Origin of the sequence: Acetobacteroides hydrogenigenes (assembly GCF_004340205.1) — a bacterium.
GTDB classification, from domain to species: domain Bacteria; phylum Bacteroidota; class Bacteroidia; order Bacteroidales; family ZOR0009; genus Acetobacteroides; species Acetobacteroides hydrogenigenes.
In genome coordinates, this window is sequence record NZ_SLWB01000006.1 from 115343 (window position 1) to 173013 (window position 57671).

Below are 57671 nucleotides of genomic sequence, written 5' to 3' on the forward strand. Positions count from 1 at the left end.
CGACGGAAAGAATCTTCCGGTAACCTATTCCGACCAAATAATCGGTGGCGTATCGTGGGAGAACAACACCTACCTTATTGATGTAGAAGGGTACTATAAGCGAATAACCAACTTAACGGAATACTCCCTGCGCTTCTCTAAGTCTTTAGCAAACGGCAGCTTTAATCCCGGTCACGGAGGCGATCAGGGAACCGTAACCTACGAAGATCAGTTCCTTACAGGATGGGGGCGTGTTCACGGTATCGATGTTCTTGTGCAAAAGAAACAGGGCGATTTAACCGGATGGATTGGCTATACCCTAGGGCGTGTGGTAAATCACATCGATGGCTACGGCAATTACGACTACTACGCATCTAACGATGTTACCCACGAGTTTAAGGCTGTAGCAACCTACCACTGGCGCAACTGGGACTTCTCGGGAACATGGATATACGCAACGGGAAAACCCTACACGGCACCCCAAGGCGGCTACACCGTTACCCTACTCGACGGTACCAAGAAGTCGTTTGTAACGGTATCAACAAAAAACGGGCAGCGCCTTCCCGACTACCATCGCTTAGACCTTTCGGCAACGCTAAACATGAAGCTCGGGGGACGAATCCCTGCAACACTTGGTTTCTCCGTTTTCAACGCGTACAACCGCAGCAATGTATGGTATAAACAGTTCGAAATTGTTGATAATACCATTGTAGAAACCAACGTCAACTACCTCGGCATTACGCCTAACATCAACTTTACCATTAAATTCTAAAACGATGAAGATATCTATAAGCAATACAAAGTTGTTCTCGGGCATCCTTTACACCTTACTAGTAGGCGCCCTTGCCATAGCTGCGCTTTCGATGGCATCGTGCCAAAAGATGGACGTGCAGCTATCGGATCCCAACAAGGCAGTTGTTAAAGGTTACCTATTTGCCGGTAAGCCCGTTTCGATAAGCATCACCAAACAGCTGCTGTATGGTGCTACCGATACCATCACCCATCCTATCGAGAACCTCGATGTGGTTATATACGACTCAAAGAACAACGCCTACCCATTGCTTTACACCAGCAATGGCATATACCAATCGGATAAGCTGCTACCACAGGTTGGCGAAACCTACACCTTAAAGTTTACCTACAACGGCAAGGAACTATCGGGAACTACAACAGTACCTGCTAAGCCTTCCGGTTTTCAAGGAACATCTTCAATTTCGGTTCAACCTTTCGGCTCCACAACATCTGGCCCCCCATCTATGTCGCGTGCCGAATACTCTTGGACTAATACCAACAGTAGCTATTTCCTAATTGTAGTAGAGTCAATAACGCCAAATGCAACGCCAATAAACGATACAACAGAATATGAGGCGCTACCTGTATTCCGAATCTCGCCAACACAAGGAAGCTCGCATAGCTTTATGGGGCAATCGTTCTACTACTACGGGATGCACAACGTAATTCTTTTTGCAATAAACCAAGAGTATGTCGATCTGTATCAGGATACCGGAAACAGCTCGCAAAACATTACAACCCCTCCGGGAAACATCACAAATGGCTTTGGAATTTTCACCGCCATTAATGCAGATACGCTAAAGCTGAACGTAACACCTTAACATCCATTTAATCCCAAATTCTTTCTCAGTTACGCAAATACGGATGTTTACTTTAAGGCAATGAGGCGCAGCGATGCACCTCATTGCTTTTTTAATGCTGCACTTACGCCTAATACCCATAATATTTACATCTACATTTAAAACCTTTTAGCTGAAAAAGTTGTTACTATCTACAAAAGTCCCCATCAATGAGGCTTCGAAAAACTATCATCATCGCGCTCATTATAACAGCAACAATTGCTGCTATATGGTTTGGCGTAGGCCTAATAGTAATGAAAAATGCCATTATAAGCTACCAACCCCCAAAGTCGGGTAGCAGCTACGAGGATTTGGCTAGCACCAAATGCTTTAATGTGGCTCGATTCAGCAAACTCAAAAGGATTGAACTAACAATTCCATCAAAGGAAGATGGCTGCCTGCTATCCGGAACCCTAATATACAACCCAACCCCATCAGCAAAAACCATCATCTATAGCCATATGATTACAGGCTCGCGTTGGGATGTTCTAAAAGGGGGTAAAATTGACTCGCTGCTCGCGCGTGGCTTTAACGTGCTCACCTTCGACCAACGCGCACACGGCAAAAGCGAAGGTACGGTTCCCTCCTACGGTTTTCTAGAAAAGCACGATCTTGATCAATGGATCGATACCGTTGCCACCATATTCCCTAACGGTATCATTGGCGTTGAAGGCGTATCAACAGGGGCTGCAACGGCCATTCTTCATGCAGGAGAGATTAATCCCGAGAAGGAGACCTATAGAAAGGTGGCCTTCTACGTATTCGAATGCTCCTACTCCGATTTGGCAAAGCAGCTTGCCTACAAAATAAACCAGCACTACTACCTCCCCAACGTTGCACTAAGCACGTCGCTAAAAATACTGGATCATCCTTTCAACGGCTTCAACATCTACAATGTATCACCAGTAAAGGCTGCTCGTTACATTAGCGTTCCCGTTCTCTTTGTGCATAGCAAAGCCGACAGCTACGTTCCTACCCAAATGAGCGAGGAATTATACAAGGCTGTTCACGCTCCCAAGATGCTGCTACTCGTTCCAAAAGTAAACCATGCCGAAGCAGTAGATTCCCCAACACTCTACTGGAATACCTACGATTCATTCCTAAAAACCATCGTTAAGATTAAGCGGTAAAACGGCAAACCATCAAGGCTCACAAGGGTTGTAGCATCAAAAAAGAAGGTATATATTGTGACCTTCTTTATAGTTTCAAACCACAAACCACAACATTCTCATATGGAAGAAAAGAACATCGAAACCATGGAGCTTAGCGGAAGAACGCTAAGGGAGCTCTGGCTGGCCGCCAAGTGGGCAAAGCTGCTATCGATCATCACCGTTTGCATGTACTTTATTGTAATACTCCTTGTGATCTTCAGCGGCATCATAACCTCCCTATTTGCCGCAATGGTTCCGTTTGGGGGCTTCTTTATCGCTTTAATATACATTGTTGTGTACACCCTTACGGTACTCATTCCAGGAATTCTGCTCTACAACTTTGCCACCAACACCCAGAAGGCAATACTAAAAAACGATGACGACTTGGCAACCACAGGGGTCAAAAGGCTACGCCAGCTATTCCAGTACACCGGAATCCTAGCTTTAGCATCCATCCTCTTCATCGGTCTGGTAATCGCAATAAACGTACTATACGCTATTTTCTAGAAATACGGCGATTAAAAAGGAATAGCTACCTTTGCGCGCGTTTAGCATACATTGATGAGTAAAGGAAAAGTTGTAGTTGGACTATCGGGCGGTGTCGATTCGAGCGTTGCCGCCTACCTGCTTAAGGAGCAGGGGTACGAGGTTATCGGCATGTACATGCAAAACTGGCACGACACCACGGGTACGCTCGAAGGCGATTGCCCTTGGAACGACGACCTGATGATTGCCGAGATGGTAGCCAAGAAGCTCGATATCCCATTTATCTTTATCGACCTTAGCGACACCTACACCGATAGGGTGGTTAGCTACATGTTCTCGGAGTACGAGCGCGGGCGAACACCCAACCCCGATGTACTCTGCAACAGCGAGATTAAGTTTGAAGCATTCCTAAAGGCAGCACTCGATCAAGGGGCTGACTACCTAGCAACTGGGCACTACTGCCGTAAGGATACCATTGACGTTGATGGAAAACCAACCTATCGGCTGCTTGCCGGATCGGACCCTAACAAGGACCAGAGCTACTTCCTTTGCCAGCTCTCGCAGGAGCAGCTCTCCAAGGCGCTCTTTCCAATCGGGCACCTGCTAAAGCCAGAAGTCCGCAGAATTGCAGCGGAGCAGGATCTTCCTACCGCCGAAAAGAAGGACTCACAAGGGCTGTGCTTTGTGGGGAAAATCGATCTTCCCGTATTCCTTCAGCAAAAGCTAGCCGCAAAGCCCGGTATCACCGTCGAAATCGATCCTGCATTTTACGACAAGCTCCCCCAACGAACAACGCTTCAGGAGATGGCTCGCCCCTACTTCTACCATCCAAACAATGGGAAAAAGGTAGGAACGCACAACGGCGCCCACTTCTTTACCATTGGTCAGCGAAAGGGGATAAACGTAGGCGGCAAGGCGCTACCGCTGTTCGTTATTGCCATCGACGTTGAGAACAACACGCTCTACGTTGGACAGGGGCACGAACATCCAGGGCTTAACCGTAAGGGACTTTTCATAAAAGAAGCCGAAATTCACGCCATTCGTCCCGACTTGGCCATGAGCGTTGGCGAAGAGCGCCGCTACAAGGTGCGCATCCGCTACCGCCAGCCGCTGCAGGACGCAACGCTATACCGTACACAAGAGGGCCTATACATCATCTTCGACACCCCGCAACGCGGCATCACCGCCGGACAATTTGCGGCATGGTACGACAACGAGGAGCTCGTAGGTTCGGGGGTGATCTTCGAATAGAGCAGGCGCTTACCCATACAAAACGCCGATATCGGGAGAACTGATATCGGCGTTGCTATTTCTTACAGGGGCATCGGCTGAAATTGTATCGGCATCGATCAAAATTACATTGCCATCGATGCAATTTGAAGGGTTGCCGATACTTTTTGTACCGGCATCGGCTGAATTTACATCGACACCGATACAGTTTCAATGGGCATCGACCAAAACTACATCGGCGTCGGTACAATTTCAGTGGTCATTGGTGCAATTTGCTCACCTGCACGAGCAAATTGCTCAACCATCTGATGAAATTGCTCAGCTTCAGGAGCAATTTGCACAGATAAAGGAGGGAATTGCACAGCTAAGTGAGGAATTTGCTCATTTGATGGTGGAATTTGCTCAGCTACCGATGCAAATTGCAGGGTCATCGACTAAATTTCAATGGTTATCGGCTGAAAATCATCCGCCCGCCGCCCCGTTACCCTAAAAGGTTCGCTACCCGATAAGCTTCTCGGCATCGAGGAGCGCCGCGGGCTTACCAACGTCGATAATGCGGTTTTTGGAGACGTCGATGCCCTCTATAAAGTGGCTCTTGGCCAGATGGAGGTACAGGTCGACAATGGAGAACTTACCCTCGAAGCCATCCATCAGGTCGAAAATTGCGGGATTCACCACATGGATGCCGTTAAAGGCAAATGGCAGGTAGGTATCGCCAACGCGGGCAATCTTTTGCTCGTTGGTCTTTAGGTTCTTCCAGCCAACCAGCTGCATCGTATTGTCGAATAGAAAGTATCGGGACGATAGCCGATTGCTCACCGCCAACGAGGCCAACGCGCCGCTTTCCGCGTTTCTTCGATACAGGTCGGCAAGGTTGATATCGCTGATGATGTCGACGTTGTGGATTAGAAAAGGCTTCCCATCGCCAAAGAAATGGGCGGCCTTTTTTAGCCCGCCACCCGTATCGAGCAGCAGGTTTCGCTCGTCCGATACGGTGATGTTTACCCCGAAATAGTCCTTCTTGACAATGAACTCCTCCACCTTGTCGGCAAAGTGGTGTACGTTAATGATGATATCGGTAAAGCCGTACGATTTTAGGCGCTCCACCACATGCTCTATGAGCGGTTTACCGGCAAGAGGGACCAACGCTTTTGGCTTATCGTCGGTCAACGGTTTGAGGCGAGTTCCCAAACCGGCACAGAATATCATTGCTTTCATCAGCGGTTACACGTTTAAAAGTTGCTAGTCTAGAAATCGGCGAATGTTCTGCTCGCGATGGGTAAGCACCACCCGCACACTGGGGAACTTCTCCTTGATGTAGCGGGCACAGCGCTCGGCCGAATACACCGATCGGTGCTGCCCACCCGTGCAGCCAAAGCTTACCAGCAGGTGGTTAAAGCTCCGGCTGATGTACTTTGCCACAGCCTTGTCAACCAGGTTTAACGAATCGCCTAGAAACTCCTGCATCTCATCGTTTGCATCCAAATGCTCGATAACAAGCGCGTCCATTCCTGTCAGCTGGCGGAGCGCCTCTTCCCTTCCCGGATTATAAATGGCACGGCAGTCGAATACGAAACCGCCACCGTTGCCCGAGAAGTCATCGGGGATACCCTTCCTATAGGAGAAGCTGGTAACCGAAATGGTTAGCCTATCGGCAGGAAGCTCCACCTCGTACTTGCATGCCTGATCGGCAAGCCTTTTACACACCTCCATAAGGTAGCCACCCTCAAACGGATACTCCTTGCTGATTACCGCACGAAGATTTCGAAGCGCAGGGGCAATGCTCTGCAGAAAGTGAACCTTCTTCTCGAAGAATCCCCTAAAGCCATACGTTCCGAGCACCTGAAGCGTTCGGAATAGAATAAAGGTATTAATGCTCGCCTCTACCTGAGCGGTATCTACACCATAGCTGCGAAGCGTTTCGTAGTAGTGGTTTAGGTACTTCTTCCGCACATCATCGCTAAAGTTGGCCTTGGCCTGGTAAAGAAACGAAACGATATCGTAGCCTAGCGGACCAAGACGGGCTCCCTGAAAATCGATATAGTAGGGATTGTCGTTATTTACCATCATGTTGCGCGATTGGAAATCGCGATACAGCAAAAAGTTGCTATCCAGCGAGCATAGGTAGTTGGCCATATTCTCGAACGAATCCTCGAGCAGTAGCTCATCGAACTGAACGCTAGTGCACTTCAGAAAGCTATACTTAAAGTAGTTCAAATCCCAAAGTATAGAGCGCTTATCCATTTGCTGAATAGAGTAAAATCGGCTTGGATCAATACCCTTAACGCCTTCAATCTCTATTTTCACAAGATCTTCTACGACCTTTGTCATTAGCTCGTCGGTCGAAGAACTTCCGTCCATCAGCAAATCGTAAAGAGAGATATCCCCCAAATCAGTCTGAATGTAGGCCAACCTATCATCCGATACGGCAAGGACCTTGGGGACGCGCTTCCCCTTTCCCAAAAGATGCTCGGCAAGGTAAATAAACGCCTCGTTCTCGGCTATGCTTTCTCCAACGACTCCAATATAGGTGCTATTATCATGAAATATTCGGTAATACTTCCGGTTGGACCCAGCCCCAACCAGTGGCTTAATTTCGGGTTTAGCCCCTAAAAACTTTTCTGCTACGCGCAATAAGCTATCCATTATAATTAACCTTGAAGGTTAGACCTTTTAGACGAGCAGCCACCTGCTCGTCGTTAACATTACTAATTTCGTAGTAAGACAACTCCCTGCGAACCCTATAATTTCCTCTCAAATGTTCAAAAAGATCAGGGCTTTTACGAAGGGCTGCATCATCTGTAACTATATTGTAGGAGCTAAGAATACAATCTTTAATTCCCTGCTCTATCCCATTTTCGCCGTTAAACACAATCCTATTTTCAAGCATAGGCAGCTGCTGTGGCAACCATTTCGTATCTGTTTCAAATCCAAAAAAGCGAAGGATCTCATTAACAGCCATAGCCGTTCCATTAGACTTTCCTTCAAGAGAGTAACCTGCTATATGCGGTGTAGCAACGCTCACCATTCGAAGCAGATCAGCATCAATACAAGGCTCATTCTCCCAAACATCAAGCACCGAGTAGGATACCCGTTGGTTGGCAATAGCCAATTTTAAAGCACCACCATCCACAACCTCACCCCTTGATGCATTGATGAACACCATTGGCTTGCCGAACTTAGCAAAAAAATGCTTATCGGCCAGATGGAATGTTCTATCAACACCTTCACGAATAAGGGGAACGTGCAGAGTAACTATATCTGATTGCTGCAAAAGAGTGCCCAAATCTACAAAATCGGTCGAATTTTCAGCTCTGGCACGAGGAGGATCGTTTAAAAGAACCTTTAGCCCCAAATGGGAGGCAACAGCAGCTATTCTCCGTCCAACTTCACCAACGCCTACAATTCCCAACGTTTTACCCTCTAAACTTCCGTTCCCTACATTAGAAATATGAGCAAGCGCACTTAAAACATACTGCACCACACCATAAGCGTTACACCCTGGCGCATTTACCCAGCTAATACCATTTTTTTTGCAGTATCCCTTATCTATATGATCGTGCCCTATTGTTGCGGTAGCAATCATTCTTACATTGCTGCCGTCTAAAAGTTTCGCATCACATTTTGTACGTGTCCGTACCAGCAAAGCATCAGCATCCTTTACCAGTTCACGGGTAAAATGGCTACCTGTAGAATAAACAACCTCATCAAAGTATTGCTCTAGAACACCTTCTAGATAAGGGATTTTATCGTCTACAACAATTTTCATAACCCCATTAGTTTATACAAAGATGAAATAAAAAGGCCAATTTGCAGCATAGAAAAAAATATGAAAACTAAAACAAGAACACATACTTCTTTTGTCTTTAACACTTTCTCTTTTAACACTTTGCATTAACCATCTTTTTCTTAATTGCTATTTTTTTAAGATTTTACCTGCTTTCATACTCATACTTTTGTCCCGTTCATAATCGCATTCAATTGTTACATTAGTCAAAAAACCTTGCCATTTGAACTAATACAGGGGTTCATTTGGTAAGGTTTTTAGTTTAGAAACTTCCGAAAAACAAAAAAGGCCACCTTTTAATTGGCAGCCCCTTATCTCTTTCTAAAAATTCTACGATTTCTTTTTCTTAAAACTTATCCTATTCTCCTCCCCTTTAAACAAGCGTTTGATATTCTTACGGTGAGTAAAGATGAGCAATACAGCCACAACGTTACCAAAAATAACCAGTGGCATTGGTGCATTGGGCTGTAATAGGCTAATAAAAGCAGGGTAACAAACGCCTGCTATCATAGAGCCTACCGAGACGTACCGTGTAGCAACAAAAACTACAGCAAACACTAAAATGCAGAGCAATGCGCTAACTGGGCTTAAAGCAACCCCAATCCCCGCTAAAGTCGCCACACCTTTCCCTCCTCGAAATCCTGCAAAAATTGGAGCTATATGCCCAATCACAGCAAGAGCACCCAGCAGCAGCTGAAAATTTACGAACTGGCTCGTTCCTGGAGTATAATCAGAGAAATGAACTAGCATAACAGCAACAAATCCCTTCACAAAGTCTAAAGTAAAAACGGGTAGCGCAGCTTTTGGACCTAAAACCCTAAGCGTATTAGTTGCACCTGCATTTTTACTGCCATGCTCCCTTACATCTACCCCATAAAATCTCCTACCAATCCAAACAGCGCTAGGAATCGAACCAATGATGTAAGCAATGAAAAGCTGAATTCCATTCAAAGCTAATTCCATAATCTCTAAAAATTTGTCCCTGCAAAGAAGTGTAATTTATTTCTTTTGAACAAGTCGCTTACAACCTATTTTACAATAAAGAAATAAACCTCAATAACTTACAGGATGTTTTTTAACAAAATCTACCTTTTACTACCACTTTGTAATCTGTAAAACACCATAAGTTAGAGATTTAATCACGCTCCAACTATTGGTTCATCCAAAATGCAGTTAGCAATAAAAATCAACACATTAACAATCTCACAAATTTAAAGCCAACCTGTTAATCAAAAATGCGTATTTTTGACAAATTAAGCCTAGATTATGACTAAAAAGCAAAAATACGAGTTCATTGTTAAGTATTTCAGCGAGAAGATGCCAGACCCAAAAACAGAGCTGAAATACACAACCCCTTATGAGCTACTAGTTGCCGTAGTTCTATCGGCACAATGTACTGACAAGCGGGTAAACATGGTTACACCCAACTTTTTTAAAAGATTTCCAACGGTTGACACCCTTGCAGAGGGCAGCATTGAAGAAATATTTGACCTTATTCGATCAATATCATATCCAAACAACAAGTCAAAGCATCTACATGGTATGGCTCAAATGTTGCTAAAGAGTTTCAACGGAGAAATTCCCTCGGATGTTGACGAGCTGCAAATGCTTCCTGGAGTTGGACGAAAAACTGCAAATGTCATAGCATCAGTAATATTCAACAAACCTGCAATGGCTGTAGATACGCATGTATTCAGGGTTAGTAAACGATTAGGGCTAACCCCAAATGCAAAGAATCCTCTTGATACAGAAAGAGAACTTGTAAAACATTTTAAGGAAGAGCAGATCCCTAACGCGCATCATTGGCTAATACTCCATGGCAGGTACACCTGCTTTGCTCGCAAGCCAAACTGCAAAGAGTGTGGATTAACCCCAGTATGCAGCTACTATCTTGACTCTAGTTCAATGTAATATCTTTTTAGCAGCTTCCATAGATGCATCTATCCTCCTTGTTCCAAAACAATCGAATATGAAAAAGCTACCACTTATAATAGCATTCTTTCTAGCACTTACTTCTGTATTCGGGCAAAAAACAACCCTTACCATTAGGCTAAAAGAAAAGGCACCCATATCCGCCTACCTATACCTTAATCAAGGATCTACACTAGTTCCTGTCGATTCAATATTACTCGGCAAAGGTGTTTTTAGCTTTAACACCACAAAGTTCGTTCCTGGTGTATACTCTTTCGTACTAAGCGAAGACATGTTTGCACGATTCATCATCAACCACGAGAATGTTGAAATATCAACAACCTTGGAAGGGCTGGCCGACAGCGTGAGGATTATACAGTCGGAAGAAAATAAGGTTTACTATAAATTTTTGCACGAAAGAAGCAACTACAACAAGAAGAGCAATGCAATTAACGAACTTCTTAGCAGCTATCCTGTCAAGAATAAGTTTACCAGACTTCTTGCAAAAGAAAAAAAGGCGCTCGAAAGCAACTACAATAAAGTTATTCAATACCTTATCAACGCCCAAGGCAACCTTTTGGCCTCGCAAATAATACTTTCGGAAATACCAACCAAAGCCCCCGAGAACCTTTCTCCCGAACAAAAACAACAGTACCTGATAGCCAACTGGTGGAATACCTTTCCTTTCGAAAACCCCAACATTACCAACACGCCAGGTATTGCCGAAAAACTCTGGGATTACTTCGACCTGTTTTACGTTGATGGAGTATCGCGCCAAGAGCAGGATAGCTACTTTAAACGAGCCATTGACGAGGTGATGAACCAGCCAAGCATATCTAAAGAGGTACAGACCTTTTTTGTAAGCGAAATGGTAAAAACATTTTCGCAATCGTCGCACGATGCCCTCATCGACTATATCAAGAAAAGCTACTCCCAAAATGCGCCTCCAAATCTAGATGCCGAGTTCGACAGAATTACCAACACTGCAATTGGACGTATTGCCCCAAACTTCACGGTTCAAACCGACTCTACAAAAACAGAACTCCTGAAGATGAAAAGCCAAGGAGTTGTACTGATTTTCTGGTCCATGCAATGTTCGCACTGCCAAAAGCTTCTTCCAGAGATTAAAAAGAATTATGCCAAACTCAGGGCGTCCGGTTTTGAAGTAATTGCGGTAAACCTCGATGCTTACCGCCCCGCATGGAAGCTTGACGTTGCAAAAAATGGCTACCCATGGATTAATATGAACGTGCAAAATCCGTATAACGACCCCATCACAGCTAGCTACAACGTCACAGGAACTCCTACCATATTCATCCTCGATTCCGAAAAACGTATTGTCGAAAAACCAAACGACATAAAGGAGATCATGAAAGCAGTAGAATCCATCAACCATAAAACAAAAGAGGAAGGCAATTAGCCTTCCTCTTTTGTTTTATGCTGCTAACGTTAGATGAGGACTTATTCTCCTCCTGTCATATTCTTTACGTTCGAAATCTCCATAAAAGAAGCCCCACTATTTTTTCCGAAGCTTCCGCCTACAACAATAATCAAATCTTCTGGATTAAACTTTCCCTTATCGCTAACGATCTTTACTGCATCTCGAATAAACTCGTCTCGACTTTCGCGAGGAGAGAAATACTCTGAGTAAACACCATAAGAAAGGGCAAGCTCGCGCACAACGCGTTTTTTATAGCATTTTGCAAATACGGGCAACTTCCCCCTAAATGCGGCCATATATCTACCTGTACGACCTGTATTTGTATCTATAATCACTGCTTTAATAGGCAAACTCAATGAGGCCTTAACCGCCGAACGTGCAAGTTGCGCAGTTATCTCATTATTTACTCGAATGTAGCTAATCTCTTCTTCTGGGTTAAGGTGCTTTTCAATCTCAACAGCAACACGACTCATTGTTTTTACTGCATCAATCGGATATTTTCCATATGCAGTTTCACCGCTAAGCATGATAGCATCTGTACGCTGATATATTGCATTGGCAATATCGCTCACCTCTGCACGCGTTGGACGTGGATTATCAATCATAGTGTGGAGCATCTGCGTTGCAATGATAACCGGCTTGCGCATCTGCATTGCTGCACGAATCAGCTTACGCTGAACCACCGGAATCTGCTCAGCAGGAAGTTCTACCCCTAAATCGCCACGAGCAACCATAATCCCATAAGAATAGTTAAGAATCTCTTCAATATTCTCAACCCCTTCCTGATTCTCGATCTTTGATATGATCTTAACGTTGCTATTCTTCTCGTCAAGAATTCTTTGAATAGCCATCAGATCGTGCTTGTTACGAACAAAAGAGTGAGCAATAAAATCGATGTCGTTATCGATAGCCCAATGTATAAAATCAATATCTTTATCGCTAAGAGCTGGCAATTTTACCTGTACTCCTGGCACATTAACGCTCTTCTTTCCCTTTAAAGTTCCATTATCCTGCGATTCGCAGAAAAGGTATTCATCGTTTTTATCGATTACCAAGAAGGCCAGTTCTCCATCATCAACAAGGATGGATGAGCCAACAGGAATGTCCTTCACAAAATCGTTATACGAAACGTATACGGTATCCCCAAATGATAATCCGTTACTATCCCCCTTAAACTTAAGCTTATCTCCATGCTTTACAACGATATTCTCCTCATCCTTCATCTTGCATGTGCGCACCTCAGGCCCTTTGGTGTCAACAAGGATGGCGATTTTTTCGGATACAGCCCTAACATTTTCAATTACTCGTGTAGAATCTTCCGGAGTTTGATGAGCAGTATTTAAACGAACAACATCCATTCCAGCTTCGTAGAGTTGACGAATAAATTCAATATCACACCGTCTGTCTGAAATGGTTGCTACAATTTTCGTTTTCTTTAGCATCATAATGCAGTTTTACTGAGTTCGCTTGTATTACTATTTAGCACAAAGGTAGTCTTTTAAAAGTATCCCTAAAGCGTTGTACGCCAGCCTTCACTCATTTTAACAGAACGATTTTCACCCTAGTTGCACACCCTGTTTTTGCATTAACCAAAAAAACACCTTAAGCAAGTCAAGTACTATAAAAAACCGATCAAGATCGCTATATTCGCAACTTTGAATAATATGGTGTGGAGATGGAATGGATCAATTACAAAACCGACTATTTGAATTTCCTACGGTTGGAAAAGTCGCTCTCTGAAAATTCTTTAATGGCCTACGAAAGAGACTTCAACAAGCTGAGTTCTTTCGTGGAAAAGAACTATCCAAAACTACCTCCAACGGCAGTCAGCCAACAGCACCTCGAAGAATTTTTAGCGTCGCTATACGACGATGGTCTAAACGCTCGCTCTCAGGCAAGAGTTTTGAGCAGCATTAAAGGCTTCTACAAGTTTCTTATGCTAGAAGATGAAATTGAAGAAGATCCAACCGAGCTTATTCAAGGTCCAAAATTAGACAGAAAACTCCCCCATGTTCTTTCAGTCGAAGAAATAGATCTCCTTATTAACGCCATAGACCTTAGCAAGCTTGAAGGATCACGAAATAGGGCGATACTCGAAACGCTATACAGCTGTGGCCTACGCGTATCGGAAGCCATCAACCTTCGCCTTAGCGACTTATTCTTTAAGGAAGAGTACATCAGAATAATAGGAAAAGGAGACAAAGAACGCCTTGTCCCCATCAACCAAAAAGCAATAGGATACATAGAAAAGTACCTTGTAGACCGAAGTAGGCTAAACATAAACCCAAAATCGGAGAATATACTCTTCCTAAACCGGCGGGGAAATCAGCTTACCAGAGTTATGGTGTTTACCATTATTAAGGATCTAAGCCGAAAAGTTGGGTTAAACAAAAAGATAAGCCCTCACACCTTTCGTCATTCATTCGCATCCCACCTTTTTGAAAGAGGGGCCGATTTAAAAGTAATCCAAGAACTTCTTGGTCACGAAACCATTATTACAACCGAAATTTACACACATCTCGAAAAAGAGCATTTACGCGAAGTACTGCTAATGCATCACCCTCGAGCAGTTGCGCCATAAACCTTTAGCCGAAATCCAAACAAACTCCAAACCGCTACTATTCAATCAATTAGTACTGATTCGCACTGTTGCTTAAGCTATAACACAGTTTAAGAAAAGCAATTTTGTAAAATTTCATACCTTTGAAGCCCTTATTGAGTTGTATCACAAAGCGAAATAACAACCTAAAAACAATTTCGATAAAATGTCACAAGTAAAACGCGTGTATACCTTCGGAAACAAGCAAGCCGAAGGTAATGGTAAGATGCGTGAGCTTCTTGGCGGTAAAGGTGCTAACCTTGCCGAAATGAACCTCATCGGCATGCCAGTTCCTCCCGGATTCACCATCACTACTGAAGTATGTACAGAGTACTACAAGCTAGGTAAGGACCAAGTTGTAGAACTTCTTAAGCCAGAAGTAGAGAAAGCAGTTAAGTACGTTGAAGAAATTATGGGCGTTAAGTTTGGTAATAACGAAGACCCTCTTCTTCTTTCAGTACGCTCTGGTTCTCGCGCTTCTATGCCAGGTATGATGGATACCATTCTGAACCTAGGCTTGAACGACGAGGCGGTTGCTGGTATTGCTAAGAAGAGCGGCAACGAAAGATTTGCTTGGGACTCATACCGTCGTTTCGTACAAATGTACGGTGACGTAGTACTTGGTATGAAGCCAGCTTCTAAGGAAGAAGAAGATCCATTCGAAGTTATCATCCACACCCTTAAAGAAGAAAAGGGCGTTCATAACGATACAGACCTTACTACCGAAGACCTCAAGGACCTTGTAAAGCGCTTTAAGGCAGCCGTTAAGGAAGTTACTGGACACGATTTCCCAACATCTCCATGGGAGCAGCTTTGGGGTGCCGTTTGCTCGGTATTCGACAGCTGGATGAACGAGCGTGCTATCCTTTACCGTCAGCTTAACAAGATCCCAGAAGAATGGGGTACTGCAGTTAACGTTCAAGCGATGGTATTCGGTAACATGGGCGAAACCTCTGCTACTGGTGTATGTTTCTCTCGCGACTCAAGCACTGGCGAAAACCTATTTAACGGTGAGTACCTAGTTAACGCACAAGGCGAAGACGTAGTTGCAGGTATCCGTACCCCACAAGAAATCACCATCATCGGTTCACAACGTTGGGCTGAGCGTAAGGGCATGTCTGAAGCAGAAAGAAAGGCAACTTTCCCTTCTCTTGAAGAGGTTATGCCAGCTGCTTACAAGGAACTATTCGATATCCAGAAGAAGATGGACACCTACTTCAAGGATATGCAAGATATGGAGTTCACCATCCAAGATGGTAAACTTTGGATGCTTCAAACCCGTGCTGGAAAGCGTACTGGTGCTGCTATGGTTAAGATCGCCATGGACATGCTTCGCGAAGGTCTTATCACCGAAGAAGAAGCCATTCTACGCGTTGAGCCAAACAAGCTAGACGAGCTACTCCACCCAGTATTCGATAAGGCTGCTATCAAGAGCGCAAAGACGATTTCTCGTGGTCTTCCAGCTTCTCCAGGTGCAGCTACCGGCCAAATCGTTTTCTTTGCTGATGACGCTGAGGCTTGGGCTAACCAAGGAAAGGAAACCATCCTTGTTCGTATCGAAACCTCTCCAGAAGACCTTAAGGGTATGAACGTTGCTAACGGTATCCTTACCGCTCGTGGTGGTATGACCTCTCACGCTGCCGTTGTGGCTCGTGGTATGGGTAAGTGCTGCGTATCGGGTGCTAGCAACCTTAAGATCGACTACAAGGCTCGCACTCTAGAAATCGACGGAAAGGTTTACAACGAAGGAGACTTTATCTCGCTAAACGGTACCACCGGTGAAGTTTACGAAGGTAAGGTTGCTACCCAAAAGCCAGAGCTTAGCGGTGACTTCGGCGAAATTATGAAGCTTGCCGACAAGTACGCTAAGATGCTTGTTAGAACCAACGCTGATACCCCACACGATGCTAAGGTGGCACGCGAGTTCGGCGCTCAAGGTATTGGCCTTTGCCGTACCGAGCACATGTTCTTCGAAGGCGACCGCATCAAGAGCGTTCGCGAGATGATTCTTGCTAACGATGAGGCTGGCCGTCGTAAGGCGCTTGCTAAGCTTCTTCCTATCCAACGCGAAGACTTCGAAGGCCTATTCGAAGTTATGGCTGGTCTTGCCGTAACCGTACGTCTACTTGACCCACCATTGCACGAGTTCGTTCCTCACGAAGAAAAGCAACAGCGCGAAATGGCTGCTGAGCTTGGCATCACCTTCGAGGAAGTACGCGAAAAAGTACACAGCCTTGCTGAGGTTAACCCAATGCTTGGACACCGTGGCTGCCGCCTAGGTAACACCTACCCAGAAATCACCGAGATGCAAGCTCGCGCTATCATCGAGGCTGCTCTTAACCTTAAGAAGAAGGGCGTTGATGCTGCTAAGGTAGAAATCATGGTTCCTCTTGTTGGTAACGTTAAGGAGCTTGAGTACCAAAAGGACATCATCGAAACCACCATCGCTAAGGTATTCGAAGAGTACGGTGATACAGTTGAGTACACCATTGGTACCATGATCGAGGTTCCTCGTGCTGCTGTAACCGCTGACGAGATTGCTAAGGTTGCTCAGTTCTTCTCATTCGGAACCAACGACCTTACCCAGATGACCCTTGGTTTCTCTCGCGACGATATCGGTAAGTTCCTTCCTGAATATCTTAAGAGAGGTATCCTTAAGGTTGATCCATTCGAAGTACTCGACCAAGACGGCGTAGGCCAACTTGTTAAGGGTGCTGTTGCTAAGGGTCGTAGCACTCGCGAAAACCTTAAGTGCGGTATCTGCGGTGAGCACGGTGGAGAGCCATCATCAGTTGAATTCTGCCACTTCGCAGGACTTAACTACGTTTCTTGCTCGCCATACCGTGTGCCAATCGCTCGCCTAGCTGCTGCTCAAGCTGCTATCAAGGAAAGCAAAATGAAGTAGTTGACACTTCCTTAAATATAAAGAGCCGCCTTTGTGCGGCTCTTTTTTTTGTTCTACACCACCTGTCACTCTGACATAAAGAGAATGAGACCACATCGGAAGATCTACGTAGGAGTCCGTAGGATGTACGTAGGATCTCTGCATGACAAATTGTCGCATTTTCCTCAAAGCTCATAGTACATTCTTCTGCCCCCCCATAAAGCGCCTCTTGCAACCAAAAGGTGATAAATATCATATCAGCCCCAACTTTTGCCCCAATCATCCTATTTTTGTAGAAAACCATTGCTATGCTACAAGCATCAATCAACATAGGAACTAGCATCAGCCTCATTGCTGCCGATTCGCTAGATGAGCAGTTTGCCGCTGCGGGGCTAACCGAGATCAACATAAATGCGGCAAGCGGAGTGCTGACGTTTGGCTATAAGGATGGTCCTTCGCTGAGAAATGCTATCGAGTTACTGAAACGCAATAGCATCAATATAGAGGTAAAAAAAGAGGTATTCCCCATTACTGGCATGAGCTGCGCCTCATGCGCGGCCAGCGCCCAGACGATGCTATCCTCAGCCGAAGGCGTGGTGGAGGCATCGGTAAACATCGCCAACGAATCGGGGCTAGTGGAGTACGCTCCAGCACTAACCTCCCCTACCGAACTCCGAAAGGTGCTCCAGCAGGTGGGCTTCGACCTCATCATCGAAGAGGATAAGGCTGCGCAGGAAGAGGAAGTGGCGCAACAGCAGCGGGCACACCTAAAGCAGCTCCGAAGACAAACCGTTGGGGCCATCGCCTTTTCTATCCCAACAGCAGCCATTGGCATGCTTTGGATGGAGTGGCGCTTTGCCAACGTTACCATGTGGCTGCTCTCGACTCCGGTTCTGCTCATCTTCGGGCGCCAGTTCTTCGTAAACGCCTGGCGGCAGGCTCGGCATCGAAAGGCAAACATGGACACGCTTGTGGCCATCAGCACCTTTACGTCCTACGCCTTCAGCGTTTTCAACACGCTGCTCCCCGACGTATGGCTACGTCAAGGGCTTGAGGCGCACGTCTACTTCGAGGCATCGGCCGTAATCATCTCGTTCATCCTGCTAGGCCGACTTCTCGAGGAGCGCGCCAAGAGCAGCACCTCGTCAGCCATCAAGAAGCTGATAGGGCTACAGCCCAACACAGTTGTCCGCATCAACGAGAATGGAGAAGAAGAGAAAATTCCCATATCCAAAGTGCTTAAAGGTGATAAGCTGATTTCCAAGCCGGGAGAAAAGATTGCCGTTGACGGAAGGGTTGCCTCCGGCAGCTCGTTCGTGGACGAGAGCATGATTACCGGCGAGCCCATCGCCTCTGAAAAGTACGAAGGCGAACCCGTTTACGCGGGCACCATTAACCAGAACAGCTACCTTACCTATATAGCCGAAAAAATTGGAGGAGAGACCGTTCTATCTCAAATCGTAAAAAAGGTGCAGGAGGCGCAGGGAAGCAAGGCTCCCGTGCAGCAGCTGGTGGATAAGATTGCAGGCATCTTTGTTCCCGTGGTGATGGCGATTGCCCTCGCTAGCTTTGGCTTCTGGATGGTGCTTGGCTCCGACAATGCCGTGTCGATGGCCATCCTATCGTTTGTAACCGTGCTGGTTATTGCCTGCCCCTGTGCGCTAGGGCTGGCAACACCAACGGCCATCATGGTTGCCATGGGCAAGGGAGCCCAGCGCGGGATCTTGATCAAGGATGCCGAAAGCCTTGAGATGGCAAAAAAAGTAAGCGTTGTTCTCCTCGACAAGACAGGCACAATTACCCTAGGAGATGTAAAAGTCGACAGCATTGAGTGGGCCAGCGAGGCCAATATTAGCCAACTCTCGTCGGCACTCTACAGCATAGAGAAACGCTCTAACCATCCGCTGGCAAACGCCGTAGCGGCCTATCTCGAAGGTCAGAGCGAGGCTACTGACATTTCGGAATTCGAAAGCATCACAGGACGTGGGGTAAAGGCTACTATTGCCGCCAAGAACTACTACATAGGCAATCTACAGCTAATCGAAGAACAGCGTATTCCTATTTCGGATAGGATGACAGAGGCCTTCGAGTACCATTCGGACAAGGGGCGCACAGTAGTCCTTTTCGCCCATCAGGATGGCGTTGTGGCAGCCATAGCGCTATCCGATCAGCTAAAGCCCACCTCAGCAGACGCCATACGAAGGCTCCGAGAGAGAGGAATCGAAGTGGTAATGCTCACCGGCGATGCCGATAGGGTTGCACAGGCAGTTGCCAAGCAGGCTGGTGTTAGCAGCTACAGAAGCCAGCTGCTCCCATCCGACAAGTCGGATTTCGTAAAGCAGCTACAGGCCGAAGGGAAAGTGGTGGCAATGGTTGGCGATGGCATAAACGATGCCGAAGCGCTAGCCCAAGCCAACGTCAGCATCGCCATGGGCAAGGGGACCGACGTTGCCATGTCGGTGGCCAAGATCACCATCATCTCCTCCGACCTGACAAAGGTAGCAGAGGCCATAACCCTCTCCTCCATCACCACCCGCGCTATCAGACAGAACCTATTCTGGGCGTTTATCTACAACGTTGTAGGCATTCCGATAGCTGCAGGAGCGCTATTCCCGCTAACGGGATTCATGCTCAACCCAATGGTGGCAAGCGCAGCCATGGCGCTCAGTTCCGTATCGGTAGTATCGAATAGCCTTCGAATTCGTTCGCACAAAATCTAGCGTAGAATGTTACTAGGGAAACCGTAAAATAGAATACCATGACCAAGTTTGAGTTTAAGACAACAATTAACTGCGGCGGATGCCTGGCAAAGGTAAAGCCAGTACTCGACGCCAACAGCAGCATAAAAAGCTGGAAAGTCGACACATCGACACCCGAAAAGGTACTAACCGTGGAAACCGACAGTGCAACGCCCGAGCAAATCATCGAAGCGCTGTCCAAAATTGGGTATAAAGCAGAGCTTAAATAAGCAACACCTTTTGATTGATTCATACGATAATGCAAGATTGAGCAACGTGCTCTTTTTTGCATTATTTGCATACGCGCAGCCGTAACCCCGCGCTTGGTGATAATTAATATTTATCTTGCCCAAAAGAATACAGAGCAGCAATGATACGACCAGCAACATCCGCAGATGCCTCCGCCATCTGCAGCATTTACAACCATTACATAGAAAATACGGTAATTACCTTCGAGGAAAATCCCCTTACCGAAGACGAGATGGCCGAACGAATACGAGCATACAGCGAGAAGTACGCCTACATCGTGTACGAAGAGGATGGAGAGGTGATTGGATATGCTTACGGTTCTAGTTGGAGAACACGTAGGGCTTACAGATTCAGCACCGAGACCACCGTTTACCTAAAGGATGGAGCAGCCGGAAAAGGAATCGGCTCTTTACTCTACTCCGAGCTTATTGAAAGGCTAAAGGGAAAAGGCTTCCATTCACTGATAGGCTGCATAACCCTACCAAACGAAAAGAGCGTGAGGCTCCACGAGAAGATGGGCTTTAAAAAAGTAGCCCACTTCCACGAAGCGGGCTGGAAATTCGATCAATGGCTCGATGTTGGATTTTGGGAGTTACTTGTTTAAACAGCTCTTAGTTCACCTACCGATAACCCTTTTAGCCTATTAATGACGGATGAAAAGATGAAGAGTTCTCGCTTTTTTGCCTTTTTCTCGAAGAAGGTAGATGCAATAGTACAAATACCCTCAACCTCGTTGTAAAGCGAACAAAGAACAGCAATCTCCGGCTCTTTCATCTTCTTATTTGGGAGCATAAGCATAGCCTGAACTTGCCCCATTTCATTAAGAAGTGCAGCTTGCTGGGCAAGCTTATCGAGTAGAAAAGGGTTTACCCCATTAGCCACCAGTTCGCTTCGCCTGCTAGGCGACAAATTTACTGCAAAATGTTCTAGCACTCTAATTAGCTCCTCTTCCGATAGCATGTTTGGCCTTTGCTGGAACATAGTAAACCCCAAGGCCGAAAGGAATTCATTTTTCTTCTCCACATTGTCTTGGTTGTCAACCTCTATTTGTATTTTCAAGCAGCTTAAGTCAAAAGCGGCATGCTGCAACGATTCGTAAATATCAAACTTCAAAAAGCGATAAATGCTCGGGAGCTCAACTCCAAGTATTCCGGAAAAAGCATTATCCAATCGGCTATCAAGATCTGTGATATAGCCTCTTGTCCACAACGAACGAATTTCGGAAAGTTCCTTTATGCAGCAGCGCAAGCTTGCCGCAATAACCTTTCCGCCTGCAAGCATTAAGGCATCATTGTAAGGGTAGTTGCGAGTTATCATAGCTTTTATTTTAAAAGTAACCTGAAGATTTGCCTACATTTTAAGCTACCTAAAGCTACTTTAATCGTTAAACTATCGCAAGTTTTTGAGCAACTTTATCGCGACCAAAATACAATAGTCTAAATACAAGCACGTTTAACGACACATTACTTTAAAAAAAATGCAGCCACCAGAACCTCTATTGCATTAGCATTACTGGTAAACTAAGACGAAGAATTACGTCTTCGACAGCCTTACATTTACATTTTCCCCGCCTGTACCTCCAAGAACAAATAATTCCAAAAGCAAACCCGCAAAGAAGCTACAGTTTAAAACTAAAACATCAATAATAAAAATAAATCAAAAACACAATACTATACATATGCTTCAAATCAACATCATATTAAAGAAAACATCGTATGTTTTTAAACAATAAAAAGCAGCGCGTTTTTTTTGTCTTTTTCTTCGGTAATCCCAACGGGTTCAACTACATTTGCTCGAAATCTTTTAATATAACGTTTATGAAACTTTCGCATATCGAGCACATCGGGATTGCTGTTAAGGATTTAGCAACTGCAATACCTTACTACGAAAAGGTTTTAGGTCTAACCTGCTACAATGTTGAGGAGGTTAAGGACCAAAAGGTTAAGACTGCCTTTTTCATGATCGGACAAACCAAAATCGAGCTTCTTGAGTCGACCGATCCAGAAGGACCAATTGGTAAGTTTATTGAGAAGAAAGGCGAAGGCGTTCACCACATTGCATTTGCGGTAGAAGGTATCGAAAATGCTCTAGAATTTGCAGCAGAGCAAGGCGTACAGCTAATTGACAAGGCTCCTCGTAAGGGTGCTGAAGGCCTAAGCATTGCATTCCTACACCCAAAATCAACCATGGGCGTGCTTACCGAACTTTGCGAAGACAAGAATAAGTAGAAAACAACCTGATATTACTCCAAATGACCCAACACGAAAAAATCCAAGAGCTACTCAAGCTTCGCGAAGAGGCTAAGCTTGGTGGTGGACAAAAGAGAATTGATTCTCAACACAAGAAGGGCAAGTACACTGCTCGCGAGCGTATCGACATGCTTCTTGACGAAAAGAGCTTCGAAGAGTTCGACATGTTCGTTAGCCACAGATGTATTGATTTCGGCCTAGAAAAAGAAACTTACCTATCTGACGGCGTTGTTACCGGTTATGGTACCATCGACGGACGACTTGTTTATGTTTTCTCGCAAGACTTTACCGTATTCGGAGGATCGCTATCCGAAATGTTTGCAGCAAAGATCTGCAAGGTTATGGATATGGCTATGAAGACTGGCGCTCCTGTTATCGGTATCAACGACTCGGGTGGTGCTCGTATTCAAGAAGGGGTTAAGGCTCTTGGTGGCTACGCAGATATCTTCCAGCGTAACATTATGGCCTCTGGAGTAATTCCTCAAATCTCTGCAATGTTTGGTCCATGTGCTGGTGGTGCAGTATACTCTCCTGCGCTTACCGACTTCAACATTATGACCAAGGGAACCAGCTACATGTTCGTAACCGGACCAAAGGTTGTTAAGACCGTAACCGGCGAAGATGTAACACAAGAGCAACTTGGTGGTGCTAGCATCCATGCAACTAAGTCGGGTGTTGCTCACTTTGTAGCAGAAAACGAAGAAGAAGGTATCATGCTTATCCGTAAGCTGCTTAGCTACCTTCCTCAGAACAACCTCGAAGAGGCACCTCTTAAGCTTACTGCCGATCCAATCAACCGTATCGAAGAGCGCCTAAACGAGATCATTCCTGACAATCCTAACAAACCTTACGACGTTAAGGAAATCATCCACCTACTGGTAGACGATAAGGAATTCCTAGAGGTACACCGCGACTACGCTCCAAACATCATCTGCGGATTTGCCCGTTTCAACGGCATGTCGGTAGGGGTTGTTGCTAACCAGCCAATGTACCTAGCAGGTGTGCTTGACATTAACGCTTCGCGTAAGGCAGCTCGCTTTGTTCGCTTCTGCGACGCCTTCAACATTCCATTGGTAACCCTTGTTGACGTTCCTGGATTCCTTCCTGGTACTGCTCAAGAGTACGGTGGTATCATCCTTCACGGTGCTAAGCTTCTATTCGCTTACGGCGAAGCTACTGTACCAAAGGTTACCATCATCCTCCGCAAGGCTTACGGTGGTGCATACGACGTAATGAGCTCTAAGCACCTTCGTGGCGACATCAACTACGCTTGGCCAGGTGCTGAGATCGCAGTTATGGGACCTAAGGGCGCCATCGAAGTTCTTCTTAGCCGCGAAATTGGCAGCATTGAAGACGAGAAGGCTAAAGTTCAATTCCTCCTTGAGAAGGAACAGGAATATCGCGACAAGTTTGCCAACCCATACGTGGCTGCCAAGTTTGGCTACATCGACGATGTAATCGAGCCTAAGAACACCCGTTTCCGTATTGCTCGTGCACTTCAGTCGCTTGCTACTAAGAAGGATGTGAATCCACCTAAGAAGCACTCGAATATTCCATTGTAATATAAAACCCTATGAACAGACTTTTTAATTCGTTAAGAAGTTTGGTTATCATCATATCGCTATGCGCTTTTGGGGGCAACGCTGTTGCCCAAAGCGCTAGCGACTTGAGGATAAACGAATTTCTTGTAAACAACGTCAACAACTACCAAGACGATTTTGGGGTTCAAGGCTCGTGGATAGAAATCTTCAACTCCGCCTACAACACGGTGAACATTGCAGGTTGCTACCTCACCAACGACCCCAACAATCCAAAAATGTATAGAATCCCCAAAGATCCTATTACTAAGATTGCACCAAGAAGCTATTTGGTTTTTTGGGCCGATAACAAGACCACACACGGGACACTACACCTTAACTTCGACCTAAAAAGCTCAAAATACTTAGCGCTTTACGACCAAAGCGGAAAAATTCTTATTGACAGCGTATCGTTTAATCCTGCCGTACAAAAGGCAGACACCAGCTGGGGACGCGTTTTTGATGCGGATGCCAAATGGATTGCGATGGGTAAGCCTACTCCTAACGGCAATAACGATACCGTTGAACGCCCTTCGGCAGGTGCTATATTCTTACATTTCGACCCATCGGGTGCTACTATGGCTATCATTTCGATGAGCGTTGTTTTCTCGGCTTTGATTCTTCTTTACCTATCGTTCAAGTTTATTGGCAAAGCCAACATCAACCATGCACGTAGAATGAAGGAAAAAGAGCTTAAGAAGCAAGGCATCGTAGTTACAGCAAAGGAAGAAGGAGAGGAAACCTCTGGCGAAACTCTTGCAGCAATTGCCATGGCCATTCAGCTCTTCGAAACCGAGAAGGAAGATCTCGATTCGACCATTCTGACCATCGAGAAGACCTCTCGTACCTACTCGCCCTGGAGCTCGAAGATTTACAGCATGAGGCAGATTCCACAAAAGACAACCCAAAAACGCTAATCCATGAAAAACTTTAAATTCAAGATAAACGGGAACGACTACAACGTTCACATCTCTAACGTAGACGGCAATATCGCCGACCTTGAGGTTAACGGAACTCCTTACAAGGTTGAAATTGACCGCGAGCTTAAGCAAACCAAAACTCCTAAGCTGGTTCGTCCAGAAGCGGTTCCTTCAACCGATTCTCACCCATCGGTTGCCAAAACCGTTAGCCCAGGCGTTGCAACCTCGGGTGCCGTTAAGTCGCCACTTCCAGGCGTTATCCTTAGCCTTGCCGTTAAGGTAGGGGATACCGTTAAGGTTGGCCAACGTCTTCTCGTTCTCGAAGCCATGAAAATGGAAAACAACATCGACTCCGACAAGGAAGGTCGCATTGCAGCCATCAAGGTTAACCAAGGCGACAGCGTAATGGAAGGCGATGTTCTAGTTGTAATCGAATAGGCTCTAAACTATGGAACAAACCCAGAGTTACTTTTCGTTTCTGTCCGACCAAATAAGCCAGTTTCTGAGCTACACGGCTTTTGCAAACATTACGCTCGGACACGCCATAATGATTATCATTGGTCTAGCGTTTATCTACCTAGCCATTAAGAAAGAGTACGAACCCCTACTCCTTGTCCCAATCGGTTTCGGTATTGTTATTGGCAACATTGCCTTTACCCCCGGTTTCCAGGTTGGTATCTACGAGAGCGGTAGCGTGCTTAACTACCTATACTTTGGCGTATCGCAAGGGGTTTATCCTCCTCTTATCTTCTTAGGTATCGGGGCGATGACCGACTTCTCGGCGCTAATCTCTAACCCTAAGCTAATGCTTATTGGTGCGGCTGCCCAGCTCGGTATCTTTGGAGCCTACGCTGCAGCTCTATGGCTTGGTTTCTCGCCAGAAGAGGCTGGTGCAATTGGTATCATTGGCGGTGCCGACGGTCCTACAGCTATCTTCCTTTCGGGAAAACTTGCTCCTAGCTTAATGGGTGCTATCGCAGTATCTGCATACTCTTACATGGCTCTTGTTCCGGTTATCCAGCCTCCTATCATGAAGTTGCTTACCACCAAGAAGGAGCGCGTAATCCGCATGAAAGCTCCTCGCCAGGTATCGAAGCTAGAGAAGATCCTCTTCCCTATCGTAGGATTGCTGCTTACCTGCTTCATCGTTCCAACTGGTCTTCCACTTCTTGGTATGCTCTTCTTCGGCAACCTGCTTAAGGAAAGTACCGTTACCAAGCGTTTGGCCGATACCGCTAAGGGTCCACTTATCGATATCGTAACCATCCTTATCGGTTTAACCGTTGGTGCATCGACACAGGCAACCACCTTCCTTAAAACGGAATCGGTGCTTATCTTCGGACTAGGTGCTGCCTCGTTCATCATCGCAACCTTTGGTGGGGTAATGTTCGTTAAGATCCTTAACCTATTCCTTAAGGAGGGTAACAAGATCAACCCGCTTATCGGTAATGCAGGGGTTTCGGCTGTGCCCGATAGCGCCCGCGTATCGCATGTGGTGGGATTGGAGTACGATAAGACCAACTATCTGCTAATGCACGCCATGGGGCCAAACGTGGCCGGTGTGATCGGTAGCGCCGTTGCTGCCGGTATTATGCTTAGCTTCCTTAGCTAGTTTTAAAGAAAACCATATAAAAAAAGGAGAGGCGTTGCATGCAACGCCTCTCCTTTTTTTGGATAGCCTAGAAACCCTCACCACCACCAAACAAAAAAGGCCCTACGCACTGTAGAGCCTCCTCTGATGATGTCTTTTATAGCTTAAAACTATGCAAGCTTCACGTTTACGGCATTGATTCCCCTTTTGCCTTCTTCAAGGTCGAAGGTTACCTCGTCGTTATCCTTGATTCGGTCTACCAAACCAGATACGTGTACGAAATACTCCTTTGGAGAATCTGCATCTTTAATGAAACCGAAACCTTTGGTCTCATCAAAAAACTTTACTGTTCCTTTGCTCATTATGAAAAATTTAATGGATGGAAAGGTACGATTAATAATTTGATATTATCATCCCCTTCATTTTTGCTATGCCGATGGGGTTTTTCGGCCCAAAACAGCAGTACAGCATACTACAATAGGCTTTCAACGAAGAAAGCCCTCCTATTTCGGCCCATTAGGCTAAACTAAAAGCTAATTATGGGCGCATTTTTTGCCCATTTAGCCCTCTTTTTTCGACAAATCGCATACATTTTCCATCTATTTAGCTGATGCCAGCATGCGAAAAGGGCGCTACGCCCCTCATTTACCCCGAAAGAAGGCCGAAAAAGCGGGGTGTTTTGGGATGAAAGATGCCATTCTGTTGATTTTTTGGGTGGAGCTAAGCACCAAGAAGCCCAGGAATCAGCACCCGTAAAAAATAGCGCACCCCTTACCTTCACCTCGACTCCGCTCGGTGGACAATAAAAAGGTCGCCGAGCGAAACCGAGCGGTATCCGAGCAAAGCCGAGGAGAACGATCACCAAATCCGAGGTAGCCGCTACGCAGAGTAGAGGCGGAGAATGCTGATGCCACCTCGACTCCGCTCGGTGGGCAATAAAAAGGTCGCCGAGCGAAGTCGAGTGGTCGCAGAACGGAGTCGAGGAGAACACCATCAAATCCGAGCGGTCGCCGAGCGGAGTCGAGGCGCCCCCAAAAAAAAACGAAACCCATACAAGCATCAGCAAGTATGGGCTTCGGTATAGGAGAACGCCGAGGCTACAATCCGAGGATCTCGCACTCGCGCTTATCGAGGGCTAGCTTTGCCAGCTGGCGCAGCTCGTCGTACCAGCTTTTTAGGGTGTCGAAGGCATCGTTACGCTCGGAGGTTGCCATACGCGCCTCTCCGGTCTCCTTTAGCTGAACCTGGTTGGCCGCAATGGCATCCTCCACCAGCTTCTTTGCAGCGGTAAGGTCTTCGGCCTTGATGTTGTACTTGCCCAAACGCTCCATAACTACCGGAATCGAAAGCGCATTGGTGTAGAAGTCGAGCCGAGATTGCGCCCAGCCATCGAACGTCGATTTTTCCAACGATACAACGCCCAGCTGATCCTGCAAACCCTTTTCCTTGATGGCAACTCGCGAAATCTTGTAGATCACCTTAAACCGCACATCGGCCAAGCCGAATAGCTCGTTACAGCGCTCGGTGGCGCTATGCTGTTCGCCCTCTTCCATCTTCTGCTTTTGCGATTTTTGAGTAGCAGTAGCAAAAAGCAGCTTGCCCTCGGCCAACGATTCGTTGGTGAAGCCAAAACCCTGCAGCTTGGCCGCAAGGGTCGGGTTCGACTCTAGGTTAGCGATAGATGTTCCGATCCTCTGAAGATCTTCATCCTTTGTTCGATACTTTGACATAATTTTATTGGGTTAGTTTTGACTTGGGCCTACGCAGCGTAAACCCGTTTGCTATAAAAAATTAATAGTTACCGCTTATATATTGCTCGATCTCGCGCACACCAGATAGTCTACCATCGGAAAGGGATTTCTGCCAACCGGAAAATGACTTCCGCCTGCCGGAATGTCATTTCTGCCAACCGGAAAACGATTTATGCCCGCCGGAATGTCACTTCTGCCGATCGGAAAGCCATTTCTGCCTGCCGGAAAATGATTTCTGCCAATCGGAATGCCATTTCTGCCTGCCGGAAAACGGTTTCTGCCAATCGGAAAGCCATTTCGGCCAACCTGCCTCCTATTTCTCCCCACCGGCTAGCGGCCTCTCCCACCCTTCGCGGCTACTTCGCTAAGGCGCTAGCTGGTTTGTTGGCCATCGGAGCCTGATCAGCTAACCAATCTGGTAAAACATGCCTTCAAAGAACGAGCAATAGCTAATTTATAAAAATATTCGTTGGTTGATTCTTTTTGATGTTTTTTTGTTAATTTTTTCGTCGGATAGCCTCGACTTCGCTCGGCTACCACGGGCAGATGAAAACCTAAAGCCGAAATACTAGGAGCCGAAGCTCTGGAAGCCGAGCGGAGCCGAGGCTCGACTCCCCTTCACCCCCACCCTGAAATTACCTCGTTTGACTGAAGTTGCGCCCCATTGCCGTCAAGCTAAGGCCATGGGCTGAAGCCTTCGCCTAGCCGCGAACACCTTCTATCCGCTACTACAGCACCTGGGCATTCGGGAGATGCGCTTTAGGTACTTGAAAACGGGGCAGGCATGGCGTACCTTGCTGCTGTTTACAAAAAATCGAAGCGTATGAAATGGATAAAAAAGCTGCTAACCAGCATTTCTGGAGCGCCAGTGGCCGATAACCAGAACGTGCTAACGGCGGGCAGGCGGGGGCCAATGCTCCTTCAGGACGTGTGGTTTCTCGAAAAGCTCGCCCATTTCGACCGTGAGGTAATCCCCGAGCGGAGGATGCACGCCAAGGGCTCTGGCGCCTTTGGAACCTTTACGGTAACCAACGATATCACCAAGCACACCAAGGCCAACATCTTTTCGAAAGTGGGCAAAAAAACCGACCTCTTTGTTCGCTTCTCCACCGTGGCGGGCGAGCGGGGCGCCGCTGATGCCGAGCGCGACATCCGTGGATTTGCCATAAAGTTCTACACCGAAGAGGGAAACTGGGATTTGGTGGGGAACAACACCCCCGTTTTCTTCCTACGAGACCCCCTTAAGTTCCCCGACCTGAACCATGCCGTAAAGCGCGACCCGAGAACCAACCTGCGCAGCGCCAAAAATAACTGGGACTTCTGGACTAGCCTGCCCGAGGCGCTCCATCAGGTCACCATCACAATGAGCGATAGAGGTATTCCCTACTCCTACCGCCACATGCACGGGTTTGGGAGCCACACCTTCAGCCTCATCAACGCCAAGAACGAGCGCATTTGGGTAAAGTTCCACCTGACAACCCACCAGGGCATCAAAAACCTTACCGACCAAGAGGCCGAAGCCGTTATCGGTAAATGCCGGGAAAGCCATCAGCGCGACCTCTACGACAGCATCGAACGCGGCGACTTCCCCCGGTGGACGATGAAGATTCAGCTCATGACGGAGGAGCAAGCCAAAAAGAGCCCATTTAATCCGTTCGACCTCACCAAAGTTTGGCCGCACAAGGAGTACCCGCTTATCGATGTAGGGATTCTCGAACTCAACAAGAACCCCGAGAACTACTTTGCCGATGTCGAGCAGGCGGCCTTTAATCCGGCAAACGTTGTTCCCGGCATAGGCTTCTCGCCCGACAAGATGCTACAAGGACGGCTCTTCTCCTATGGCGATGCCCAGCGCTACCGGCTCGGAGTCAACTTCCACCAGATTCCGGTAAACAAGTCGAGGTGCCCCTTTCTGAACATGTTCCACCGCGACGGGCAGATGCGGGTTGACGGCAACTGCGGCTCTACGCTGGGCTACGAGCCCAACAGCTACGGCGAATGGCAGGATAGCGCCGAATTCCTAGAGCCCCCTCTGGAAATTGATGGGGCCGCCGATCACTGGGATCACCGTCAGGACGATGCCGACTACTACAGCCAGCCGGGCATCCTATTCCGGTTGATGAGCAAGGAGCAGCAGCAGGTGCTATTTGAGAATACGGCACGCGCCATGGGCGATGCCCCCAAAGAGATCAAGCTAAGGCATATTAGGAACTGCCTAAAGGCCGACGAAGCCTACGGCAACGGCGTTGCTAAAGAGCTGGGCCTCGATGTGGCCGAAGCACTCAGGAGCTAATGCTTAACAGAAAGCCCCACAAAGCACCCATGCCTTTTATGGAGCATGGGTGCTTTCGTTTGAAAGAGGCCTTAGGCCGCAACGAAACAAAGCGTAGATGGGCTAAAATGTAACGTTAGGGGAAGATTTTCGTCTATGGTAACGTAAAGCATATAGCAAACCAACCTAAAATCTTTATAGGATGAAACGCACAAAGAACTACGCTCAGATTGCCATACCTACAATAGCCATAGTCCTAGTACTATTCCTGTGTAATGGCTTCAAAACCGCATCGAGCAAGTATGATTCGACATTTAGGAGCATCGTCGGCAACGAGCTAACCACCGAGAATGTGGGCATCCTTGCAAGCATCATCTCCCCAAAAAAACATATCGAATGGAGCGGGGCATCGGGATACGCCGACAAGGAAACAAAAAAGGAGCTGCAGCCAAACGGCAAGTTCAGAATAGCAAGCGTTACCAAAACGTACGTTGCGGCAACCATCCTTAGGCTATGGGAGGATAAAAAATTAGTCCTCGACGATCCTATTACGAAGTACATCTCGAAAGCGTATGCAGATACCCTTGTAAAGGGAGGCTACGATCCGAATCGGATAACCATTAGGCACCTGCTCACCCACTCGGGAGGGCTATCGGAGCATACCCAATCGCCAAAATTCGAAAACGAGTTCCTCAAAACACGCCACGTTTGGAGTCGCGAAGAGCAGGTATCCGATCTAATTAAGTACACGAAGCCGGTGGGGCTACCGGGGGAGCAATTCGGCTATTCGGATACAGGGTATATTCTACTGGGTGATATTATAGAGAGTATTACGAAACAATCTATGGGCGATGCCATCTGCGAGCAGCTACATTTTAAGCAGCTGGGTATAAACGACACGCATATGGAAGCGTTTGATGGCGATTTTACGGGCGCTCGCATCCATCAATACCATAACGGATTCGACACCTACAACTTCCACCCATCGATGGACTACTATGGAGGCGGCGGGCTGCTATCCACCACTGCCGATTTAAGCCGTTTTTTCCACTGCCTTTTTAACCATAAAGTATTTCGCCATAAGTCGACCCTAGACACCATGCTTACCCCTGTTAAGTACAACACTAAACAGGCGTTGGATTACAGAATGGGGATTTGGAGGATAGAGATTAATGGCATGACAGCCTACACCCATTCGGGTTTCTGGGGAACTCAGGTTGTGTATATACCTGAGATTAATACAGCTTTAGCAGCAAATTACAGCCAGCGCTGGAACGTTAAAGGTCCAGCGCCTGTAATTCAGAAACTGGTTGATGCCGTACAGGCAAAAGGTGTGGAGAAGTAGATATCTGCTAAGCGTTGCGTCCTCGCAACGCTTAGTGCATCCTAGCCTTTGGACAAAGAATGCGGCTGGAGGCCGCAAGGGAATAAAGCGTAGGTAGAGCCATTTTTTCAAATCCTAAAATGCATAATCAGGGTAGGTTATCCCCTCCTTGGAGGGGGCTGGGGGTGGGTTTGCTCGTTAAAATCAACATTTTTCACACCACTTAGCGTTCTTAACCCATCCCTACCTCCCGCATAAGCGGGAGGATAAGCAGTTTCAATCATGCGTTGATGCTTGATATCTATACTTTCCTTTCAAAAACAGAGTTCTTGCATCAGCTTAGCGTGACGGCTATGGTCTAAAGCCGTCGCATAACGGAACACCTCATTTCTACGCAAAAAACCGCCCACTCTGGAATACCTGTAGCCAAATATGGCTACCTTGCGCCCGCATTTTCACCTAAGCATATGGATTACCAGAGAATATTCGAAGAGATAAACGAGGAGATCAAGAATGATGCTCCCTGCGGCGAGGTTGCCTCGTACATTCCCGAACTGGGTCGTGTTGATCCCAACAAGTTTGGCGTTCACCTAACCACGGTAAATGGCGAGCACTACAGTTTTGGCGATTCCGACGAGAAGTTCTCCATCCAGAGCATTGCCAAGGTGCTATCGCTGGCAATGGCCTACAACATGGAGGGCGAGGCGCTCTGGGAAAGGGTTGGCGTAGAGCCTTCGGGAACGCCGTTCAACTCGCTCGTGCAGCTGGAGTACGACATGGGCATTCCGCGCAACCCGTTTATCAATGCCGGTGCGCTGGTAATAGCCGATATTCTGGTTAGCCACCTGGCAAATCCGAAGGAGGAGCTTATTCGCTTTGTCAGGGAGGTGTCGGGCAACAATGAAATAGACTACTGTACGCGCATTGCCGAATCGGAAAAGTCGATGGGTTACCGAAACGCGGCGCTCATCAACCTGATGAAGTCGTTTGGCAACATCAAGAACGACATCGATGTGGTTATGGACTTCTACTTTAACCTCTGCTCCATCGAAATGACCTGTAAGGAGCTTTCGCGCACGTTCCTTTTCCTTGCCACCTACGGCATCTGTCCAGAAACAAAGCAAACCATCCTAAGCGTGAGCAAGGCAAAGCGCATAAACGCCATTATGCAGCTGTGCGGCTTCTACGACGAGGCTGGGGAGTTCTCCTTTAAGGTGGGACTTCCGGGAAAGAGCGGCGTTGGCGGAGGTATTGTGGCCATCTACCCCAACAAGTACAGCATTGCCGTTTGGAGCCCTCGCTTAAACAAGAAGGGCAACTCCAGCAAGGGAATTAAGTTCCTGGAGCTGCTTACGACAAAGACGCAGGCGTCGATTTTTTAGGGGGAAAACGCACCTCTATGGTTTGCTTAAGGCAAAATCAGCGCTATTCCCCTCCTTCTCAAGGAGGGGTCGGCGTAGCCGGGGGTGGTTGCTGTTGAAAAATCTAAGAATTACTCGCTATTCCGACTTAAACCACCCCACCCTTCGGGCACCCCTCCTTGAGAAGGAGGGGAATAGCACCTGTGCATCCTTTGCCTATAACATCAAAACAACACATCAAATTGAGGTTCGCATAAACGAAAAGAGGCGTTGCATGCAACGCCTCTAAAATATTCTATACCCTTTACGGAACAATTTACCTATCCTCAATACCCAACATATCCATCAGCCCGTTGATAAAGGTAAGCGGATGGGCGGGGTTGCCGGGCACGTACAGGTCGATGTGGTGAGCCTCAACAAACGAGCGATCGAGGGCAGGACTATCGGCAAAGAGTCCTCCGCTGATGGCATCGGAACCTACGAGCACCACCACCTTTGGGTCGGGCGTGGCATCGAAGCACACCTGAAGGGCTTGCGCCATATTCGCCGAGATAGGACCTGTTATCACCACCCCATCGACATGGCGAGGCGAGGCTACGAACTCGATACCGAAGCGCCCCATGTCGAAGTTGACGTTTCCGGCAGCGTTTAGCTCCATCTCGCCCGAGTTTTCTCCCGCAGCCGACACCTCGCGTAGCTTAAGAGAATTCCTTAAAGTCTTACGTATTTCGGGACGAATGGCAGACTCGTCCAATCTGATAGGCTTATCCTCCCCTGCCCTCACGATTAAGTCCTCGCGACGGTTGGCGGCAATCCTAAAGTCGTTGGTAAACTGAATGGCCGTTGGGAAGGCAAACTCGCACTCGCGACAGAAGACGCATTTGCCCAAATCGATGGATAGCGGCGACGATCCGATGGCTTTTGAAGGGCACATGGACACCAGCGCATCCACATCGGCTTGTGGTACCTCGAGGTTAACTACAGGACGGCCCCTGAAAAGCGGGGTAAGCGTTGCGCCACGTAAATCTTTTACGTACTGGATTCCGTGGTCGCGGAGTATTTTTAGTTCGTCGAGCATTCTAAAATAGATTTTAGATATTTCATCAAGACACAAGACATAAGATACAAGACGCAAGACGCGAGTATCACGACTAAGCAGTAAGGGTTCTTAAACTTCTACTCTTTGTGTTTCTCTGTGCACACCTTCGTGGCCTTTGTGGTTAAATTAAATCAGCGTAAATCAGTGTTATCAGTAAAATCAGTGTTCTTATTTTTCTTCTAAGGACGCAAGCCTTGCGTCCCTACAAGTCATTCCCGCAGTACGAGAGGTTGAAGCTCTTGTTGCAAATAGGGAAATCGGAGATCTCCTGATCGCGAACGGCTAGGGCTAGGGCAAACCAGTTATGGAACGATGGATCTTTCACCTTGTAGTGATCGATTGCTCCTTCATCGTTGGTTATTGCCACGTGACAAATCTCGCCGCGCCAGCCTTCCACCAGCGAAATGGCTAAGGTGTCGGGAGCAAATGCTAAGCCGAAGTTGGGAGTAGCAGAGGTGGCCTGATAGTCGAGCTTATCGAGCATATCCAGCACCCTATCTATCGACTGTACCACCTCGTCGGCACGCAGCTTAGCACGAGCCATTACGTCGCCCGAATCCATGAGTATTGGTTCGTGTTCAAGGTTCCTATATGCAAGGTAAGGGTTGCTCTTTCGGGTATCGCGGTTAAGGTTGGATGTTCGGGCAGCCATTCCAACGGCACCAATTCCGCGAGCCTGCTCGGTGGTAACAATGCCAATCCCCTCGAAACGGGCAAGCACGGAAGGAAGCGAGAAGAGCCTATCGGTAAACTGCCCGTACTCGCGCTTTACCTTGGTTAGATTCTTTACAATTTCATCGCGAACATCAGCAGTAAGCGGATAACGCGTTCCGGCAGGACGAATAATGCCTTTACCAAAACGGTTGCCGCACCAGAACTGCGTAGTATTTATCATTACTGTTCGCAAAGCCTCGCAAACTACCTGTCCGAGCTGATAGGCTACGTCGCCACAAAGAGCAGCGGTATCGCCAATATGAACGGCAACACGCTCCATCTCCTGAGCAATCACTCGCTCCTGGGCAAGACGCTCGTCAACCTCAACACCAGAAAGCGCTTCGGTAACGAGGGCAAAGCCAAGGCCATGCGACACGGCGCTATCGCCCGCAATATTTTCTGAAAGAATTGTCTTTTTAAGAAGCGAAGAATCGTCGGCCATTAGGGTTTCCACCCCACGATGCTGGTAGCCCAGCTGAATTTCGAGATGCAGCACCTTTTCGCCATTGCAGATAAAGCGGAAGTGCCCCGGCTCGATAACCCCGGCATGAATTGGGCCAACGCCCACCTCGTGCAGCTCCGTTCCATCAATCCTATAAAACGGATAGGAGTCCATCCAATCCGAATACGAACGGTTGTAGGGGTAGCGAACAGGCTTAAGCCAGGGATGCCCTTCGAAGGTTACCCCAAAATTTTCGGCAATCTCGCGCTCGTAGATGTGCATTGCAGGAATCTTCGCCGTTAGAGAAGGTAACGTTGCACGCTCGTTGCACCTATATCCGTATATTATGATATCGCCAGCGCCATCCGAAAGAACGATGAAGCAGGTTAACGCCCCATTGTCGGGCTTGGCGAAGTAGCTAACGCAACGGCAATCGGGATTATGAAGGATATGGATAGCTTGCTCGAAGAATAGATCATACTCCAGCATTGGGATATCGGCAAGCTTTACAGTTGCCGGATTTCCTTTTATCCTAACGTACTGATGATACTGGTTCATGTACTACTTTATTGCTTCGTTAATAAGGTTCATCACAAATCCATCTTTAAAAAAGAAGACGTAGAAGGCTAATCCTATAAGGAGGTATTGAACAGCCGTAAGCGACATCGAGAGCTTAAATCCGGTTGGCTTTACCGTTTCTTTAGCGTACAGGATGGATAGCAACTTTTGTACAATGGCGTATACGCAGCATAGCAGCACCAGCACAAGAACCGTGAAAAGAATCCAACGCTCCTGCGCCAGCATGGCTTTAAATATCGTCAGCTCCGAAACGAACAAGCCGGATGGAGGAAACGCAACAATGCCAAGCGTTCCGAGCATTAGCACCAGCGCTCCGGCCGAATAGTGCCTTATGTAGCCGCCCATCTTAGAGATTTCGTAGGTATCGAAGGTGTTGCGCACCTGACGAACCTGAAAGAAGAGCGCCGCTTTAAGGAAGGTGTGGGCAATGATATGGATAAATGCAGCGTAACGGGCAACGCCTCCAATCCCGAGGGCAATGGCAACCAATCCCATGTTCTCGAGGGTAGAGTAGGCCAGCAGACGCTTCAGGTTGTTCGATTTAAGCAGGTAGGTTGCCGCAACTATCACCGAAAGAATCCCAGAAAGTATTAGCACATTCGAAGCCCACTGCCCAACGATGGTTCCATCGAGGATGTTTAGCAAACGGTAGATTGCCACAAAGCCACCGTTCACCATCAGAGTAGACATAACGGCAGAGATTGGAGGCGGCGCAATGGTGTTTGCATCGATACCCACCGTATGCATGGGGAAGAGCTCCATCTTGGTGCTGAATCCAACCAGCACAAAAAGAAAGGCAATTCGCAGATAGGCTGGATTGGCGTTTGCAGCCAACACTTCAAGACCTTTATACGATAGAGGAATATCACCGCTATTAGAAACGATGGTTCCTAGGAAAAGGATTCCCATATAGGCCAGCGCAATACCAATGGAGCTAACAAAGATATACTTCCAGGTAGCTTCCAGCGCATGCGTGCTGCGGTGATGGTATATGAGCACCGATACAGTAAGCGTGGTGGCCTCCATAAAAACCCACAGCACGATAAGGTTATTGGATAGGTAAACGCCCACAAGCGAGGTAAGCAGACCTGTAAGCCCCGCAATGTATAGAGGAATTCCTCGTTTAGACTCGTGTGTCAAATAGTAAAAGCTATGAATGAAGGCTGGAATAGCAACCACCACCATCAACGAAAGCATTATAACGGCAGTACCATCGAAGGTAAAGTACACCAGCTCGGTTTGCCCCTTGCTTGCATAGGCTCGCACCAAAAGCGCAATAAGGTTGACAATAAATAAACCCGAAAGCACCTTACTCGCTAAAGGATTTCGGAGAGAGAGCATCAGCCCAACTAAAACAACAGATATGATAAAAAAGTACAGCATCCCCCTAATCCTTAAGTGATGATAAATCCTCCACATCGGGGTCGTTCAACCGTTTCCCGATACGCGAAGCAAAAACGCCCAAAATTAAAACGCTGGCAAAAAGGTCGAGTAGGATACCTACGTTAACCAAGAACGGCATCTCGGAACCAACGGCCAACGAGAACATGAAAACGCCGTTCTCCAGCACAAGAAATCCCACCAAATGAGGGAATATCTTCTTATGGGTAATTACAAGAATCAACCCTGTGAAAACCGAAAAGAGCGCGGTAATCATAAATATCTTTTCGATGTTGCCGATCTTAAGCATATCGCCCAGAACCACGCTAACGCCCATTGCCACCAGCACAAGCAGCAACGAGTAGAAGGCAGGAACGGCCTTGGCATGCACCTTAGCAACCTTCATCTTTTTAACGATATTCCTCAGCAGCACCGGAACAGCAATTGCCTTGAAGATGAGGGTTTCTGCGACAACAAATATCAGCGAAGCGAGGTCGTTGGCCCCCGAGAGCTCGGAGAAGGCCAAGAAGAACAGAAGCACCCCCTGCAATGCAACCAGCTTGAGGTAGGTTGCAAACCGCTCGGCAATGGAGATGTACATTAGCGTTACGCCAAAAAGTACGATAATAGCGAGATTCATACGTTAAGCTATTTTTTGCATTAGAATAAGAGCCACAATCAGGCCAAGCAGGCCAATGGCGGTAAGCGTAAGCAGGTATTGAGGGTTTTTCGCCATCTTGTTACGCGCCCTAAACGATTCGAGCAGCCCGACAACAACGGCAAACCCAACAGCGATCACCCCGAAGTAGAGGAACTGGTAGCCAATTTTCCACGATGGAGGAATAAGCATATTGGCCATGAGCATGGAGAATACGCCAAACTTTAGCGACGAGGTAAGATGAATCAGCCCTAAGTCAAATCCAGAGTTGTCGAGAATCATAACCTCGTGCACCATGGTAAGCTCTAGGTGCGTTTTTGGGTCATCGACAGGAAGTCGGCTATTCTCGACCATGGCAATAAGGATTACGAGGCAGGCAAATAGAGCGCCCAGCAGCAACGAGTAGTCGCCAACGGTGTTAAACGCCTTGAAGATCTCGGTAAACGAGGTGCACCCTGTCATCATGGCCATAACGCCCATCATAACGAACAGGGCCGGTTCGACGAGCAGCGCGTAGAGCGTCTCGCGGTTGGCTCCCATCCCCTCGAAGCTGCTGCCCGTATCGAGCGCGGCAATAATCATAAGAAAACGACCCAACGCAAGCAGGTAGGCGAAGAAGACAAAATCGCCGTTAAAAGAAATCAGGGCATTGCCACCCGCAAACGGGATAACCAGCATTGCAGTAAGCACGCAGGCAAGGCCTACAGTAGGTGCGATACGAAAGATCGAACTTGTGGTAGTGCTGTAAACGCTACCCTTTCGTAGCAGCTTCACGATGTCGCGCACAGGCTGAATAATACGTGGCCCTTTACGCCCCGAGGCAATGCTTTTGGTTCGAGCAATGATCCCTGGAAAGAAGAATGCCGCGAGTATAATAAGTAGGTATCCGGTCATACTAAATCAGCTTAAAGTAGGTTAGCACCAAAATGGCAACAATAAACAGCAACGCGTAGAGCACGTAGTGCTGCACATGCCCGGTTTGAAGGATGGCGGCCTTACGGATGATCTTCAGGAGCCTGTTGGTTGGATGCACCGTAACCATTTCCTCGAAAACGTCGTTGCTTCCGGTCTTAAAGCTGGTTGCATGAGGGAAGAAATCGGTCTTCTCGAGCGGCTCAAAATCTTTCGTAACCTTCACCAACGGCTTAGATATGGAGATCAAGCTATCGGCATACGAGGTAGAGGTATACTGCTGCGTAGCATTAACGGCAGAGTAGCCGCATCCCCAGGTTGGTCCTTCAGTAATTATAACATCCTGCTGCATCTTTTTGCGGAAGAAAAATATCACCGCAATAAAACCTACAAACGCCAACGATATCCAGGTGATGCTGCTGGTTGTATTTAGTATAGGCTGCAAAAGTTCGGTCGAAGTATTTACCTGTGGGAACTGGGCAACAACCGGAAGTATTAGCTTAACGGCAATGGATGGGAACAAACCTATTGCTAGTATTCCTGCAAGAAGAACGTACTGAGGAACGAGCATCCATCTACTTACCTCTTTAACATGGTCTATCGGCTTACGGGGAGCGCCCAAGAATGCAATGCCCACCGCCTTTGAGAAGGCAAACACGGCCAATCCGCCAATCAACGCCAGAATCATCGAAGAGGTGATGAGCAAGATGGTTTCGCGGAGCGACTGCCCCACCAAGCTGTCGAACATCCCTACATATATAAGTAGCTCCGATATGAAGCCGTTAAACGGAGGAAGCGCACAGATGGCCATTGCGCCAACAATAAAGAGAAGCGAAGTGTGCGGCATCTTCTTGATAAGTCCGCCTAAATCGTTCATGTTACGCGTATGGGTTGCCGTGTACACCGAACCTGCCCCCATAAACAGCATGGGCTTAAACAGCGAGTGGTTTACGATATGCAGTACGGCTCCTGCAAAGGCCAAAAGCGATAGCTGAGGGTACTGAATATGAAGACCGATGAAACCTAAGCCAAGCCCAATTCCAATGATACCGATGTTCTCGATACTGCTATAGGCAAGCACCTTCTTCAAATCCTTTTGTACGATGGCGCTTACTACCCCCCAAACTCCGGTAAGAAGGGATACCGCAAGCAAGATCATTCCTACCTCTAAATATTGGCTGTGCATTGCAAAAAGAACACGAAGCAATCCGTAAATCCCCATCTTTATCATAATGCCCGACATGGCGCCCGAAACGTGCGAGGGTGCCGCAGGGTGGGCGTTCGGAAGCCAGGTGTGCAGCGGCACAAAGCCTGCCTTAAGCCCAAATCCTAAAAAGAAAAGAAGGAATACGGGAATACCATTATTGGTAGCAAAGTAGGACGATAGGCCATCGAAACCAAAGATTCCGGTTTTTACGTAGGCAACCACAAATCCGGCAAGGATAAGGAAGAAGCCAACGTGCATCTGAATAAGGTACGATATTCCAACCTTAAACGTTTCGTGCTTCTCGGCCTCGAACATCACCAGAACGAATGAAGCCAATGTCATGGCCTCCCACGCTGCCAGAAAAGCAAAGCCTTCGCGAAGCGTTACCACCAGTATCATGGACACCTGCAGCCAAACCAGCGCAGCACCATGAATGGCCAGCTCACTCCTATTCTTCTTTTCCATATAAGGGGCGAGATACCCCTTAGAGTATACCGTTGTGAGCACACAAACGAGGTTAATAGCAGCAATAAAAAGGAATGATAATGGATCGATAGCAACAGAGCTACTCCCATTATTAACCAACCCTGTGTCAAAAAGACCTAATGCGCCTACCGCTGTAACAACGGTATAAAATGCCACTACCAGTTGGGTAAATAATACTACGGCAAATTGTCGTTTTTTAGATAGAAAGAAACTGAGTAGTGGCAGAAACGCAGCTGAAATGAGAAAAGAGATATTCATCAGATGTTTTCTGTCGAAGTAATGCCGCAAAGGTAGGGTAATTGAACGGGGTAATAGATATTATACAGCAGTTTTTGAAAAAATATAAATGAATTATTCATACCAAATCATATAAATAACTAGTAAAATGGCGCTTATAGCAAAGAAAAAAACAATCTTTACCCAGCCTTGAGAAATGATTTCCTAAAGCGAGGAAGCCGTTTCCGAATGCTGGGAAATGATTTCCTGAAGCGGGGAAGCCATTTCCGAACGCTGGGAAATGATTTCCTGAAGCGGGGAAGCCATTCCCTCGTTCGGATGAGGCTCCTGCCCATAGCCGTCAAGCTAAGCGGTAACATGCTACGAAGTAGCTAACCCTTAGTAACCGCGGATGAAATCCGTGGATGCAGAGTGTCTCCCTCTTTAGCAGCCCCGAATGGGGCTGAACCTTTTAGAGAACGCGTAGCATTTGGGGCAACCCCTTCGGGGCTGATTGTTTTCTGCCAAATGACCGTGGGCTTACACCCACGGTTACTCAAGTGGCGCTACGTTGTAGCGCTTTAATGCAACCGCAGCTGTCGTTTGAAGCCTTAGCTTGACGGCAATGGGCTCCTGCCTCATCCGACTCTATGCAGCAGACTACAACCTACAATGATAGAGCTGACGAAGACAAGAGCCGTCGCCAAACAACGCCGTCCTCAAACATTGAGTTGCACCCCGAGAATTTTTTTTTCAACCCTACCATAGATTATGGAGCTTTAAGATGCCAACCAATGTTAATTATTCCTTACTTTTAGCCCGAAACTTAATCTAAACTTTCAACCAATGTTAAGTATTTATTTTTGGATAGTTCCGGCATGCGCAGCAGTCGCATTACTATTCGCCTACATCTTCTTCAAGGGAATGATGAAGGAGTCAGAGGGCACAGAGACAATGGCTCGCATAGCCAGCCACGTTCGAAAGGGAGCAATGGCCTACCTTAGGCAACAGTACAAGGTAGTAGGAATCGTATTTATTGTGCTCTGCGCACTGTTTGCCTATATGGCCTATGGGCCAGGCTTGCAGAATAAGTGGGTTTGGTTTGCCTTCCTTACCGGCGGCTTCTTCTCGGGGCTTGCAGGTTTTATTGGGATGAAGACCGCCACCTACGCATCTGCTCGTACTGCAAATGCTGCCCGCCGCAGCCTCAACGATGGTCTTAAAATCGCCTTCCGTTCGGGAGCAGTTATGGGATTGGTGGTAGTTGGCCTAGCCCTTCTCGACATCTCGCTTTGGTGGATTCTTCTCGACTACTTTGTAGAAGAGGCAACATCCTCCGAAAAGGTTGTCGTAATTACAACCACCATGCTTACCTTCGGTATGGGTGCCTCTACTCAGGCGCTATTTGCAAGAGTTGGTGGTGGTATCTTTACCAAGGCTGCCGACGTTGGCGCCGACCTAGTAGGTAAAGTAGAAGCAGGCATTCCTGAAGATGACCCCCGCAACCCTGCCACTATTGCCGACAACGTGGGCGATAATGTGGGCGACGTTGCCGGTATGGGTGCCGACCTTTACGAGTCGTACTGCGGATCGATTTTGGCTACTTCGGCCCTTGGTGCTGCTGCATTTGCAACAAATCCCGAGCTGCAGTTTAACGCCATCCTTGCCCCAATGCTTATCGCCGCATTTGGCGTAGTGCTTTCGCTTATCGGAATCTTCCTTGTAAAGACCAAAGAAGGCGCATCGCAGCAGCAGCTGCTAAGCGCACTAGGAAGAGGCATCAACATCAGCTCGGTGCTAATCGTTTTTGCATCGTTCCTTACCGTATACCTGCTTGGGCTAGACTACATGATCTGCGGATCGATCATCACAGGTCTGGTTACGGGTATCATCATTGGTAAGTCTACCGAATACTACACCTCGCATGCCTACGCGCCAACCCAGGGTATCGCCATGAGCTCGAAAACCGGGCCTGCTACCGTAATCATTAAGGGTATTGGTACGGGTATGATCTCTACGGCAATTCCAGTTATTACAATCGTAATTGGAATTATCCTATCGTTCCTTTTTGCCGCCAACTTCAGCTTCGCCAATATGTCGATGGGACTTTACGGCGTGGGTATCGCCGCTGTAGGTATGCTATCGACCTTGGGTATCACCCTTGCGACCGATGCCTACGGTCCTATTGCCGATAACGCCGGTGGAAACGCCGAAATGAGCAAGCTAGGCGAGGAAGTACGCCACCGTACCGATGCGTTGGATGCTCTTGGAAACACCACCGCTGCAACTGGAAAGGGCTTTGCTATCGGATCGGCAGCGCTTACCGGCTTGGCCCTTCTTGCCTCGTACGTCGAGGAGATCAAGATTGCCCTACTCCGTGTTGGACAAGCTACCATAGAGGTTAGCGGTCAGGTTGTGAATACGGCCGAAGCTTCGCTCACCGACTTTATGACCTACTACGATGTTACCCTGATGAACCCTAAGGTACTTGCAGGCGTATTCATTGGCTCGATGATGGCCTTCCTATTCTGCGGATTAACCATGAACGCCGTAGGCCGTGCCGCTCAAAAGATGGTGAACGAAGTACGCCGCCAGTTCCGCGAAATCGCCGGCATTATGGAAGGAAAAGCCGAGCCAGACTACGCTAAATGCGTGGAGATCTCTACCCGTGGTGCTCAGCGCGAAATGATGTTCCCTTCGCTACTTGCCATCGTTACCCCTATCGTTACCGGAATTATCTTCGGCGTTTCGGGCGTAATGGGACTTCTTGTTGGTGGATTAGGTTCTGGCTTTGTGCTTGCCGTATTCATGGCCAACGCTGGTGGTGCCTGGGATAACGCCAAGAAGTACATCGAGGAAGGAAACCTAGATGGAAAGGGATCGAACAACCACAAGGCTACCGTTATTGGCGACACCGTGGGCGATCCATTTAAGGATACCTCTGGCCCTAGCCTCAACATCCTTATCAAGCTAATGAGCATGGTAGCCATCGTTATGGCTGGACTAACCGTTGCCTACAGCTTATTGTAAAAGTTTTTTTTATCCATACAAAAGGGGGATGGCGCTATGCTATCCCCTTTCTTTTTTTGCTACATTTGGTAGGATAGATAAAGCCCTATCTTTACTAACCCAATTAGCTCTGAATGATGGAAGTTGTCGTTTGAAACTAGAAAGTTGAAGTTTTTTTCGACAAAGCCGAGGGTTTGAGCGAGAATAAGATTCCTCCAGCTTCGAGAAAGTAGATGGAACAGATCTTTTTGTTGTTTCAAGCGAGAAAAAGGTCACTTTTTTTGAGAAAAGGCCGGTCTGAACTACTTAATAGTACCTCGAAAGTATTTAAAAGTACTTTCAATCGACCTAATAATACTTTTCATCGACTTTTTTGCAGTTTGAAACTATTTTAAGGTCCAAAAAAAGTAGTAAAAAGTACTTTCCAACTACTTTTTTATAGTTTGAAAGTACTTTTAAGTCCCCCAAAGTGAGAAAAAAGTACCTCTCAGCGACTTCTTTATAGTTTGAAAGTACTTTTAAGTCCCTAAAACCGAGAAAAAAGTCCAAAAAAGTGAGAAAAAAGTCGCTTTTAAAGTGGCAGAATATACAGAAAGGGGTTGCCTAATATGGCCACCCCTTTTCTATATATGCTTTCCAGAAAAAGCATTTACTGCTTTATTGGTTTAGTCACCCGATCCACCAGGTAAACGATGGACATGTAGGGAATCTTTCCGTTGGTGGTTAGCCCAATCTCGCAGGTACGGCTGTTGGAGAAGCCCTGCCTAACGTTTGCCGTCTCCAGCTGTGGGCGCAGCTTGCGCAAGGCATAGGCGTTAACCTCGGGGTTGGTAAATCCCTTATCGCCGGCAAAGCCGCAGCAGCCCACCTCTTGAGGAACGAGCACATTTGTAGAACAGCGCTTCGCCAATCCAATAATGGTGTCGCGCAGCTGCATTTTTGTAGTCGAGCAGGTTATATGAAGCGCCACAGGCTCGTCGATGGGCGTAAACTCTAGCTTATCCACCAAGAATGCCTCTATAAACTCGGCAGGCTCGTAAAGCTTCATAGACTTTATGCAGGTACGCATACGGTACAGGCAGGGGCTTTGATCGCATAGCACAGGGTATTCCCCGTTGTTGCTGGCCTTCCAGAGCGCCTCCTCCAGCTGCTTAGTCTTACGATCGGCAATATCGGGCATGCCCTTGCTTTCCCAGATGGTACCGCAGCAAAGCTGCTCCATATTTTCGGGGAAGATAACCTCGTAGCCGGCTTTATGAAGCAACCCCATCATCTTATCGGGCAGCGGCGTTTGATCCGGATCACCCTTTGCTGCGCCCATCGTCTGGTTGATACAGCTAGGGAAGTACACCACCTTTAATGCAGATGACTTTTGCACTACAGGTTTTACCTTATTGCTTTTGGGCATCGATGGAGTCCAAAGCGGAATCCCCGTTGTCTTATGCAGCGTACGGGTTACAGCCCCCAATGCGGCCGATCCCATAACGGTATGGGCCATGTTGGCTGCAGAAAGAACCGGACGTAGGGTAGACTTAATCCCAGCAAAATGGTTGGCCGCAAAGTTGCCCACCTTCCAGGCAAAGCTCCCCTGAGGGATGTTGGCCTGGCGAACATCGTGGGTAAGGTGCGCCGTGTTGATGCCCATTGGGCAGCTGGTGGCGCAGAGGCCATCGCCGGCGCAGGTAGCATCGCCAAGGTAGGCGTATTCTTTTCGCAGGTCGGTTAAAAGAGCGGCATCTTCGCCGCTAGCCTCAAGTCGGGCTATTTCGCGCTGCACAATAATTCGCTGGCGCGAGGATAGCGTTAAACCATAGGTTAGGCAGTTAACCTCGCAAAAGCCACATTCGATGCATTTATCAACATGAGGGTTGGTTAACGACAGCTCTTTTAGATTCTTGATATGGCAGTGCGGATCGTCGTTAAAGATAACGCCCGGATTAAGGATGCCCCGTGGGTCGAACAGCACCTTAATACGCTTCATGATGGAGAACGCCTCAGCGCCCCACTCGTACTCTACAAATGGAGCCATGTTGCGGCCCGTTCCATGCTCGGCCTTCAGCGAGCCCTTGTACTTATCCACTACCAGGTGGATAACATCGTTCATCAGGGCCTCGTAGCGGTCAATTTCGCTTTGGCTGTCGAAGCTTTGGTTGATGATGAAGTGGTAGTTACCCTCCAGCGCATGCCCGTAGATAACGCCATCGGCATACCCATGCTTAGCAATGGTTTGCTGTAGCTCGGCAGTTGCCTCCGGAAGGTTATCCATATGGAAGGCAACATCCTCGATAAGGCACGATGTACCTACAGGACGCATTGCGCCTACCGAAGGGAAGATGCCAGAGCGAATAGCCCAAAGCTTGCTGTACTCCTTCTCATCATCAAGGAACTCGACGGGCATCAAAATCTTATAGCTCTCGATGATTCCCTTAATCAGGGCAACATTCTCCGCCAGCTCGTGCTGCGATTCGGCCTTTGTCTCAAAGAGAACCGCAGTAGCAGAATCGGGAAGCGTTTTAAGAAAATCGGGCATTCCCGGCTTATCCTCAACCGATTTTAGCGCCAACCTATCGAGCAGCTCAGCACCAATAACAGGCTCCGTCTTCAATCGCTGAATAGCTAAGCAGGCCTCCCGTATGCCATCGAAGTATACCATAGCGCTTGCCCGGAATGGAGCAAGAGGCTCGGTAGTAACGGTAGCCTCCTCCAAAAACGCCAGCGTTCCCTCCGACCCTACCATTAGGTGGGTGATGATGTCGAACGGATCGCTATGCTCTATAAGCGGAAGGATATTCAGTCCAGTAACATTCTTGATCGAATACTTATAGCGAATCCAACGATGCAGCTCCTCATTGGCTAAAATTTCCTTGCGCAGCTCGTGCAAATCGTTGCAGAAGGTTGGATAGCGGTTGTTAAACTCTGTACGCGATTTCTCATCGCCCGTATCTAACCTAAAGCCATCGGGCATAATCATTCGAACCGAGCGAATAACCTTATCGCTATTGGCATGCGTGCCGCAGTTCATCCCCGATGCGTTATTCATGATAATGCCCGCAAGCATGGCCGACTTAAGCGACGCCGGATCGGGCGAGAACTTACGACCTAGCGGAGCCAGAATCTCGTTAATCCGCTGGCCTACGATGCCGCACTGCAGCGTAATTTGCGAGGCATCGGGAGCAATCGAATACTTTTCCCACTTCTTACCCGCAACAACAAGAACCGAATTGGTGATACTTTGCCCCGATAGGCTTGTTCCGGCAGCCCTAAACGTAACAGGAATGTTATGCGAGGTAGCACACTTCAGGATATACGAAACCTCCTCAGGGGTTTCAGGAAAAACAACCACCTGGGGAATCTGGCGGTAGAAGCTCGCATCCGTACCCCAGGCAAGACGATCAATTGCTCTCGTGGTAATGTATCGGCGATTTACCTTCGCCGATATCTTTTGTATAAAAGCCCTATGGGCAGCATCAATGGTCTCCATAGATAGTAATATAATGCCGGTAAAAAGTATAGAAAAAGAGGATGCAACAAAGCTGCATCCTCAAATATAAAAGACCAATTAATGATTACTTATTCCAGCCTGGATTCTGAGTCAATTCAACACCCTCGGTTGCATATAGCGTAATTTCACTTAATGGAATAGAGTTCAAATAATTTTTAGGTGACTCAAAAGTACGAACTGAAGATGAAGTGTATGGTAAGATATAACCATCTGCATTCACTTTCGTATTTTTCAAAGTTACACCTACCAACTTGGCTCCAAGCATAACATCAGGATTTTTACTAGAATCTAGATATTCACCTTTATTCCATCTCATTAAATCATAATATCTAATAAAGGTCCAAGTCATTAATTCTGATCTTCTTTCTCGTCTAATTTCCCACAAAAGAGGAGAAACAATGCCACTGATTGATTCCAATGTAGAAGTACGCTTAGGATCATTTATGACAACACCATTAACAGTTACATCCGAACCTAAGATTGTTAAATTTGGTAAACCAGCACGAGTCCTCAACTTATTAATCGACTTATCAAGATCTGCTTGAGTACAAGTTCCCAATTCAGCACATGCTTCTGCATAATTCAATAATACTTCTGCATAAGTATAAACTGGAGCATCAATATGGTTCTGTCCATTAGTAGTGTTCTCCGTTACAGGCTTTACAGGAGGAATCCAACTATTATACAAACAAATAATATATCCAGTTGAAGAGGTAAGACCTCCCAATGTTTTATCTGCATACCCATAACCTTGAGCATCTACAACAGCAGACATTCTTTTATCGCGCTCTGTAAGAACATCATTTAACGAATTATCACCTTTGTATTTAGATGATTGGTTGATTGGCAACCCATCTGAACACACATAACTTTCTGCGGCAACCTTTGTTAAACCATTTATTGCAGAAGAAGTATTTGTATATGATTGAATTGAATGCATCAATACAGCTGGGAGATATTTCTTATAGAAAATAACCTCTCCTTTTGCTGAACCACTAGACAAGTCTATAGAATTATATACTGCTTTAAAATCTGATCCAATTGTGTATTTAGCAGAAGTAATAATCGCATCTGCAGCATTTTTAGCAACTGTTAAGTATTCGGCACCATTCCCAATTCCATGGTACTTAACATAAGTCCCTTCAAATAATGCAACTCTTGAAAGCAATGCATAAGCAGCATATTTATTTATTGAAGTTGCTCCGTCATTAACTCTCATATTTTCAGAAGCAAATGTCAAGTCCTCAATAACCTTCGCCATAACAGTTGCTCTTGCAGTTCTTGGTATGTATATACCTGCATCATCTGTGTAAGATGCAGCCTTATCAATATAAGGAACATCTCCATACCTTTGAACTAAAGCAAAGTAACAATATGCTCTAAAAAACCTTGCAACACCTTCCCAATGCTTTGCTGCTTCGCTACTCATTGGTACAGTTGGCAACTTTTCGAGCATTACATTAGCTGCTCTAATTTGGTTATAGTAGTTATTCCATTCTGAACTTGTTGTAACCGAAGTTGTATTATACTTCAAGAAAGTAGCATTAGCTAAATCATCCGAAATATTAATACACCCAGCAGTAGGCGAATTTTGGAAATAAAATTCAGATGAAGTTCCCGTTCCATTTCCATATCCTAAAAATAAGTCATAGAATTTCCATGCATAAAGCTTTACATTAGCTTCAGATGTCCAGTAGTTATCCTTTGTAAAAGTATCCTCTGGATCAATGGTAAGAAACTTGTCGCAACTCGTTGTACCAACAATGGCACACAACCCAAGAAGCAAGTATATATTACGTAAAATCCTTTTCATTGCGCTGAATTTAAAATTACTTTTTTACTTAAAAGTTAGAAATTTACTTGAAGACCAAATGAGAATGTACGGCTATATGGGTATGTACGTCCCCAGTTTGCTTCAGTATCATCAATCTCTGGATCAACAGGCAATCTGCTATCTTTCTTCTCTGCCAAATTCTGACCACTAAAATAAACTCTGATCTTGTCAATCTTTACCTTCTTTGTTAGATCCATAGGCAACGTATATCCTACAGTCAAATTCTTGAATCTAAAGTACGACATGTCTAGCAGATAGCGCGTTTGCGTAACAAAGTTATTAGAGCCTGAGGTTCCTGCTGACAATGCATTTGCAGCATGTCCTGGATAAGGACGAGGGAAGAAGGCTCCAGTATTTGTAGAAGTCCAGTAATCAGACTGGTTTGCGTACATTGCATCAGTTCTGTTATAGAACGGAAGGATCAAGTCTGAAGAAGCCCAGTAATCGCGTTTCCCAACACCTTGGAAGAACATTTCAACATCAAATCCATAATAAGAACCTCCCATACGGATACCATACAAGTAACGAGGAGTTGTATTACCAATCTTCTTTAAATCACCGTGATCATCAGCAGTACGCTTTCCTGCATTTATGACACCATCATTATTTAAGTCTTTATACATTACGTCCCCTGGTCCAAAGGTAAAATTACCCTTAGCCAATGCAGCTTGCGATGGAAGACCAGAATTTAAAACATATTTTCCAGTTCCATCAACAGTAAAATCGGATTCTTGGTACAAACGATCTGTTTCAAGTCCCCAGATCTCGCCAAGTTCCATTCCTGAATAATATTGACCTAAAGTCTTAGAAGCATTGTTCCATTTTGTCACAACAGTTTTAGAGTCAGAGAATGTTAGATTTGCATAAACAGAAGCATCCTTACCTATACTTTTATTAAAATCCAAGGTAATTTCATACCCTCTGTTCCTTAAGTTACCTGCATTTGTTTGAGGAGCTGATGTACCAAATGAACTTGGCAATGTTTTATCGACAGCAAACATGCCCTCAGTTTCACGTTGATACCAGTCAAAACTTACAGCAAACATGCTATTCAGGAATTTCATATCAACTCCAAGGTCAGTTGTCTTTATATTTTCCCAAGTTAAATCTGGATCAACAACTGTAGGCTGACTAACAGTTTGAACCTGCTTTTCACCATTGATCCAACTTGCTTTGTATGTTGGCATTGTTGGAAGGAATCTAAACAATCCAACATTTTGGTTACCAATAGATCCATACGACACTCTTAATTTAGCATCGTTCATAATTTTAGTCACTCCCTCCATAAATGGTTCTTGAGTAATACGGTAACCTAAAGATGCAGATGGGAAGAATCCCCACAACTTACTTCCAGGGAAACTAGAAGAACCGTCTAAACGACCATTTAATTCAACAAGATATTTACCTTTATAATCATAGTTAATTCTAGTGAAGAAACCTGCATTTGCAGTTTGATATACAGAAGGAGAATAAGTTCCAGTTACAAAAGGATCTCCATACGCCAACTTAAATTCAGGCATAGATCTATCCATTAACCCTCTCACTTCTGCATACAATTGGTTATTATCAAACCATTCTATATTGGCACCTCCAATTACTTTAAGATTATGAGCTTCATTGAAACTTTTTGTAAAAGTGGCAAATGAGTTAAACACATTGTTCCTTGTAGTTAGTCTTCTTTCAGCAACTCTATCATCAGAAGCTAAAGGAGCAATTACATATGTAGGTAAAGCCGTTGTTTGAATTGTATTAGCATCCATTGGGCTCCAGAAGTCCCATAACTTCACCTCTCCTCCATTCAGTCTGCTTTTATAATTCTTTGTCTCTACGCTATACTCATTTCTCCAAGACAAATTTTTAGTAATATCAGCAACTAAAGCGGCACTTAATCTAATTGTATTAGAGGTAAACTCATTCATATTAGCATTAGCAAGATAGCCTGGAGCATGTCTAAAATAGTTCCCTTTATAGGTACCATAAGGAAAGAATTTGCCCCAGCGCATGTAGTATCCAAAATAACCATTTGCACCATTCCCATAAATACCAGGACCGTAATAATTATAAGGCTCTTCAAGTTTTGTATCTACCGAATAGAGTTTCAAGTCAGCTTTCAACCACTTTTTTAGTTGGGTATTAAATCCAAAGTTTATAGTAAACTTTTCGTTACTTTCTGTGTTTTTTTTCATCAATCCCTTTTCAGAAGCATAGCCAACAGATGCAATATAAGAGGAGTTTTCACCAACCTTACCTGTAACTTGCAAATTGTGGGTAGTTTGGGGAGATACTGAATTCAACATTTCTTTATGAGGATCCCAAACACGATAAAAATATGCACGACCGCCAATTAATTCCCAATCCTCGCCATATACCATTTCATTGCTAGTGCGATTATTGGCATACTTCTGTTTCCAATTCACAATACCAGGAAGTAGAGTCTTATAAAGCATACCAAACGACTCTGCATTAGCATTTCCGGCTCTCTCTTGAGCCGCAATCATAACAGGCAATTCTTGCTCAGGATCCATAAAATCTACAAGTGTTGTAGGTTTGTTAAATCCAACGTTTCCGCTGTACGAAAAACTTACTTTTTCTGCAGATTTACCTGTTTTTGTGGTTATAAGGATAACCCCAAAAGCAGCTCTTGCTCCATAAATTGAAGCTGATGCAGCATCTTTAAGTACAGAGATATTAGCAACATCCTCAGGGTTAACTAAGTCTAATGATGAAGGAACGCCATCCACAAGTACCAGAGGCGATACTGATCCAGAAAGAGAACCAACACCACGAATGTTAAGCGATGCGGTTGAGCCTGGCCTACCATTACTAAAAGAAATAGACAACCCTGGAGCAACACCTTGTAGTCCTTTAGACAAATTGGTTACAGGCTTGCTTTCTAATGCTTTTTTAGCATCAATCGCAGTTACCGCTCCTGTTAGATTTTCTTTCTTCTGCGTTCCAAATCCAACCACAACAACCTGCTCGAGCGATACATTATCATTCTCAAGAATAATAACCAAGTTGTCCGTCTTAGTAGCCTTAACCACCTGAGACTTATAGCCCATAAACGAAATGGTTAAGTTAGATCCAGCAGGAACATCAATACTAAACTTACCATCAATGTCCGTTACCGTACCCGTAGTTGTCCCTTTGATGCTTATTGATGCACCAATAATAGGATTCTTCGTCTGATCCAGGATAGTTCCCTTCACCTTTACCTTATTCTGCTGAACAGCAATTGCTGTGTTTGCAGCAAAACTTGCCTCAGGATTGAGCATTGCTAAGAATGCCGCTGACCCTAAGATTACTAAGCCTCTCCTTGCTCGGGAGATCGCCATGAAACAATCAAGTCTTTTCATTCAAGTGTATTTAATGGTTAGAGCAGCTCAAATATATCTCTTGCTTATTGTCTTTGCAAACATTTTATTAAAAATATCAAGATTTGTTAATGCATTTTTTTTGTAAAAACCCTCATTATAAGTTTTAAACTATTATTTTACAACATCTTAAAAAATTGCAGAAATGCGCAAAAAAAATGAGTTTGCAGTGCAAAGCAATTATGCAAACACACTTATTCAGCTAAACAATTTCCTTGCAATAGATACATATAGCACAAGCAATTATCCAATTCTCCCGTCTTACCACCAAGTATACACAAGTAGAATGGCGAAAGTTCTTGTTTTATACTTGTACCATTAAAAGGACCAGCCTACTTTTTGCGGGTGTTTTATAGGCTCCGAATCTGTTCATCCGTATTGTATTTGGGAGGTACAAATGCATAAAAATTTAGCTACGTTTGGCTTACACATCAAGCAGCGTTCCAATAGTTTATAATAAAAAGCCTATATCCCCTTACAAAAAAGGATACAGGCTAATCAGCTAGAATGGCGAGATAAGGATTATCTCGCCATTCTAGCTGATTGAAGAGGAGATTGCAGCTGGCGTACCATCAATCTATTTTGTAGCAACTTTAAGTACAGATCCCTCTATTAGCGAAGCCCAAATCTCCCCCTTGCTGTCAACCGTAAATCCATTAACAGACGAATAACCAACCTTTTCCACCCAAAGTAGTTTATGAGTAATGGCATCAACAGCTACGATTTCGCCTTTACGGCTCCCCATGTATACTATGCCCTTATGCTCTACAATTGGACATGGATTGTGCTCGTAACCAATGCCCGTATCAACTTTCCAAAGCAAATTAAACTTTTCAGCATTAGGCTCTACCGCTATCAGCATTCCATCCATCGTTTTTGCATATATAACATTACCATCAGCAGATACCCCCATCGACTCCCGCACCATATATTCTTTTGAACGCCACAATTGTTTTCCAGAATTAGCATCCAAGGCAGTCATAAACCTATCGGGAGCTACGAGAAAAACAGCCTTTTCATTGGCTACGATTTCTACATTTCCGGGCGAAAGAAGATCTGCTTTTTTACCATTATTCCAACTCCACAACAACCTACCGCTCATCTTATCAAGGCAGTAAAGGTTCGTATCCCATGCTCCAAAAATCACCTTGTTGCCTATAACAAAAGGAGTTCCTTGCGAGTATGAGCGTGGAATATTACTACGCCATTCAACTTTACCTGTTTTTACATTAACCTTCAAGAACTCCTTTGACGAAGCCACATAGGCAAAACCGCCTTCCAGTTTAGGCTTACCTACAATAATTCTATCCGAGTGTATTTCCCAAAGTGTTTTACCATCCTTTGTGCTAAGTCCATACAACTGTCCGTTTATAGTACCTATAAGTAGAATGTTCCTGTAGATAGTAGGACGTGCATAAATAGCCCCATCAAACTGCCTACACCAAACCAGCCCTCCTTTTTTAATGCTTATGGCTTTCACCTGCCCCAAAGAATTGGCGAACATCAACAAATCTTTCGAACGTTCTACACCATTAAATATCGAAGCGTTATCTTGATATTCCTTAGATACATACTTGAATTTTTCTACATGAAGCAATTCTGTAGAATCGGCCTGATAAGATAGGGTGTCGTCATTAAGTGATAACGCAATCCTTAGCATACGCTGACCGCCCAAAATCTTCTCATAGACAAAAGCAGAATCTTTAGTTAATTCCACCTCGTTGTAACCAAAAGATGAACCATCAAAAGATGTATTCGCACGCCCCATCACACCATTAATACCGCTAAATTTTAACAGTTTGAGTCGATGTCCATGCCCACAAAAAGCAACTGCAGTTCGATTTCTTTTTAGAATAGGAGTAATCATCGAATAGTTGCTTACACTCTCATCAAGCGGATAATGCGCAAAACTGATTATTTTCATTCCAGGCTTTAGCTTCTCTGCAATTTGTTCCTTCACCCAAAGAATATCCTCATACTTAATAAAACCATCACCCATTTTCATATAAGGGCCACAAGGAAATCCTATATATAGGAAACGATCATCTGTAAAGGCAAACCGATCTTTTCCCCATAGGTTAGTAAAAGATTCACAACCACTTTCACTCCAGGTAGTTTCGTGGTTCCCCGATATAACAAAGCAGGGAATGGCAAGCCTATCTAATATTTGCTTCACATTTTGAAGTTCTATATCACTCCCTTGATTAGTCAAATCGCCTGTTACAAAAACATACTTAGCATTACTTCTATTAATTTCACTCACAATTAATCTCAACGTAGAATCATTTGCATTACCACTAACAACATGTAAATCAGTAAGTACAATAAACTTTTCCGCTTGAGACCTAGCAAGTAAAAAAGCAAAACAAAGCACAGTTAAAAGTGTTATTTTTCTCATGACAAATCGACCGGTTTTAAATTTAAAAGTAAGGGTAAATATAAATAAATATCAAAGCCATTATGATCGCATTAAAAATAAGTTACCTTTGCTAAAGTTGACGTTGCTAAAACTAGCAATAGTTTTACATACAAACATCTCATTTTAAGACTGTTTAAAAACAGCAATAAAAGAGCAAGCCTAAAGCAATCGTAAAAAACAAACGGCAATGAAGAAAAAAATCAACTGCTTTATCCCTGCTGCAAACGTTGCGCAAGTAGAAAGCACAGTACAAATTTTGAAGGGTTCTGAACTTGTAAATGAAATTTACCTTCTCGTTACTGGAGACGATAAATTTGAGAGCCTAGGGTGTCCAACCATTAAGGTTGATTCATTGGTATCTAGCAACACCGTTAAAGCTATTGCAGCCCATGCTGATACCGAATACTCCCTTATATACACAAAGTACACTACGCTTGAACTCGGCTATTTCTCTCTAGAACGCTTTCTATTTATTGCCGACAGTTCAGAGGCTAGCATGGTATATGCAGATCACTACCAAGTAATTGACGGAGTTCGTAAAGCAAACCCTCTAATTACGTATCAAGAAGGCAGCCTTCGCGACGACTTCAATTTTGGTTCAGTACTGATCTACCGCAGCGGAATCTTAAAAAAAGTTATAGAATCGACAAAGGAAGAATACCCATTTGCGGGAATGTACAACCTACGTCTTGCATCATCTTGCCTTGGACCAGTAGAGCACATCAACGAATATCTTTATGCTGAAGTAGAAACCGATACACGCAAATCAGGCCAAAAGATATTTGACTACGTTGATCCTAAAAATCGCGAAGTGCAAATTGATATGGAAAAAGTTTGCACAGCCCATCTAAAAAGAATTGGTGCCTACCTCGAACCTATCTTCACCCCCATTAAGTTTGATTCTGTTGACTTCCCCGTTGAAGCATCTGTTATAATCCCTGTGTATAATCGTGTACGAACAATATCCGATGCTATCAAATCGGTTCTAATCCAAAAAACGAACTTTAAGTTCAACCTTATCATTATAGACAACTACTCTACTGATGGGACTACAGAAGCAATTAAAGCTTTTAACGATCCACGTCTAATCCATATCATTCCAGAAAGAAAAGACCTTGGCATTGGCGGTTGCTGGAACACCGGAGTTCATCATTCGCAATGTGGTAAATTTGCAGTTCAGCTCGATAGCGATGATGTATACTCATCGGAAAATACGCTCCAGACTATGGTAAACGCCTTTTACGAGCAAAACTGTTCGATGGTGGTTGGCACCTACATGATGACTAACTTTAATATGGAGATGATTGCTCCCGGAATCATCGATCATAAAGAATGGACTCCGGAAAATGGACGCAACAATGCACTCCGCATCAACGGGCTGGGCGCTCCAAGAGCATTCTATACGCCAATGCTTCGTGAAATCAAAGTACCCAACACCAGCTACGGCGAAGACTACGCACTTGGGCTATATTTCTCGCGCCACTTCCAAATTGGCCGCGTTTACGACGTCGTTTACAACTGCCGCCGCTGGGAGGACAATTCGGATGCTTCTCTCGATGTAGTTAAAATGAATGCACACAACCTTTATAAAGATCGTATTCGCACTTGGGAAGTTCAAGCACGCAAACAGTTAAACAGAAAGAAGTAGTATGAATAGTATGAACAGTACTGTAAATACACTTTTAATAGAGCAGTGTAACGAATGGCCGCAATGCAGTGAAAATTACGCGGCACTTAAAACTGTTGAGGTTCGCGACACCGAAGTTGATGGTTATAAGTTTAAGGTGCAGTTCAACCCTAAACGAATCCAGTCGTCGGCAGCCAAGGTTGACCCCAAAAGTATTCAGGAGCGCAAATGCTTCCTATGCGAGATCAACCGTCCTGAAGTTCAGCGGGGCATTCCGTTCGCATCGAAGTTGGGAAATACGTACACCATTCTGGTAAATCCATTTCCTATTTTCAAAAAGCATCTTACTATCCCTTCTGTTGCCCATACAAATCAGCTAATAGAAGGAAAAATTGGAGATATGCTCGAACTTGCCAGACTGCTAGATGACTTTCTGATCTTCTACAATGGTCCAAAATGTGGAGCTTCGGCCCCCGACCATTTCCACTTTCAGGCTGGCAACAAAGGATTCCTGCCAATTGAAATGGATATCGAAGCAATCCTAAGCGCACATTCAAGACAGATAGAGCAAGATGTTTACATTCTGAAGAACGCACCTGCTAACACAATAGTATATAAATCGGCTAACGTAGATGCTATTATCTGCTGGTTCAACCAATTCTACGCCAAGTTCAAGCAAATATCTAATTCGGAAGAAGAACCGATGATGAATCTGCTTTCATGGTTTCAGGATGACTACTACTACCTTGTTGTTTACCCACGCAAAATGCATCGTCCTAGTCAGTTTTTTGCAGGGGGAGAAGAGAACATCCTCATAAGTCCTGCATCGATCGATTTAGGTGGCGTATTTATTACTCCACTCGAAAAGGATTTTACGAAAATCACCAGTGCAGACATTAAGGATATTCTTGAACAAATCACAGTTACCCCTGATGATTTAAAAAAGCTTATCAAATGAAAAGTCCTGAGATAACTGTAGGGATAATGTTTCAACCCTCCATCGAGTTCATTCTCGATGGAGTGTTTACGTTTAGCGGCAAGGAGCATAGCGGTTTATATGAAGTTAAATACCAAGAAGGGCA

General features: G+C 45.9%; 43 protein-coding genes (2 of these 43 running past the window's edge). 25 read left to right on the plus strand and 18 right to left on the minus strand.

Translation table 11 applies throughout. The features are described 5' to 3' along the window. The 6 genes from CLV25_RS07865 to CLV25_RS07890 all read left to right on the plus strand — a co-directional run. Positions 1-751: the 3' end of a TonB-dependent receptor gene (locus CLV25_RS07865; protein WP_131839092.1), read on the plus strand. It extends 2009 nt beyond the left edge of the window; the window shows 751 of its 2760 coding nt (coding positions 2010-2760); the start codon falls outside the window, past its left edge; the stop codon is at positions 749-751. A gap of 4 nt (positions 752-755) precedes the next feature. Beyond that, positions 756-1592, plus strand: coding sequence for a DUF4249 family protein (locus tag CLV25_RS07870; RefSeq protein ID WP_131839093.1), 837 nt, complete (start codon positions 756-758; stop codon positions 1590-1592). A 188-nt stretch (positions 1593-1780) separates the two neighbouring features. Then, positions 1781-2740 carry an alpha/beta hydrolase gene (locus tag CLV25_RS07875; RefSeq protein ID WP_131839094.1) on the plus strand — a complete coding sequence of 320 codons (960 nt, stop codon included), beginning with the start codon at positions 1781-1783 and terminating at the stop codon, positions 2738-2740. Positions 2741-2842: 102 nt separating this feature from the next. Beyond that, complete coding sequence (locus CLV25_RS07880) at positions 2843-3268, plus strand: hypothetical protein (protein WP_131839095.1); 426 nt, start codon at positions 2843-2845, stop codon at positions 3266-3268. A gap of 54 nt (positions 3269-3322) precedes the next feature. Further along, positions 3323-4498: a tRNA 2-thiouridine(34) synthase MnmA gene (mnmA, locus tag CLV25_RS07885; RefSeq protein ID WP_131839096.1), complete on the plus strand. Its 1176-nt coding sequence runs from the start codon at positions 3323-3325 to the stop codon at positions 4496-4498. 118 nt (positions 4499-4616) lie between these two features. Next, positions 4617-4967: a hypothetical protein gene (locus CLV25_RS07890; RefSeq protein ID WP_131839097.1), complete on the plus strand. Its 351-nt coding sequence runs from the start codon at positions 4617-4619 to the stop codon at positions 4965-4967. Positions 4968-4975: 8 nt separating this feature from the next. Here CLV25_RS07890 and CLV25_RS07895 read toward each other — a convergent pair whose 3' ends face one another. The 4 genes from CLV25_RS07895 to plsY form a co-directional block, all read right to left on the minus strand. Then, on the minus strand, positions 4976-5695 hold the full coding sequence (locus tag CLV25_RS07895; protein ID WP_131839098.1) for a nucleotidyltransferase family protein: 720 nt from the start codon (positions 5693-5695) through the stop codon (positions 4976-4978). 24 nt (positions 5696-5719) lie between these two features. Next, on the minus strand, positions 5720-7123 hold the full coding sequence (locus CLV25_RS07900; RefSeq protein WP_131839099.1) for a RapZ C-terminal domain-containing protein: 1404 nt from the start codon (positions 7121-7123) through the stop codon (positions 5720-5722). Then, positions 7116-8246 carry a 4-phosphoerythronate dehydrogenase gene (locus CLV25_RS07905; RefSeq protein ID WP_131839100.1) on the minus strand — a complete coding sequence of 377 codons (1131 nt, stop codon included), beginning with the start codon at positions 8244-8246 and terminating at the stop codon, positions 7116-7118. Before CLV25_RS07905 ends, CLV25_RS07900 begins: the two co-directional genes overlap by 8 nt. A gap of 348 nt (positions 8247-8594) precedes the next feature. Further along, complete coding sequence (plsY, locus tag CLV25_RS07910; RefSeq protein ID WP_131839101.1) at positions 8595-9227, minus strand: glycerol-3-phosphate 1-O-acyltransferase PlsY; 633 nt, start codon at positions 9225-9227, stop codon at positions 8595-8597. Between the two features lie 303 nt (positions 9228-9530). On the opposite strand from plsY, the gene nth reads away from it, so the two are divergent. Then, positions 9531-10175: an endonuclease III gene (nth, locus tag CLV25_RS07915; RefSeq protein WP_131839102.1), complete on the plus strand. Its 645-nt coding sequence runs from the start codon at positions 9531-9533 to the stop codon at positions 10173-10175. Positions 10176-10233: 58 nt separating this feature from the next. Continuing rightward, positions 10234-11595, plus strand: coding sequence for a thioredoxin-like domain-containing protein (locus CLV25_RS07920; RefSeq protein WP_131839103.1), 1362 nt, complete (start codon positions 10234-10236; stop codon positions 11593-11595). A 41-nt stretch (positions 11596-11636) separates the two neighbouring features. Here CLV25_RS07920 and pyk read toward each other — a convergent pair whose 3' ends face one another. Continuing rightward, positions 11637-13058, minus strand: a complete 1422-nt coding sequence (pyk, locus tag CLV25_RS07925) for a pyruvate kinase (protein ID WP_131839104.1) — start codon at positions 13056-13058, stop codon at positions 11637-11639. A gap of 233 nt (positions 13059-13291) precedes the next feature. On the opposite strand from pyk, the gene xerD reads away from it, so the two are divergent. The 5 genes from xerD to CLV25_RS07950 all read left to right on the plus strand — a co-directional run bounded on the left by xerD (position 13292) and on the right by CLV25_RS07950 (position 20690). Further along, positions 13292-14197: a site-specific tyrosine recombinase XerD gene (gene xerD, locus CLV25_RS07930; protein ID WP_131839105.1), complete on the plus strand. Its 906-nt coding sequence runs from the start codon at positions 13292-13294 to the stop codon at positions 14195-14197. Between the two features lie 184 nt (positions 14198-14381). Continuing rightward, positions 14382-17120, plus strand: coding sequence for a pyruvate, phosphate dikinase (ppdK, locus tag CLV25_RS07935; protein WP_131839106.1), 2739 nt, complete (start codon positions 14382-14384; stop codon positions 17118-17120). 287 nt (positions 17121-17407) lie between these two features. Continuing rightward, positions 17408-19819, plus strand: coding sequence for a heavy metal translocating P-type ATPase (locus CLV25_RS07940; protein WP_131839107.1), 2412 nt, complete (start codon positions 17408-17410; stop codon positions 19817-19819). Between the two features lie 38 nt (positions 19820-19857). After that, positions 19858-20067, plus strand: coding sequence for a heavy-metal-associated domain-containing protein (locus CLV25_RS07945; protein WP_131839108.1), 210 nt, complete (start codon positions 19858-19860; stop codon positions 20065-20067). Between the two features lie 140 nt (positions 20068-20207). Beyond that, a complete protein-coding gene (locus CLV25_RS07950) occupies positions 20208-20690 on the plus strand; it encodes an arsinothricin resistance N-acetyltransferase ArsN1 family B (RefSeq protein WP_131839109.1) in 483 nt (160 codons plus the stop codon). Here CLV25_RS07950 and CLV25_RS07955 read toward each other — a convergent pair. Further along, positions 20687-21403: a hypothetical protein gene (locus CLV25_RS07955; RefSeq protein ID WP_131839110.1), complete on the minus strand. Its 717-nt coding sequence runs from the start codon at positions 21401-21403 to the stop codon at positions 20687-20689. The genes CLV25_RS07950 and CLV25_RS07955 overlap by 4 nt on opposite strands. A gap of 500 nt (positions 21404-21903) precedes the next feature. On the opposite strand from CLV25_RS07955, the gene mce reads away from it, so the two are divergent. Genes mce through CLV25_RS07980 form a run of 5 tightly spaced genes read left to right on the plus strand, consistent with a single transcriptional unit; the run spans position 21904 to position 26444 of the window. Further along, positions 21904-22314 (plus strand): methylmalonyl-CoA epimerase, encoded by a 411-nt coding sequence (gene mce / locus CLV25_RS07960; RefSeq protein ID WP_131839111.1) that lies wholly within the window; start codon positions 21904-21906, stop codon positions 22312-22314. A gap of 23 nt (positions 22315-22337) precedes the next feature. After that, positions 22338-23897 carry an acyl-CoA carboxylase subunit beta gene (locus CLV25_RS07965; RefSeq protein WP_131839112.1) on the plus strand — a complete coding sequence of 520 codons (1560 nt, stop codon included), beginning with the start codon at positions 22338-22340 and terminating at the stop codon, positions 23895-23897. A gap of 11 nt (positions 23898-23908) precedes the next feature. After that, entirely contained in the window at positions 23909-24829 is a 921-nt protein-coding gene (locus CLV25_RS07970) for an OadG family transporter subunit (RefSeq protein ID WP_131839113.1), read from the plus strand. A gap of 3 nt (positions 24830-24832) precedes the next feature. Further along, complete coding sequence (locus tag CLV25_RS07975) at positions 24833-25270, plus strand: acetyl-CoA carboxylase biotin carboxyl carrier protein (protein ID WP_131839114.1); 438 nt, start codon at positions 24833-24835, stop codon at positions 25268-25270. Between the two features lie 10 nt (positions 25271-25280). Then, the gene (locus CLV25_RS07980) at positions 25281-26444 is read left to right on the plus strand and encodes a sodium ion-translocating decarboxylase subunit beta (RefSeq protein ID WP_131839115.1); all 1164 of its coding nucleotides are present in this window, start codon (positions 25281-25283) and stop codon (positions 26442-26444) included. 149 nt (positions 26445-26593) lie between these two features. Here CLV25_RS07980 and CLV25_RS07985 read toward each other — a convergent pair whose 3' ends face one another. Together CLV25_RS07985 and CLV25_RS07990 are read right to left on the minus strand one after the other, a co-directional pair. After that, complete coding sequence (locus CLV25_RS07985; protein ID WP_131839116.1) at positions 26594-26785, minus strand: cold-shock protein; 192 nt, start codon at positions 26783-26785, stop codon at positions 26594-26596. A gap of 735 nt (positions 26786-27520) precedes the next feature. Then, positions 27521-28153: a hypothetical protein gene (locus CLV25_RS07990; protein WP_131839117.1), complete on the minus strand. Its 633-nt coding sequence runs from the start codon at positions 28151-28153 to the stop codon at positions 27521-27523. An 844-nt stretch (positions 28154-28997) separates the two neighbouring features. Between CLV25_RS07990 and CLV25_RS07995 the strand changes: the two genes are divergently transcribed. The 3 genes from CLV25_RS07995 to CLV25_RS08005 all read left to right on the plus strand — a co-directional run bounded on the left by CLV25_RS07995 (position 28998) and on the right by CLV25_RS08005 (position 33152). After that, positions 28998-30467, plus strand: coding sequence for a catalase (locus CLV25_RS07995; RefSeq protein ID WP_131839118.1), 1470 nt, complete (start codon positions 28998-29000; stop codon positions 30465-30467). 181 nt (positions 30468-30648) lie between these two features. Further along, on the plus strand, positions 30649-31791 hold the full coding sequence (locus CLV25_RS08000) for a serine hydrolase domain-containing protein (protein ID WP_131839119.1): 1143 nt from the start codon (positions 30649-30651) through the stop codon (positions 31789-31791). 446 nt (positions 31792-32237) lie between these two features. Next, on the plus strand, positions 32238-33152 hold the full coding sequence (locus CLV25_RS08005; RefSeq protein ID WP_131839120.1) for a glutaminase: 915 nt from the start codon (positions 32238-32240) through the stop codon (positions 33150-33152). A gap of 295 nt (positions 33153-33447) precedes the next feature. Here CLV25_RS08005 and CLV25_RS08010 read toward each other — a convergent pair whose 3' ends face one another. The 6 genes from CLV25_RS08010 to CLV25_RS08035 form a co-directional block, all read right to left on the minus strand. Then, a complete protein-coding gene (locus tag CLV25_RS08010; protein ID WP_131839121.1) occupies positions 33448-34209 on the minus strand; it encodes an NADH-quinone oxidoreductase subunit B family protein in 762 nt (253 codons plus the stop codon). A gap of 223 nt (positions 34210-34432) precedes the next feature. Continuing rightward, positions 34433-35944 (minus strand): hydrogenase large subunit, encoded by a 1512-nt coding sequence (locus tag CLV25_RS08015; protein ID WP_131839122.1) that lies wholly within the window; start codon positions 35942-35944, stop codon positions 34433-34435. A 3-nt stretch (positions 35945-35947) separates the two neighbouring features. Then, the gene (locus CLV25_RS08020; RefSeq protein ID WP_165877030.1) at positions 35948-37348 is read right to left on the minus strand and encodes a complex I subunit 5 family protein; all 1401 of its coding nucleotides are present in this window, start codon (positions 37346-37348) and stop codon (positions 35948-35950) included. Positions 37349-37352: 4 nt separating this feature from the next. Then, on the minus strand, positions 37353-37985 hold the full coding sequence (locus CLV25_RS08025) for a hypothetical protein (RefSeq protein ID WP_131839124.1): 633 nt from the start codon (positions 37983-37985) through the stop codon (positions 37353-37355). 3 nt (positions 37986-37988) lie between these two features. Next, complete coding sequence (locus CLV25_RS08030; protein ID WP_131839125.1) at positions 37989-38897, minus strand: respiratory chain complex I subunit 1 family protein; 909 nt, start codon at positions 38895-38897, stop codon at positions 37989-37991. Position 38898: 1 nt separating this feature from the next. Further along, positions 38899-40764, minus strand: coding sequence for a proton-conducting transporter transmembrane domain-containing protein (locus CLV25_RS08035; protein ID WP_165877031.1), 1866 nt, complete (start codon positions 40762-40764; stop codon positions 38899-38901). 906 nt (positions 40765-41670) lie between these two features. On the opposite strand from CLV25_RS08035, the gene CLV25_RS08040 reads away from it, so the two are divergent. After that, positions 41671-43854 carry a sodium-translocating pyrophosphatase gene (locus tag CLV25_RS08040; RefSeq protein ID WP_131839127.1) on the plus strand — a complete coding sequence of 728 codons (2184 nt, stop codon included), beginning with the start codon at positions 41671-41673 and terminating at the stop codon, positions 43852-43854. Positions 43855-44482: 628 nt separating this feature from the next. On the opposite strand, the gene CLV25_RS08045 is transcribed toward CLV25_RS08040, so the two are convergent. From CLV25_RS08045 to CLV25_RS08060, 4 genes are all read right to left on the minus strand, one after another. Beyond that, positions 44483-47314: an FAD-binding and (Fe-S)-binding domain-containing protein gene (locus tag CLV25_RS08045; protein WP_131839128.1), complete on the minus strand. Its 2832-nt coding sequence runs from the start codon at positions 47312-47314 to the stop codon at positions 44483-44485. Positions 47315-47399: 85 nt separating this feature from the next. Beyond that, positions 47400-49148 (minus strand): RagB/SusD family nutrient uptake outer membrane protein, encoded by a 1749-nt coding sequence (locus CLV25_RS08050; protein WP_131839129.1) that lies wholly within the window; start codon positions 49146-49148, stop codon positions 47400-47402. A 35-nt stretch (positions 49149-49183) separates the two neighbouring features. Further along, entirely contained in the window at positions 49184-52525 is a 3342-nt protein-coding gene (locus tag CLV25_RS08055; RefSeq protein ID WP_131839130.1) for a SusC/RagA family TonB-linked outer membrane protein, read from the minus strand. A gap of 595 nt (positions 52526-53120) precedes the next feature. Then, positions 53121-54941: an outer membrane protein assembly factor BamB family protein gene (locus tag CLV25_RS08060; RefSeq protein WP_131839131.1), complete on the minus strand. Its 1821-nt coding sequence runs from the start codon at positions 54939-54941 to the stop codon at positions 53121-53123. Between the two features lie 208 nt (positions 54942-55149). Between CLV25_RS08060 and CLV25_RS08065 the strand changes: the two genes are divergently transcribed. The 3 genes in view from CLV25_RS08065 to CLV25_RS08075 are tightly spaced (at most 10 nt apart) and all read left to right on the plus strand, a layout consistent with a single transcriptional unit that may run on beyond the window. Beyond that, complete coding sequence (locus CLV25_RS08065) at positions 55150-56610, plus strand: glycosyltransferase family 2 protein (RefSeq protein ID WP_131839132.1); 1461 nt, start codon at positions 55150-55152, stop codon at positions 56608-56610. 10 nt (positions 56611-56620) lie between these two features. Beyond that, positions 56621-57547, plus strand: coding sequence for a DUF4922 domain-containing protein (locus CLV25_RS08070; protein WP_131839181.1), 927 nt, complete (start codon positions 56621-56623; stop codon positions 57545-57547). Continuing rightward, positions 57544-57671 carry the 5' end (the start) of a SpoIID/LytB domain-containing protein gene (locus CLV25_RS08075; RefSeq protein ID WP_131839133.1) on the plus strand. Its footprint extends 1168 nt past the window's final position, so the window shows 128 of its 1296 coding nt (coding positions 1-128); the start codon lies at positions 57544-57546; the stop codon falls past the right edge of the window. The genes CLV25_RS08070 and CLV25_RS08075 overlap by 4 nt, the downstream gene beginning before the upstream one ends.

Coding starts and splice junctions, on each gene's coding strand:
- CLV25_RS07970 (WP_131839113.1), top strand. CDS start 23,909: ATGAACAGACTTTTTAATTCGTTAAGAAGTTTGGTTATCATCATATCG.
- CLV25_RS07875 (WP_131839094.1), top strand. CDS start 1,781: ATGAGGCTTCGAAAAACTATCATCATCGCGCTCATTATAACAGCAACA.
- CLV25_RS08010 (WP_131839121.1), bottom strand. CDS start 34,209: ATGCTCGACGAACTAAAAATACTCCGCGACCACGGAATCCAGTACGTA.
- CLV25_RS07905 (WP_131839100.1), bottom strand. CDS start 8,246: ATGAAAATTGTTGTAGACGATAAAATCCCTTATCTAGAAGGTGTTCTA.
- CLV25_RS08025 (WP_131839124.1), bottom strand. CDS start 37,985: ATGAATCTCGCTATTATCGTACTTTTTGGCGTAACGCTAATGTACATC.
- CLV25_RS08040 (WP_131839127.1), top strand. CDS start 41,671: ATGTTAAGTATTTATTTTTGGATAGTTCCGGCATGCGCAGCAGTCGCA.
- mce (WP_131839111.1), top strand. CDS start 21,904: ATGAAACTTTCGCATATCGAGCACATCGGGATTGCTGTTAAGGATTTA.
- CLV25_RS08045 (WP_131839128.1), bottom strand. CDS start 47,314: ATGGAGACCATTGATGCTGCCCATAGGGCTTTTATACAAAAGATATCG.
- CLV25_RS07890 (WP_131839097.1), top strand. CDS start 4,617: ATGCAATTTGAAGGGTTGCCGATACTTTTTGTACCGGCATCGGCTGAA.
- CLV25_RS08030 (WP_131839125.1), bottom strand. CDS start 38,897: ATGACCGGATACCTACTTATTATACTCGCGGCATTCTTCTTTCCAGGG.
- CLV25_RS07990 (WP_131839117.1), bottom strand. CDS start 28,153: ATGTCAAAGTATCGAACAAAGGATGAAGATCTTCAGAGGATCGGAACA.
- CLV25_RS08060 (WP_131839131.1), bottom strand. CDS start 54,941: ATGAGAAAAATAACACTTTTAACTGTGCTTTGTTTTGCTTTTTTACTT.
- CLV25_RS08000 (WP_131839119.1), top strand. CDS start 30,649: ATGAAACGCACAAAGAACTACGCTCAGATTGCCATACCTACAATAGCC.
- nth (WP_131839102.1), top strand. CDS start 9,531: ATGACTAAAAAGCAAAAATACGAGTTCATTGTTAAGTATTTCAGCGAG.
- CLV25_RS07995 (WP_131839118.1), top strand. CDS start 28,998: ATGAAATGGATAAAAAAGCTGCTAACCAGCATTTCTGGAGCGCCAGTG.
- mnmA (WP_131839096.1), top strand. CDS start 3,323: ATGAGTAAAGGAAAAGTTGTAGTTGGACTATCGGGCGGTGTCGATTCG.
- CLV25_RS07870 (WP_131839093.1), top strand. CDS start 756: ATGAAGATATCTATAAGCAATACAAAGTTGTTCTCGGGCATCCTTTAC.
- CLV25_RS08015 (WP_131839122.1), bottom strand. CDS start 35,944: ATGAACCAGTATCATCAGTACGTTAGGATAAAAGGAAATCCGGCAACT.
- CLV25_RS07955 (WP_131839110.1), bottom strand. CDS start 21,403: ATGATAACTCGCAACTACCCTTACAATGATGCCTTAATGCTTGCAGGC.
- CLV25_RS08065 (WP_131839132.1), top strand. CDS start 55,150: ATGAAGAAAAAAATCAACTGCTTTATCCCTGCTGCAAACGTTGCGCAA.
- CLV25_RS08020 (WP_165877030.1), bottom strand. CDS start 37,348: ATGCTGTACTTTTTTATCATATCTGTTGTTTTAGTTGGGCTGATGCTC.
- CLV25_RS07950 (WP_131839109.1), top strand. CDS start 20,208: ATGATACGACCAGCAACATCCGCAGATGCCTCCGCCATCTGCAGCATT.
- CLV25_RS07965 (WP_131839112.1), top strand. CDS start 22,338: ATGACCCAACACGAAAAAATCCAAGAGCTACTCAAGCTTCGCGAAGAG.
- plsY (WP_131839101.1), bottom strand. CDS start 9,227: ATGGAATTAGCTTTGAATGGAATTCAGCTTTTCATTGCTTACATCATT.
- CLV25_RS07895 (WP_131839098.1), bottom strand. CDS start 5,695: ATGAAAGCAATGATATTCTGTGCCGGTTTGGGAACTCGCCTCAAACCG.
- CLV25_RS08070 (WP_131839181.1), top strand. CDS start 56,621: ATGAACAGTACTGTAAATACACTTTTAATAGAGCAGTGTAACGAATGG.
- CLV25_RS08050 (WP_131839129.1), bottom strand. CDS start 49,148: ATGAAAAGGATTTTACGTAATATATACTTGCTTCTTGGGTTGTGTGCC.
- CLV25_RS07940 (WP_131839107.1), top strand. CDS start 17,408: ATGCTACAAGCATCAATCAACATAGGAACTAGCATCAGCCTCATTGCT.
- CLV25_RS07900 (WP_131839099.1), bottom strand. CDS start 7,123: ATGGATAGCTTATTGCGCGTAGCAGAAAAGTTTTTAGGGGCTAAACCC.
- CLV25_RS07980 (WP_131839115.1), top strand. CDS start 25,281: ATGGAACAAACCCAGAGTTACTTTTCGTTTCTGTCCGACCAAATAAGC.
- CLV25_RS07985 (WP_131839116.1), bottom strand. CDS start 26,785: ATGAGCAAAGGAACAGTAAAGTTTTTTGATGAGACCAAAGGTTTCGGT.
- ppdK (WP_131839106.1), top strand. CDS start 14,382: ATGTCACAAGTAAAACGCGTGTATACCTTCGGAAACAAGCAAGCCGAA.
- pyk (WP_131839104.1), bottom strand. CDS start 13,058: ATGCTAAAGAAAACGAAAATTGTAGCAACCATTTCAGACAGACGGTGT.
- CLV25_RS08005 (WP_131839120.1), top strand. CDS start 32,238: ATGGATTACCAGAGAATATTCGAAGAGATAAACGAGGAGATCAAGAAT.
- CLV25_RS07880 (WP_131839095.1), top strand. CDS start 2,843: ATGGAAGAAAAGAACATCGAAACCATGGAGCTTAGCGGAAGAACGCTA.
- CLV25_RS07975 (WP_131839114.1), top strand. CDS start 24,833: ATGAAAAACTTTAAATTCAAGATAAACGGGAACGACTACAACGTTCAC.
- CLV25_RS07945 (WP_131839108.1), top strand. CDS start 19,858: ATGACCAAGTTTGAGTTTAAGACAACAATTAACTGCGGCGGATGCCTG.
- CLV25_RS07920 (WP_131839103.1), top strand. CDS start 10,234: ATGAAAAAGCTACCACTTATAATAGCATTCTTTCTAGCACTTACTTCT.
- CLV25_RS08055 (WP_131839130.1), bottom strand. CDS start 52,525: ATGAAAAGACTTGATTGTTTCATGGCGATCTCCCGAGCAAGGAGAGGC.
- xerD (WP_131839105.1), top strand. CDS start 13,292: ATGGAATGGATCAATTACAAAACCGACTATTTGAATTTCCTACGGTTG.